Here is a 56,489-nt window from a genome sequence, read left to right as displayed (position 1 = left end):
CTTGTTCATGATGCGGGGGCTGAGGAGGTACGCCTCGACCTGCATGTAGACGAGGTAGTAGATCGCGGCGACCAGCGCGGTCAGCGGCGAGGCCAGGAGGCAGGCGAGCGAGATGATCACGGCGCCCGAGAGCGTGCCGACCAGCGGGATCAGGGAGCCGAGGAACGCGACGCAGGCCAGCAGCGCCGGCACCGGGGCGCCGATCGAGAGCAGCAGGATGAACGTGAGCACGCCGTTCACGCCGGCGAGTGAGACCTGGCCGACCACGTAGCGGCCCACGGCGCCGGTGATCTCGTCGCCGACCTCGTGCGCCTTCGCGCGGTGCGAGGCGGGGGCGAAGCGGTAGGCGACGGTCTTCATCGAGCGCAGCGACGCGAGGAAGTACAGCGTCAGGATCAGCACGATGACGGCGCCGGTCACGCCGCTGGCGATCCCGGTCCCGACCGCGATCAGTCCGCCGCCGAGCGAGAGCAGGTTGTTGGGGTTGCCGATGAAGCTCTGGACGCTCTCGATCAGCTCGTCGATGTCGATCACGCCGCGCAGCTGCTGCTCGAGGTCGAGCACCCACTGCTGCGAGGCGATGTCGGTGACGATCTGCGGGGCGCTCGTGACGAACATCGTCAGCTGCTCGACCAGGATCGGGATGATGTAGACCAGCAGGCCGGCGAAGATCAGCACCACCGCGGCGAAGACCGCTGTGATCGCGAGCGGCCTCGGCAGGCGCTTGCTCTCGAGCCAGGAGACCAGCGGATCGAGGCCGAGCGCGAAGAACAGCGCCACGAAGATGTAGGTCAGCACCGTGCCCAGCTGCACGACGAGGCCGCCCAGGACGAGCGCCACCAGCACGCCGAGCGCGCCGAACAGGCCGATGCGGAAGGAGCGGATCGTGAAGACCGGCTTCTCCGGGTCGGCGGAGACCACGATGTCCGGCTCGACCGCGGGCTGGGCGGATGCCGACCGGCGCCGGCGGGAGCGGGCGAAGGCGCGCGGGGTCATCATGGGACGAGCGTAGCGGGGCACCGGGAGGCCGCCCGGCGACCGGCCCACCCTTGACGCGGCCGTTCGAGCGGTGCTCCCGCCCGCTCAGCCCTCCGGATCGTGGTCGTCGACCGCGCCGTCGCCCCGGTGCAGAGCGGCGTGCCGCTCCCACTCGGTGAGCAGGTGCTCGATCGCCTCGTGGAAGCGCCGCGTGGCCGCTCCGGGCGACGTGTCGCCGAAGTAGCGGTGCACCCAGCGCTCCAGCCGCTCGACCGACTCCGGATCGTGCTCGGCGCTGTCGATCCGCGCGATGATCGCGGAGGCGTCCTCGGCGTGCAGCCACTCCGCGTCGCCGAGGTAGCCGCTCTCGTCGACCTCGGCCTCGGCGCTGACGGGCCGGGTGACCAGCAGCGGGCGCCCCGTGGCCAGCCGGTCGTAGACCATCGCCGACACGTCGAGGATCGCGAGGTCGGCGGCGGCGAGCTGCCAGCCGAGCTCGGCGCCGGTGTCGTGCACGTGACCGGCGCGCGGATCGGCCGCGTTGGCGGCGGCGATCATCGCGACGATCGCCCGGTCGGCCGCGGCGTAGTCGGAGTCGACCGCGCCGCTGCGGGGATGCGGGCGGTAGACGAGCCGGAACCGCGGGTCGGCCAGGAGCCCGCGCACGAGGGCTGTGCCGTGGCTCCGGATCGAGCCGTAGCCCGCGGCGGGGCGGTCGCCCTCCCAGGTCGGCGCGTAGAGCACCACGCGGCGCTCGTCGGGCGTGAACGGCACGGCGCCGGCGAAGTGGTCCGCCTGAGGACGGCCGATGGCGAGGGCGCGCCTGTCGAAGTCGTAGTCCCAGAGCACGCGGCGCAGCCGGGCGAGGGCGGCGTCCCCGGCGATCATGCTGTAGTCGTACGCCTTGAACTGGTTCGTCGTCATGTACATCTTGTCGCTCTCGCCGTGGTTGACGAAGACGTGCCAGCGGCGCCCGTAGCGCATCATCTGGAAGTTGCGGGCGTTCTGGTTGACGTAGAGCACGATCCGCAGCGGCTGGCTCGCGATGGTGCTCTCGAGGTCGGCGACGGAGCGGACGTAGGCGACGGGGACCGGGCTCTCGCGCAGCAGCACCTCCGCGGCGCCGGCGTTGCGGCTGAGCAGCACGACCGGGTGCGTCTCAGCCAGCTCGGCCAGCGGCCGGTACCACTGCCGCAGCTGGTACAGGTTGATGTCGCCGTCGGCGAAGTAGACGCCGACCTCGAACCGGCCCTCGGGCAGCGGCCCGCGCTCCGCGAGCAGCCGGGTCACCGCGTGGCGGGCCCGGCGAGCCGCGAGCAGCTCGCCGCCCACCTTGCGCGCGAGTCGCGCGTCGGTGCGGAGGCGGGCGATCAGGGCACGGGGAGCGGGAGTCATCCGCCCCAGGGTACCGGCGACGGCCCCCGCGCCGGGGGCGTCGCGCGGGCCGATCAGGCCGGGGTCACCCTCAGCCAGACGAACTGCAGCGGAGCGAGACGGAAGCCCTCGCGCAGGTCGACCGCGATCTCGGTGACCAGGTCGACCGCCTCCGCGGCGAACCCGACGAACCGCTCGGCCGCGACCTCCTGGACCTCGTCCGACACGTTCGCGAGCACGAGCACCGACTCCCCGTCGCCGGGGCGCTGGTAGCCGAGCACATGGTCGTTGACCGGGTCGAAGACGCTCAGCTCGGTGCCCGCGAACATCGGCACGGCCTTGCGCACGGCGATGAGGTGCAGCAGCCCGCCGAAGACCTCGCTCGCGGCCGTCCCCGGGACCTCGCGCTCGTCGTAGCGCTCCGCGGGGCGGCGCGGCCGGTTCACCCAGCGCGAGTCGCCGGCCGTCGTCGGGTCGTCGAGGTAGCCGTGGTCGTTGAGCTGGCCGACCTCGTCGCCGAGGTAGAGCAGCGGCAGCCCGCCGGTGCTCAGGGCGATCGAGTGCGCGAGCAGCACGCGGTCGATCCCGTAGGCGTCGCCCGCCTCCACTCCGGCGAGGGACGCGGTGGTGCCCGAGACGCGGCGGTCGCCGGTGCGCGGATTCTCCTGGAACGGCACTCCGCGGGCGAACGTGCCGTCGAACCGGTCCGTGTAGAAGTCGTTGAGGAACCGGCGGTGGCCGGCCGCGTCGATCCCGAGCTCGGCGGCGTCCTCGTCGGCGAAGGTCCAGCCGATGTCGTCGTGCCCGCGCACGTAGTTGACCCAGGCCGTGCCCTCGGGGAGGGCGTGCCGGCGCTCGAGGGCCTGCGAGAGGAGACGGACGTCGCGGGTGGCGAGCGCCTCCCAGGTGAGCGCCATCTGCAGCGGGTTGTACGAGAGCTGGCACTCCTCGACGTCGATGTACTCGATCACCTCGTCGGGGTGCACGATCGCCTCGGACTTGAACAGCAGCGCCGGAGCGGCCAGGCGGCAGACCTCGTTGAACGCGCGCAGCAGCAGGTGCGCCTGCGGCTGCGACTCGCAGGTGGTGCCGAGCTCCTTCCAGATGAACGCGACCGCGTCCATCCTCAGGGCGTCGACGCCCTGATTGGCGAGGAAGAGCATCTCTCCCGCCATCGCCCGGAACACCTCGGGGTTGGAGTAGTTGAGGTCCCACTGGTAGCGGTGGAACGTGGCCCAGACCCAGCGCCCGTCCTCCAGCTGCACGAAGGAGCCGGGATGGTCGTCCGGGAAGATCTCGCGGGTCGTGCGCTCGAAGGCGTCGGGCTGCTCCCGGTCCGGGTAGATCCAGTAGTAGTCCTCGAAGCGCTGCTCGCCGGCGAGCGCGCGCTGCGCCCACTCGTGCTCGTTCGAGGTGTGGTTGAAGACGAAGTCGACCACGAGTGCGATGCCCTGCTCGCGCAGCTCGGAGGCCAGCCCGCGGAGCTGCTCCATGTCGCCGAGGCCCGGTCGCACGCGCCGGTAGCTCGAGACCGCGTAGCCCCCGTCCGACTCGCCCTCGGGCGCATCGAAGAGCGGCATCAGGTGCAGGTAGTTCAGGCCGATCTCGCGGAAGTACGGGATCTCGGCGCGCAGCCCCTCGAGGTCGCCCGCGTAGCGGTCGACGTAGCAGACCCCGCCCAGAGCCTTGTTCGAGAGGAACCAGGTCGGGTGCTGCTCGCGGGCGCGGTCGAGCGCGCGGAGCTCCTCGGGCCGCTCCTCCCAGGAGGCGGCGGCGAGCTCGACGATCGCGACGAGCTGGTCCTCGAGGTCGTCGCGGCCGGCGTACACCGTGGCGAGCAGATCGACCAGGCGCGGGAGGTGCTCGTCGAGGCGGCCGGAGAACTCGTCGTCGACGGCGCCGAGGCGCTCGCGGACCGTCGTGAGGAGGTCCGGTCCGGCAGGGGTCGCCTCCGCCTCGGCGCGCTCGGGCGGGGAGAGCTGGGTCGAATCGAACACCGTCGTCCTTTCGGGGGCCCCGGCGGGGGCGGATTCCCCGATGCTAGACGATCGGCGGACGCCCGGCGAACGCCATCCGGAGCACCGTGCGGGCCGAGAGGACGCGCCGGCCGCCCGGATCCGAGCGCCATCCCTCCCGCCAGCCGGCGAACCAGGCGCGCAGGGCGGCCGGGTCGCGACGCCAGCGGAGGCACTGGATCGCGGTCCAGGACCCCACGTAGACGAGCGCCAGAGGTGCGGCGAGATTGCGGCGGGCGAGCCAGACGCGGTTGCGCGCGTTCAGCCGGTAGTAGTCGGCGTGACGGGTCGGCTGGATGACCGGGTGCTGGGCGACGAGCTCTCCCGCGTACCAGGCGGTGCGACCCGTGTCCCAGACCCGCCAGGCCAGCTCGATGCCCTCGTGGGCGTAGAAGAACGGAGCCGCCCAGCCGCCCGTCCGGGCGAACACGTCGCGCCGCAGCACGACCGCTCCCTCCCAGACCGAGAAGACGGGGCCGGAGCGGCGGGGGTCGCCCTTGAGGATCCGCGGGATCCAGCGCCGCGGGCTCGGCGTGCCGTCCGTGCTGTCGACGCGGGGCTGCACCAGGCCGATGCGGCGGTTCGAGGCGAGCAGCGCGACCGCGTCGACGAGGAAGCGGGGGGACGGGATCCGGGCGTCGTCGTCGAGGAAGAAGAGGTACTCCCCCGCGACGGCGTCGACTCCGGCGTTCCGGCCCGCCGGGATGCCGAGGTTCTCGGGGAGCGCCAGGGCGCGCACTCCCTCGGGCAGGCCGTCCGGCTCCCAGCCGTTGCCGACGCAGACGACGTCCAGCTCGACGCCCTCCTGCGCGAGGACGCCGGCCAGCCCCGCGGCGAGGTCGTCGGGCCGGGTCCCCTGCGTCAGGACGACGACGCCGACCCGCGGCTCAGGAGCGGACACGCTTGGACGCCATGATCGCGACGAAGTGGCCGACCAGGGCGAGGAGGGCGAGCGGCAGCAGCGCCCCGACGAGGACCCGGTCGGCCGTGCCCGCTCCGACGACGAGGCCCACGAGGGCGGTCGCGAAGGCCAGCATCGTCAGCTCGACGGAGTGGTAGAGGCGGTGGAAGGGCAGGAAGCGGGCCGCGCGGCGAAGCCCCGCCAGCCCGGACGAGGACGGCACCGCCTCGCCCTTCGTGTCGGCCAGCTTCGTGAGACCGGCGTTCGCGCGCGCCACGTGCACCATGTCGTTGAGCGCCTTGTTGAGGACGATCACCAGGGCCAGGGCGAAGCCGATCGTCGTCCAGAGGAAGTCCGCCGGCGCCTCGAACGGGACGCCCGCCGCCCGCAGCCCGAGCGCGATCGGGATCAGCGCCTCGGTCGTGTAGTGCCCGACCTTGTCGAGGAACACGCCCGCCGGCGAGGACGTGCGGCGCCAGCGCGCGACCTCGCCGTCGCAGCAGTCCACCAGCATCTGCAGCTGGCCGAGGAGCAGCGCCAGCGCCGCTCCGGCGATCCCCGGGATCAGGAGGGCTGCCGCCGCGCTCCAGCCGACCAGGATCATCAGCCCGGTGACGCCGTTCGCCGAGATCGAGGTCTTCAGCAGCAGCCAGGTCAGGTAGGGCGAGAAGCGGCGCAGGTAGAGCGACGCCGTCCAGTGCTCGGCGTTGCGGCGCCCGCGCACCTCCGGGGGCTGCGCGACGGCGCGCAGCTCGGCGATGGAGCGGGGTCTCGTCGTCGTGGTCATGCGCCCCTCGGCGAGTCGGACCGCGGCTGGTGGCGGTGGGCGGAGATGTTGCTGGTCAGCCCGGCGAAGCCGAGCACGAAGCCGGTCCCCCAGGCCACGTGGACCGCCGGGATGACCACGGCGAACCACAGCATCGCACGCGCGCCGTCCGGCCGCGCGACCACGAGAGTGGCCGCCGCCACCAGGAGGAGGTAGGCGGCGGGCACCGCGAACCCGAGCAGGAGCCAGGGCGCGGCTCCGGCGAGCGCCTGGACGACTCCCGCCAGCCCGACGAGCAGCCCGATCGCGAGCATCGCGACGAGCACGGGCGGAGCGAAGTAGCGCAGCGACCGCGAGGCCGGGAACATCCGGGTGAGCTCGCCGCGCCACATCCCGGTCGAGAGGAACTGCCGGAGCAGCGCGCGCATCGAGGGCCGCGGCCGGTAGGTGACGGTGAGGCGCGGAGTGAACCAGACGACCTCGCCGCGCTCGCGCAGCCGCCGGTTCAGCTCCCAGTCCTGCCCGCGCTTGAAGCGCTCGTCGAACAGGCCGGCGCGCTCGAGGGCGGAGCGGCGGAAGACGCCGAGGTACACCGTGTCGGCCGGGCCCTCCTCGCCTCCCACGTGGTGGGGCGTGCCGCCCAGCCCGATGCGGGAGCCGTAGGCCCGGGCGACCGCGCGCTGGAACGGGGTGAGGCCCTCCGCCGCCATCACTCCGCCGACGTTCGCCGCTCCGGAGCGCTGCAGCGCCTCGACCGCCGTGCGCGCGTACTCGGGCGGCAGGACGGAGTGCGCGTCGACCCGGACGACGACTGGGTGGCGCGAGGCGCGGATCGCGGCGTTGAGGCCCGCAGGAGTGGAGCCGACCTCGTTCGGCACGACGCGGATCCGCGGGTCGGCCGCGCTCAGCTCGGCGACGAGCTGCTCCGTGCCGTCGATGCTCGGGGCGACGGCGAGGACGACGTCGAAGGGGCCGGTGTAGTCCTGGTGCAGCAGCGAGTCGACCGCGGCGCGCACGTGGGCGACCTCGTTGAGGACGGGCATGACGTAGGAGACGCCGGGCAGGTCGGAGAGGTCGTCTTCCGGGATCTCGTGCTGCATGGGTCCAGTTCGTGCGGGAGGAGCGCGGGCGCAGGGATCCACCACCCTACCAGCGGGGAGCGCCGCGCCCCGGGCCGGGCCCGGACGCGGAAAAGCCCCCCGGGGACGGATCCTCGAGGGGCTGTGCGCGGCGGCGGCGCACAGCCCCCCGGGGACGGATCCTCGAGGGGCTGTGCGCGGCGGCGGAGGGTCAGCCGGCGGCCATCTGGCCGAGCGTCGCCTTCGCCTGGTAGCTCTGGCCGTTGCGGACGTAGGTCAGCTCGACCGCGGCGTTCGCGGCCTGCGCGCGGACCTGCGCGGTGAGGTCGGACGCGCTCGTGATCGGAGTGCTGTCGATCGCGGTGATGATGTCGCCCTTGGCGAGACCTGCCGCCTGCGCGGCACCCCCTCCGGAGACCTCCTCGATGCGGGCGCCGAGGACGTCCGCGGTCGAGTCGGAGACGCTCGCGCCGAGCAGGCCGTGCGAGGCGGAGCCGTTCGCGATGATCTCCTTCGCGATGCGCTCGGCGATCGCGCTGGGGATCGCGAATCCGACTCCGATGTTGCCGGACTGGCCGCTCGAGGACGACTGGCCGGCGCTCGCGATCGCGACGTTCACGCCGATCAGCTCGCCGTCGCTGTCGAGCAGCGCGCCACCGGAGTTGCCCGGGTTGATCGCCGCGTCGGTCTGGATGACGGGCAGCGAGATGGTGCTCTTCGCCTGGGTCGGCGCCTGCTGGCCCGGGATGTCGAAGTTGAACGGGCTCTCGGTGCCGCCGCTCGAGCTGTCGCCCGAGTCGTCCGGAGCCGCCGAGGAGGCGACCTGGATGCTGCGGTTGAGCGCGCTGACGATGCCGTCGGTCACGGTTCCGGAGAGGCCGAGCGGGGCGCCGATGGCGACCGCCGTGTCGCCGACGTTGATCTTGGTGGAGTCCGCGAACGTCATCGGGCTGAGGTCGGTCGCGCCGGTCAGCTTGATGACGGCGAGGTCGAGGGTCGGGTCGGTGCCGACGACGGTCGCGTCGAAGATCCGGCCGTCGCTGGTGGTGACCGAGACGGTGCCGTTCGCGATCTCGCCGTCGAGGGTGACCACGTGGGTGTTGGTCAGGACGTAGCCGTCCTTCGAGAGCACGATGCCGGAGCCTGTGCCGGCGGACGAGCTGCCGCTCACCGCGATGGTGACGACGCTCGGAGTGGCCTTGGCGGCGACCGCGGTGGCGGTCGTCGCGTCCTCGGCGTTGTTGACCGTGATCGTCTGCGAGCCGCCGGCGGAGACCACGCGGGTCCCGCCGCCGTTGGAGGCGGACCAGAGGCCGAACACGCCGGCTCCCGCGACTCCGCCCACGACCGCGCCGATGGCGAGCGCCGCGACGACGCCCACTCCGGCTCGGCGCTTCGTGGCGGTGGGGGCGGGGGTGTACTCGGCGCCCGGGCCGAAGGGGCTCGAGGAGGGCGGCTCCTCGGAGCCGTGCAGGGTGTTCGCGGCGGGCGGCGCGTACTGCCCGTAGCGGGCGGGCTGGGAGACGGGCTGCGCCTCGTTGCCGGCCGTCGCGTTCGGCGTGTACGGCGGCTGGGGGGCCGAGGAGGAGGGGTAGGGGACGGTCGGGTTCTCGCTCTCGCGGTGCGCTCCGCCCCGGTGGATCGGCTCGGTGGGCCCGGTGGTCGAGGACGACGCTCCGGAGCTCTCGCCGGGGGTGCGCTCGGTCGCCTCTCGGGCGCCGGACTCCGTCGGCGTGGTGGGTTCCTCCGGCTGACGAGGACCCTCGTGACTCTCGGTCATGGGTGCTGCTCCTTCCAAGCGGGGATAGCTTGGCGATCGTACCTGGGGGTTTCTTATGACGGGCCTGCGAGCGGGAAATGAAACCGGCCGGACTGCTCGAGCGGGCACACTGGGCACGTGAGCATTCCCGGATCCTGGTCGCGCGCCGCGGCGGGCGCCGGCCTCCTCGGCCCCTGTGGCGAGGTCGCCGCCACCGTCTTCAGCGAGATGAGCGCGCTCGCCCTGCGCACCGGAGCGGTGAACCTCGGCCAGGGCTTCCCGGACGAGGACGGCCCGCGCGAGATCCTCGACGCCGCGCGCGACGCCATCGCGTCCGGGCTCAACCAGTACCCGCCGGGTCCCGGCTTCCCCGTCCTGCGCGAGGCGATCGCCGCGCACCGGCTGCGCTTCTCCGGGATCTCCCTCGACCCCGACGGCGAGGTCCTCGTCACCACGGGCGCCACCGAGGCCCTGGCCGCGGCTCTGCTGGCCCTCCTCGAGCCGGGCGACGAGGTCGTCACCTTCACGCCCCACTACGACGCCTACGGAGCCCTGATCGCCCTCGCCGGAGGGGTGCATCGCACCGTGCTCCTGCGCGGCCCCTCCTTCGCGGTCGACCACGACGAGCTGACCGCCGCAGTGAGCGACCGCACGCGCGTCATCCTGGTGAACGACCCGCACAACCCGACCGGTGCCGTCCTCCCGGCCGAGACCCGCGAGCTGATCGTGCGGCTCGCCGAGCGGCACGACGCCGTGATCCTGACGGACGAGGTCTACGAGCACCTGCGCTTCGACACCCCGCACGTCCCGCTGGCCTCCCTTCCCGGAGCCTTCGAGCGGACGCTGTCCGTCTCCTCGGCGGGCAAGACCTTCAGCACCACGGGCTGGAAGATCGGCTGGGTGACGGGCCCGCGCGAGCTGATCACGGCCGTCCTCGCCGTGAAGCAGTTCCTCACCTACGTCAGCGGCTCGCCGTTCCAGGGGGCCGTCGCCCTCGGGCTCGGGCTCCCGGACGCCTTCTTCACCGGCGCGGCGCAGACTCTTGCGGCCAAGAAGGACCTGCTGTCGGCGGGCCTGGCTGCTGCGGGCTTCGGCGTCGCGCCCTCCTCGGGCGGCTACTTCGTCGTCGCGGACGCGGCACCGCTCGGCTACGACGACGGGGTCGAGCTCTGCCGGGCGCTCCCGGATCTCGCGGGAGTGGTGGCGGTGCCCGTGTCGGCGTTCTGCCGCCCCGAGGACGCCGCTCCCTACCGCTCGCTCGTCCGCTTCGCCTTCTGCAAGCGGTTCGAGGTGCTGGAGACCGCGGTCGCGGGCCTCGCGCGCATGGGGCGCTGAGGAGCCGGCCTCAGCGGATTCGGTCGGATGCCCGGCGCCGTCGGGCCGGGGGCGGCGGTCAGAGCGGCAGCACCCGGAAGCGCCGCAGCGCCAGAGCGGGGTTCTTCGCGCGCGCCGCGTCGATCCGCTCGCGCGAGACCCAGGCGACGGCGACATCCTCGACCTCGCCGAGGGTGACGGTCTCGACGCCCATCGGATCGACGATCATGCTCGTGCCGACCCCGATCGGCGGGGTCTGGTCGGCTGCGACGAGGTACACCGTGTTCTCGAGCGCGCGGGCGGTGACCAGCGTCCGCCAGTGCGCCTCCTTGAGCGGGCCGCGCACCCACTCGGCCGGTGCCGCGATGACGTCGACCCCGGCGTCGACCAGCCAGCGGCTGACCTCCGGGAAGCGCAGGTCGTAGCAGGTCTGCAGCCCGACGACGAGGCTGCCGACCTCGAACGTCTCGGGTGCGGCGATCTCCCCCGCGGCGACCCACTCCGACTCGGTCTGGCCGAAGGCGTCGTACAGGTGCAGCTTGCGGTAGCGGGCCACGAGCGCGCCCTCGGGGTCGAGCGCGACGAGCGTGTTCGCGATGCGGCGCCCGTCCATCTCCTCGACCATGCCCGCCACGAGGTGGATCCGGAGCTCGCGCGCGAGGGCCGCGAGAGCCGTGACGAACGGGCCGTCGAGCGCCTCGCCCGCCGCGACCAGCTCGGGCCCGAGCGGATCGGTGAAGGCGGAGCTGTACTCCGGCAGCACCACCATGCTCGCGCCGCGCTCGGCGGCGATCCGGGCCAGGCGCCCGATCGTCGCGATGTTCGCCTCCCGGTCCGTCGAGGGGGCGAACTGCGCCACGGCCATGCCGACGGCGCCGGTCATCAGCTCGGCGGGTAGAGGAAGAGGGCGACCTGGGAGGCCGGGATGGTGCGCTTGTGGTACGCGTGGTCGTTGCCCCAGTTGTACTCCTCGAGCGAGACCGTGCCGTCGGAGTTGACGGCCTGCACGTACGCGACGTGGTTGCCGGTGAACCAGGCGACCGCGCCGGGGACGGGCATGCTGCTGGTCACCCAGCCGTGGGAGGCCCACTGGCCGGCCCACGCGTAGGCGCTGCCCCCGCCCGGGGTCATGTTGCCCCAGGTCCACTTGAAGGGTGCGCTCGTCGAGCCCTGGTCGCGGTTGATCCGCCAGGCGACGAAGTCGACGCACTCGCGGTAGTAGTACCGCAGCGGCGAGAGGCCGCCGCCCTGGTCGTCGGTGAGCTGGTCGCGCCAGGGGTAGTCGTCGCCCTCCTCGCGGGGCGTGACCGAGGTGCTGGTGCCGCCGCTGCCCGCGGCGGCGCCGTCCGCGCCGGTCGTGCCTGCCGCGGCCTGCGCCTCCTGGGCGAGGCGGGCGGTCTCGGCGTCGCGGGCGGCCTGCTCGGCGGCGGCGAGCGCGCGCGCCTGGGCGGCCGCCTCGTCGAGCTGGGCCTGGGTCGGTGCGGTGAAGGAGTCGCGGATGACCTGCTCCTGGACCGCGGTCGCCGCGACGGTGAGCTTCTGGTTGCCGAGCGCCTGCACGCGGGCGGCGGCCTCGACGGCGGCCTGCGAATCGGGTGCCGGGTCGAAGGAGTAGGCGGGGAGCGCGGAGACCGCCACGAGGCCCGCGATGGCGGCGAGGGCGACCGTGCTGACGGTCGCGCGGAAGACACGGCCCCGGCGGCGCCGCACGGGGCGGACGGGCGTGAGGACCGGAGTGGTGACGCGTGCCGCGGGCAGCGCGTGCGGCGCCTGCCGCAGGCTCCGCCGGGTCGGGCGGCCGCCGAGCCCCTCGTTCGAGCCGTCGTCTCCGCGTTCGTCCCTCACAGCAGCACCCCTCGCATCGGGGTCGAGCCTAACGTGCGGGCCGGTCCGGCACACGCGTCGGCGCGGAGCGTCGGGAGGCCGGTCCGCGGATGCGGGTCGCGCGAGACCGGCTCGCGGTCGGCGGCGCCGCGGGCGGATCCGACGGTGACGCGGACGGGCGACCGGAGTAGCGTCCGGAGCGGAGCGGGCGCGACGGTGCGGCCGCGGGACGGAGGACGGCGATGATCCGGAGCGAGAGGGCCTTCAGCGGCTTCAGCGTGGACGACGTGGAGGCGGCGCGGGCCTTCTACGGCGGAGTGCTCGGGCTCGAGGTCGAGCTGAACGCGATGGGGATCCTCGACATCCGGCTGCCGGGCGGAGGCCGCGCGATCGCGTACCCGAAGCCGGACCACGAGCCGGCGTCGTTCACGATCCTGAACTTCTCGGTGGAGGACGTCGACGCGGCGGTCGCCGAGCTGCACGCGGCAGGCGTCACCACGGCGATCTACGACGACCCGTCGCTGCCGACCGATGCGGACGGAGTGATGCGCGGCCACGGGCCGACGATCTGCTGGTTCCGCGATCCGGCGGGCAACGTGCTGAGCGTGATCGAGGGCGACTGAGGTCTCGGCCCGCGCACTGTCAGCCGCGGGAAGCACGTCCGCGACCCGTGTTAACGACGAAAGCCGGCCCTTCTCAGGACCGGCTTTCGCTTTCTTGTTGCGGGGGCAGGATTTGAACCTACGACCTCTGGGTTATGAGCCCAGCGAGCTACCGAACTGCTCCACCCCGCGGCACAAGAAGAGACATTACACGCGTTCCGGCGCCGATGCAAATCGACGCGGCGGTGGGAGCGGGCTCCGGACTCAGGCGGGCTTGGCGGCGCGCAGCACGGCGCTCCCGTCCACGCTCAGCCCGACCGCCGTCAGGGCGGCTGCGAGCTCGGACGAGGTGCGCGACCAGGTGCGGACGTCGGCGCCGACGGGAGCGGACGACGACGGGGCGACGAGCACCGCGCCGCCGGGGGCGACGAACCACTCCACCAGCCGCGCCCACTCCTCCAGGTCGGGGAGCCACGAGACGACGCCGGCGCTGCAGAGCACGACGTCGAACGAGTCGGGCTCCGGCAGCATGTGCCGCAGCTCGTAGAGGTTCGCGCAGACGAAGCGGGCGGAGCCGGCGAGGTCCCTGTCCGCGGCGCCGGCGCGTGCTCGGCGCACGGCGGGCATCGAGAAGTCGACGCCCACCACGCGGGCGCCGCGCTCGGCGAGCTCGAGCGCGTCGAGCCCGTCGCCCGAGCCGAGCTGGAGGATCCTCGGACCGGGGTCGAGGAGCGCCGCGGTGACGAGCTCCGGGTGGAGCGCACCCTCGCCGGTGCGCTCCTCCCAGTACCTGCGGTTCAGCTCGAGCCACTCCCCCGAGCGGAGGTGCTCGCCGCGGTCGACCTGCACCATGCGGGCTACTGGCCGCCCTCGGCCTGCAGCGCCCGCGAGAGCGCCTCGGTCAGCTGCTCGTCCGCCGCCGCGAAGGCGGTGAGGTCGCCCGCCTTGAGGGCGTTCTCGCGAGCCGTGAGGGCGTCCCGCGCGTCGTTCAGCGCCTGCTGCAGCGCCGTCTGGTCGCCCGTGGCCGGCGTGGAGCCGGTGCCGCCGGTCGTGCCGCCCGCGTCGCCTCCGGTGTCGCCGCCCGAGGTGCCGGTGCCGGCGTCCGGAGTCGTCGGCGTGCCGGTGTCGCCCGCGTCGGCTCCCGAGTCGCCGCCGAAGAGGCTGTCGAGGGCCGCGTCGAGGGTGTCCTCGAAGGCGATGTCGTCACCGAACGCGACCAGCACCTTCTGCAGGAGCGGGAAGCTCGTGTCTCCGTTGGAGCGCACGTAGATCGGCTGGACGTAGAGCAGGCCGCCGCCGACCGGCAGCGTGAGCAGGTTGCCCCTCGTGACGGTGGTGTCGCCGCGGGAGAGGATGTTCAGCTCGTTCGCGACCGTCGGGTCGGTGGTGAACGCGTTCTGCACCTGGCCGGGGCCGGGCACCGTGTCGTCCTTCGGCAGCTCGAGCAGGCGGAGCGTGCCGTAGCCGTCGGCCACGGAGCCCGCCGTCGAGCCGGCGTCGGAGTCGGCCACGAGGTAGCCGGTCAGCACGTTGCGGCTGGCCTGCGCGCCCTGGACGCTCGCCGGGATGTACGTCGAGTAGAGCGAGTACGACGGCACGTCCTGATCCGGCGTCTGCAGCGTCAGGTAGTACGGAGGCTGCAGGCTGGTGCCGGTCGCGGCGGCCGTGGTCGCGGCTCCGCTCGTCGGGTCGTTCGGCGTCGCCCAGGCGTCCTCGCGGGAGTAGAAGGAGCCCGCGTCGGTGACGTGGTAGGTGCCGAGGACCGCGCGCTGGACCTTGAAGAGGTCCTCCGGGTACCGGACGTGGCTGAGCAGCTCGCCCGACATGTCGCTCACGGGCTTCACCGTGGTCGGGAAGATCTTCTGCCAGGTCTGCAGGATCGGGTCCTCGGTGTCCCACGCGTAGAGCGTGACGCTGCCGTCGTACGCGTCGACGGTCGCCTTCACCGAGTTGCGGATGTAGTTGACGTCGTCGGTCGGGAACTGCTGCTGCGTGTTCGTGTCGGCGATCGCCTGCGAGAGGCTCTGCACCTCCGAGTACGGGTAGTCGGCCGAGGTGGTGTACCCGTCGACGACCCACTTCACGCGGCCATCGACGACGGTCGGGTAGGCGTCGGAGTCGAGCTTGAGGTACGGCGCGACCTTCTGGACGCGCTGCACGGGATCGCGGTCGTAGAGGATCTGCGAGTCGTCGTTCACGCCGTCCGAGAGGAAGATCTGCTCGGACTGGAACTTGATCGCGTAGACGAGCTTCTTGAAGACGTTGTCGAGAGCGGGGCCGCCCTCGCCGTCGAAGGTCGTGTAGGTCTGCTGCGCGCCGTCGGTGCCCGAGGGGTAGTCGAGCTCGATGTCGCGCGAGTCGTTGCCGCCCACGATCGAGTACGGCGGGGAGTTCTCGCCGAAGTAGATCCGCGGCTCGTAGTCGCCGAGGTCGCCCGTCGTCGGGACACCGGACTCGATGAACACCGGCTCTCCGTCGGCCGAGCGCTGGTTGCCGTACGCGGCGACCAGGCCGTAGCCGTGGGTGTAGACCAGCGTCTGGTTGTACCAGGTCTGGTTGGTGCCGAGGCCGTTGAGGTTCAGCTCGCGGACGCCGACCACGGCGTCCTGCGTCGATCCGTCGATGGAGTAGCGGTCGACGTCGAGCGCGTTCTGCGTGTCGCCGAACTTGTAGTACTGGCGGAACTGCTGCAGCTGCGAGAACGCGTCGGTGACGACGGCGGGGTCGAGGATGCGGATGTTCGCGGTGGTCTCGGCGTCCGAGCGCAGGGCGCCCGGCTCCGCGTCCGTGGTCGCGTCGTAGGGGATGACGTCGACGTCGCTGACGCCGTAGGCCTGGCGGGTCATGTCGATGTTGTTCTGGATGAAGGGCTGCTCGAGCGTGCGCTCGTTGGGCTCGACCTGGAACTTCTGCACGATCCACGGGTAGAGGGAGCCGACGAGCAGGCTCGACACGATCAGCAGCGCGGTGCCGATGACCGGGAAGCGCCAGCGGCCGATGAAGGCGGTGACGACGAAGAGGATCGCGACCAGCGCCGCGATGCCGGCCAGGATCTGCAGGCCCGGGATCGTCGCGTTGACGGTGGAGTAGGTGGCGCCGGTGATGCGGGGCCCCTGCTGCGCGAGCGTCGCGTACTGGTCGAGCCAGAGGCTGACCGCCTGCACGGCGAGGTAGAGGGCGGCGATGACCGCCAGCTGGATGCGCGAGGCCTTCGAGATGCGGATCTCGCGGCCGTTCACCCGGATCGCTCCGTAGAGGTAGCCGGTGGCGAGGGTCGCGAACGCCGAGATCAGCAGGACCGCCGACGCGAAGCCGACGATGCTCTGGTAGAAGGGCAGCTCGAAGAGGTAGAACGACGTGTCGAGGCCGAACTGCGGATCCGTGGTGCCCGAGGGCGTGCGGTTCCAGAAGGTGAGGCTCGTCTGCCAGCGGGTGGCGGAGGAGACGCCGGCGAAGAGGCCGAGCACCGCGGGGATCCCGAAGGTGGCCAGGCGCCGCAACGGCTCCACGACCTGCTGGTAGCGGTCGATCTGCGAGTTGAGCTTCGCGTAGACCGGCCGGAGGCGGTAAGCCAGCATCAGGCTGATGAACACCGGCACCGCCATGGCGACGAAGCCGATGACGAAGAGACCGCCCGCCGCCGCCCACTGCGTCGTGAGCACGGAGAGGAAGCCGAGCTGGTCGTACCAGAGGATGTCGGTGTACAGACCGGCGAAGACGAAGAACGCCACCACCAGGACGGCCACCACCACGACAGTGACGGCGAGGACGCTCCGTCTCTTCCGCGGCGGGGTTTCGGTTGCTGTGGAACTCACGTGAGGGCCTCTTGCTGTCGAGATGTGAGGGGAGGCCACCCATGCTATGCGACGGCTGTCCGGCTCACCTGGGCGTCGACCCGGGGTCGGCGGGCGGGATCAGTCGAGGGGAGCGGCGGTGCTGCAGTCCGGCAGCCCGGAGGTGTCGCCCGCGGCGATGCCCTTCAGTGCGGCGAGGGCGTCGTCGAGGGTCGAGACCGCGAGCACGTCGAGCCCGTCGGGGACGTGGCCGACGACCTCGTTGCAGTTGGTCGCGGGGGCGAGGAAGTACTCGGCTCCGGCGCCCTCCGCCCCGTAGAGCTTCTGGCGGATCCCGCCGATGGCGCCGACCTCGCCGGCCGCGTCGATCGTGCCGGTCCCGGCGACGCTCCGCCCGCCGTTGAGCTCGCCCTCGGTGAGCTTGTCGATGATCCCGAGGGCGAACATCATGCCCGCGCTCGGCCCGCCCACGTCGTCCAGCTGGATGTCGACCTCGAACGGGAAGTCGAAGGCCGCTCCGGGGAGGACGCCGATGACGGCGGCGCCGTTCGAGTCGCGCGGCGTGACCTCCACCTCCTGCCGGACGCCCTCGCGCTCGATGCTGACCTGCACCGGGGAGCCGGTGCCGAGGGTCTGCAGGGTCGCGCGCAGGGCGGTCGCGTCGGCGACCGGGGTGCCCGCGACCGCGAGGATCTCGTCCCCCGCCTCCAGGACGCCCTCGGCCGGGGAACCCTCGGGCACCTGCACGACCGAGACGCGCTGCTCGACGGGGTAGCCGAGCTCGGTGAGCGCGGCGGCGATCGCCTCCTGCTGGGAGTCGGTCATCTCGGCCTGGTTCGCCTCGTCGCGCTCCTCGACCGTGGAGGAGGGAGGGAAGATCGCGTCGACCGGGACGACCGCCTTGGTCCTGTCGAACCAGGCGCTCGCGACCTCGACCCAGGTGGGCAGGCTCTGCGGGTTGCCGACGACCGACACGGTGAGCATGTCGAGCGTGCCGGCCGTGGGATAGGTGGTGCGGTCCGGGATCGAGATGAGGGGCACGTCCTTGCTGCTGCCCAGGGTGTCGAACACGGGGCCGGGCTGCTCGATCACGTAGGGGGCGGGCGCGACGCCCAGACCGACCACGACGGCGACACCCGAGAGGAGGACGACCGGTCCGACCCACGGGCGGCGCGGGGAGGAGGAGGGGCGCGGGTCGTCGGAGAACAGCGACACGGGGGCCTTTCTGGCAACGGGTGGAGCGGCTCCGCCGGGATGTTCGCGGCGGGCGGAAGCGGGCTGGGCCCGAGCGGTGCTCTGCACGCCGAGGCCCCGGGCGCTCGGGCTAACGTAGCTTGCACGACTGGGAGTCGCGCCGGAACCGGCGCCCTGTGCAGGGCCGCGGAGGCGGTGCGGCGACCGGATTCAGGTGAGCGACGGAGGGCTGATCCCGATGGCCGATGGCGACAGTGCGGACCGAGCGGGCGGCGGCTCCGAGGACGAGTTCCGGGAGATGCTGCGGCAGTTCCTCTCGGGGAACGGCCCGGTCGACCCCTCGCAGCTCGCCGGAGCGGCAGGCCTGCCGAACGACCCGGTGGCCCTGCAGAACCTGCTCTCGCAGCTGCAGAGCGCGATGCAGCAGAACGGCGACGGCGGCGTCAACTGGACGCTCTCGCTCGAGCAGGCGAAGCAGCTCGCGCGCGCCGAGTCCGCGCCGGTGTCCGACTCCGTGCGGGCTCCGATCGACGCGGCCTTCGGCGTCGCCGCGCTCTGGCTCGACGAGGTCGCGTACGTCTCCGAGCTGAGCCGCACGCCGCGCTCGATCAGCCGCCTCGAGTGGATCTCCCTGACGATGCCGGTCTGGACCCAGCTCGCCGAGCCGGTGGCGCTGAGCATCTCGGACGCGCTGACCCGCGTGCTCCGCGAGCAGGCCCCGGAGGAGATGCAGGCGATGATCGCCGGTGCCGAGGGCATGATGCGCGGGATCGGCGGCACCCTGTTCGCCCTGCAGCTGGGCCAGGTCGTCGGGCAGCTCGCCGCCGAGGTCGTCTCGGGCGGCGACATCGGCATCCCGCTGCTGGAGGAGAACGACGCGGCGATCCTGCCGCAGAACGTCGCCGCGTTCGGCGAGGGCCTCGACATCCCGCTGGACCAGGTGCAGCTGTACCTGGCGGTCCGCGAGCTCGCGCATGCCCGCCTCTTCCGGCACGGCAAGTGGCTCCGTCTCGCCCTCATCTCGCAGATCACCGACTTCGCGCGCGGGATCAGCATCGACACCACCCGCCTCGAGGAGCTGGCCGAGGGCTTCGACCCGTCGAACCCCGAGGAGCTCCGCGACGCGATGACCTCCGGCGCGCTCATCCCGCCGAAGACGGAGGAGCAGCTCGCCGCGCACGGCCGCCTCGAGACCGTCCTCGCCCTCATCGAGGGATGGGTCGACGTCGTCACCGCGGCGGCGACCACCCGCCTGCCCAGCGCCGGGGCGATCGCCGAGACGGTCCGCCGCCGCCGCGCCTCCGGCGGGCCGGCCGAATCCGCCTTCGCGACCCTCGTCGGCCTGGAGCTGCGCCCGCGCCGCCTCCGTGAGGCCGCCGCGATGTGGCAGGCCGTGACCGACGCCGTCGGGCCCGAGGCCCGCGACTCCCTCTGGTCGCACCCCGACCTGCTCCCCGGCTCAGAGGACCTGGACGACCCGAGCGCGCTCGTCGCCCGGCTCACGGCCGAGGCCCGCGGCGAGACCCCGGAGCCCGACGAGATGGACCGCGCGCTGGAGGACCTGCTGAACGGCACGATGCCGCGCGAGGGCGACGGCGCCTCCGGAGACGCTCCGGACACGACCGACGACGCCGGCTCGCCGGACGACGACGACCGCGGCTCCTCCCCCACGGGCGACCGCCCCGTCTGACCCCCCCCGTCCGGCGCCCCGCCTGTGGACAACTCGCGCGGCGCCGGGCCGGTCTCGGCCATGATCGCCGGATGGTGCTCCGGCTCGATCCCCGACTCCCCCTGCTCTGGCGCTCCGCGACCGCGGTGCAGCTCGGCCTCGACCGGCCGCACGCGGTGCTGGACGGCATCGGCTACCCGGAGGAGCTGCTGCTCGACGCCCTCCGCGTAGGCACCAGCGCCGGCACCGTCCGCCTGATCGCGGCGCGCGCCGGAGCGACCGAGGCGCGGGTCGACGAGGTGCTCGAGGCGCTCCGGCCGGTCCTGCTGCGCAGCGTCGCGCCCGGCCCTCCCCCGGCACCGCGGGTCGTCGTCGAGGGGACGGGCGCGGCACCGGACGCACTGCGCACGCTGCTCCGGAGCGAGGGCTGCTCGCTGCTCGCCGACGACGGGACGCCGGACCTCGCCGTGCTGATCGCCGACTTCGCGGTCGCCCCCGCCCGCGCCGCGCACTGGCTCGCGGCCGACGTGCCGCACCTGGCGGTGGTGTTCGGCGACGAATCGGTGCGCCTCGGACCCCTGGTGGAGCCGGGGTCCGGACCGTGCCTGCACTGCGCTGAGCGGGACCGGATGGACCTCGACCCGGATCGCGCGCGCCTCGTGATCCAGGTGCTCGGCCGCACGGCCCCCACCCGCACGCCGCTCGCGAGCGCGGCGATCGCCGTGGCGGCCGCCGACGCCGTGCTGCGGCGGCTGCTCGCGGGCTGGCGAGGGCTCCGCGGGGCCGAGCGGATCTACAGCGACGCCTCCGGAGCGTTCACCGTGCGGGAGCGGGAGCCGCACCCCGAGTGCGCGTGCCGAGCTCTTCGAGGAAGCGCGACGGCTCCCTCCGCGTGACGCGGCCGACCGTCGAGCGCGCCCATGACAGGCGCAGGCGCCGGCGGGCCCGGGTGATGCCGACGTAGAGGAGGCGCCGCTCCTCGTCGATCGCCTCGAGGCCGGCGGCGTACGAGATCGGCAGCAGGCCCTCGGCGAGCCCCATCAGGTGCACCGACTCCCACTCGAGGCCCTTCGCCGAGTGCAGCGTGGCGAGGGTGACCGCGCCGCGGTCCGGCTCGTGGTGCACCTGCTGGCGTGCGATCAGGTCGTCGGTGAACTGGCGGAAGGTCCATCCGGCAGGGGCCTCGTCGACGAGGCGGGCCAGCGTGTCCAGCGACTCCCACCGGTCGCGCACCGCACCGGGCGCCGACGGGGGCTCGGCGCTCCAGCCGAGCGAGCGGAGGACGTCGCTCACCGACTTGAACAGCGGCTCGCCGCTGATCGACACGGACGCCGCGCGCAGCTGCATCACGGCCTGCTTCACCTCGGGGAGGTCGAAGAAGCGCTTGCCGCCGCGCATGTGCGCGCTCACTCCCCGCTCGTGCAGGGCGTGCTCGATGACCGCCGACTGGCTGTTGGTGCGGAAGAGGACCGCGATGTCGGAGGGGCGCACCCCCGCCTCGATGTCGGCCGCGACCCGCGCCGCGATCCCGCGCGCCTCCGCGATGTCGTCCGGGTAGGCGTCGATCGCGGGCTCCGGCGCCTCGGCGGCGGCGACGGCGTGGAGCGAGAGGGCGCCGGGCCTGCCCCGCATGAGGCGGTTCGCGGTCTGCACGATCGGCACGGCCGAGCGGTAGTTCTCCTCCAGACGCACCACGGTGGCGGCCGGCCAGCGGGACGGGAAGTCGAGGAGGTAGTCGGCCCGCGCACCCGCGAAGGAGTAAATGGTCTGGCTGGCGTCGCCGACGACGCAGAGGTCGCTCCGGTCGCCGAGCCAGAGCTCCAGGAGCCGCTGCTGCAGCGGCGAGACGTCCTGGTACTCGTCGACGACGAAGAAGCGGTACTGCTCGCGCACCTGCATCGCCATCGCGGGCTCGGACTCGAGCATCCCGGCGGTCACGAGCAGGACGTCCTCGAAGTCGATCTGGCGGCGCTGGTCCTTCAGCCCCTCGTACTCGTCCACGAGCGCGACCGTCTGCTCCAGGGTGAGCCGTCCGGGCAGGGGGCGCGTGCGGGCGGCGACGGCGTACTGCTCGAGCGAGAGGGCGGACACCTTCCGCCACTCGATCTCGGCCGAGAGGTCGCGGAGCGTCGCCGTGTCGAGCTTCAGGCGGAGCCGCTCGGCCGCGTGCCCGAGCAGGCGGGCCTTGCCGTCGAGCAGCTGGGGCATCGTGCCCCCCACCAGCTGCGGCCAGAAGTAGCCGAGCTGCGAGAGGGCGGCGGCGTGGAAGGTGCGGGCCTGGACGCCCCCGGCGCCGAGCACCCGCAGGCGCGAGCGCAGCTCGGCCGCGGCGCGGCTCGTGAAGGTCAGGGCCATGACGCGACCGGGCGTGTAGACGCCGGTCGCCACTCCGTGCGCGATGCGGTGCGTGATCGTCCGGGTCTTGCCGGTGCCCGCTCCCGCGAGGACGCAGACCGGCCCCAGCAGCGCCTCCGCAGCCTCGCGCTGCCCCTCGTCGAGTCCGTCGAGCAGGGTCACGCGATCGGGCCGTTCTCCAGCTCGCCTCCGTACCAGTCCTCGATCATCGCGCGGGCGATGGACGAGCGGCCGGGCAGCAGCACGGACTCGAGCGAGTCGTGCAGCTGCTGCCGGGTGAACCAGCGCAGCTCGACGATCTCCTCGCCGTCCGGGAGCAGATCCTCCGGGGACTGGTCCTCGGCGAGGCGGGCGGTGAAGCCGACCATGAGGGAGGCGGGGAAGGGCCAGGGCTGCGAGCCGAGGTACTGCGGGTCGACGACGCGCATGCCCGACTCCTCGCCGATCTCGCGGATCACGGCGGCCTCGAGCGACTCGCCCGGCTCGACGAAGCCGGCGAGCAGGGAGAAGCGGCCGGTGCCCCACATCGCGTTCGAGCCGAGGAGGAGGCGGTCGTCCGCGTCGAGGACGCAGACGATGATCGCCGGATCCGTGCGCGGGAAGACCTGGCTGCCGTCGGTGGGCGAGCGGCGGACCCAGCCGCCCTGCTCGACGACGGTCGGGTCGCCGTTGCGGGGCGAGTAGCCGTGCGAGGCGTGCCAGTTCGCGATGGCGAGAGCCTCGGTGAACAGGCCCGCGTCGCGGTCGCTCAGGCGCTCGGCGATCGGGCGCAGGCCGCTCCACCGCTCCTCGTCGGGCTCGAGCTCGGCGGCGGCCGCGTCGGTGAGGACGGTCGCGATGACAGGGGTTCCGACCGGCTCGCCGGGGGCCTCGGCGAGCGTGCGGCCGAGGTAGATCCGGAGGGTGCCGGCGGTCACGTCCTCGGGGCGGCGCAGGAGGAGGCGGTCGGCCTCGACCAGGGTCCGGTCGTGGTGCAGGACGAGCACGCGGGTGGCGGGATCGGCGAGCAGCTCGTCGAAGAGCGCGGGCCGCGAGCGTCCGACGCCGTCGCGGTCGGCCGCATGTCGCGAGAGCGGGAGGCGATCGGCGAAGGGCAGTGACATCCGGGGCTCATTTCGTGACGGGACCGCGAGGACCGCTGTCGCGGGCCTTCGACGGCATCGGCGGGACAGCGCGTGGCGGCGGGCCGGCCGGGCACGAGCCGCCTACCCTGGAAACCATGGCCAGATCCCATCTCACTCTAGCCGCGCTGGCCACCTCGGCCGTCGAGGGCCTCGACGTCCGCTCCGCGCGCCCCTTCACGTCCTCGACGCACGGCGACTTCGACTCCGCCCTGCTGACGACGCGCGAGGGCGCCCGCCTCGTCGTGCGCGTGCCCACGTCCGCGCTCGCGGAGCAGGAGCAGCTCGGCGACCTCGTCGCGCTCCGGGCGCTGACCGCCGGCATCCGCAGCCGCCTGCCCTTCGATCTGCAGGAGAGCGTCGGGCAGACGCCGTTCGACGGCACCCGCGCGGTCGTCTACGAGTACCTCGAGGGAGATCGCGTCCTCATCGACGACGTGGCCGCGCAGAGCGGGATCGCGGACTCGATCGGCCGGGCCGTCGGGGCGATCCACTCGCTCCCGGTGTCGTTCGTCCAGGAGGCGGGCCTGCCGATCGCGACCGCGCGCGACAGCGTGAACGAGACGGTCGCGGTGATCGAGCGCGCGGCCGACACCGGCCACGTCCCGGCGGCGCTCGTCGCGCGCTGGGAGTCGGCCTCCTCCGACGAGGCGCTCTGGCAGTTCGACCCGACCGTGGTGAACGGCTCGATGACCGCCGACTCCTTCCTCCGCTCGGGCGACGTCGTCGCGGCCGTGCTCGGCTGGGCGGCGCTGCGGGTCGGCGACCCGGCGCGCGACCTGCACTGGCTGCTGAGCGCCCCGGGCTCGGAGACGGCGCTCTCCGCCTACTCCCGGATGCGCGCGGGAGCAGTGGACCGCACGATCCGCCAGCGCGCCCAGCTCTACGCCGAGCTCGAGCTCGCCCGCTGGCTGCTGCACGGCACCGAGACCGACGACTCCGCCATCGTGGACGACGCGGTCGCCATGCTCGACACGCTGGTCGACAGCGTGCTCGGCGACCTCTCCGCGCCCCTCTCGACCGACACCGGCCCGGTGCTGGAGGTCTCGGAGGTCGAGGAGCTGCTCAACCGCACGCCGGGAGCCCGCACGGGCTCCTCCGCTCACGGCCGCGGGCTCGCTCCCGTCGCCGAGGAGAGCGACTCCGCGAGCTCGCGCTCGGAGTAGAACCGCTCGGGCCGCAGCACGAGGTCGTCGGCGACGAAGTAGAACACGGCGTCGACGCTCTCGAGCGGCACTCCCCGCCAGCGCGAGTAGGCGAGCCGGTACAGCGCGAGCTGGAACTGCTTGAGCTCGAGGTCGGCGGCGTCCTTCGGCGCCCGCCCGGTCTTCCAGTCGACGATCTGCACACCGTCCTCCGTCGGGTACACCGCGTCGAGCTTGCAGACGACGACGTGGCCGGCGAGCTGGAGGTGGATCTCGATCTCGACCGCCTCCGGGCGCCGGTCGGCCCACTCCGAGCGCTCGAAGGTGGCGATCAGGGCGTCGAGCCGCTCCTGCTCGACGCTCGCGGGGCCGGCGTCGTCGAGCTCGTCGGGGAAGGTGTCGACCGCCTCCGCCCCGCCCTGGACGCCGAAGCGGTTCTCGACCCAGGAGTGGAAAGTCGTGCCGAGCCGGGTCTGCCGGTAGGGGCGCTCCGGCATCGGCCGGCGCAGCTGCGCCGCGACCTCGTCCGGCGTGCTGACGATGTCCTTGAATCGGGAGGCGGGGATGCGGGTGGGCAGCGGCGTGCGCTCGCCCCCGGCCAGCCGCACCGCCCGCTCGGCGAGCAGCAGGCGGATGTCGTCGCCGCGCGCCCCGAGCAGAGCGGGCTCGGCGCTGCGGACCCGGGCGGCGGCGGCGCGGACCCGGTCGCCGCGGGAGCCGAGCGGATCGTGGGGCCAGCGGAACGTGCGCTGGGCCCGCTCGAGCGGGTTCTCCTCGTTCGCGGGCTCGGTCGGCAGCGGCGGGATCGTGCCGGCCTCCTCGAGGTCGCGGAGGAAGACGCCCGGTCCGCGCGGCTTGGCCTGGCCGGCCCACCACGAGCCGCTGAGCAGGAGGTGGTGACGCGCCCGCGTGACGGCCACATAGGCGAGGCGCCGCTCCTCCGCCTCGTTGCGCTCGCGGAGGGTGTCGCCGAACGCTCCGATCGCGTCGACGACCTCCTTCTGCGTGCTGCAGCCACGCCAGGCGAGATCGGGGAGCTCGGCGGCGTCGCCGCGGAACGCGTAGGGCATCGCGCCCAGTCTGACCCACCCGCGGAAGCCCTCGACCGGCGTGCCGGGGAGCTCGCCGTCGACCATCCGCGGGACGGCGACGAGGTCCCACTCCAGACCCTTGGAGCCGTGGATCGTCAGCAGCTGCACCGTCCCCGGTTCCGGGTCCTCCGGTCGCGGGGCCAGGCCGTCGCGCTTGTCCGCGAGGACGAGCCAGCGGAGGAATCCGCGGAGGGAGGAGCCGGTGCCGGCGCCGCGGTCGTCCGTCTGCAGGTACCCGGCCACCGCCTCCCGGAAGGCCTCGAGGTTGGCGCGGCCGTCCCCGCGCGACTCGTTCGCCTCGACCTCGATGTCCAGGCCCAGCTCCTGCTCGACCAGGGTGACGAAGTCGAGGAGGTCGAGCCCGGCCCGGGCGCGCAGCCGGGCGAACAGGGTGCCCGCCTCGTGCAGGCGCCGCAGGCCCTCGGCGCTGAACCCGCCGAGCGCGGAGTGGTCGATGCGCCCGTCGTCGCCGGGGCGGCGCGCCGCGATGAAGTCGAGGGCCTCGACGATCGAGCCGCCCTCGCCCTCGGTGACGGAGGCGCGCATCCGCTCGCGCACCTCCTCCGGGAGCAGCCGGTGCGCGTGGTCGCGCGCCGCGAGCCACGAGGCGAGGTCGCGCAGCGCCTTGAGGTCGCGGACGCCCAGACGCCAGCGGGCGCCGGCCAGGAGGCGGACGAGCTCGCTGCCGGCGGCCGGGTCCTCGACCACGGTGAGCGCGGCGACGAGGTCGGCGATCTCGGGCTGCCGCAGCAGGCCCCCGATGCCGAGGATGTGGTACCGGACGCCGTGCTTCGCCAGCGCGGCGGCGAAGCGGTCCATGTGCGCGCGCACCCGGAAGAGCACCGCGGCCGACGGCGGCTCGGCGCTCTGGCGCAGGCGCCCGACGAACCAGGCGGCGACGTCGTCCGCCTCCTCCTCGATCGTCTCGGGGAAGGTGAGCTCGACCGGGTGCTCGGAGGCCTGAGGACCCGCGCTCAGCGTGTCGACCGCGACCGCACTCCCCGCCGACAGCGGCTCCACGATCGCGTTCGCGGCGGTCAGCACGCGGCGGCCGTTGCGCCAGCTCGTGCTGAGGGAGAAGCGGCCCGCTCCCCCGAAATCGGTGCCGAAGCGGCCAAGCCCCTCGGCGCTCGCACCGCGCCAGCCGTAGATCGACTGGTGCGGGTCGCCCACGGCCATCACTCCCTGCCCGGCGAAGAGCCGCGAGAGGAGGCGGGTCTGCAGCACGGAGGTGTCCTGGTACTCGTCGAGGAGCACCACCCGGTACCTCGCGCGGTGCTCGTCCACGATCCGCGGCACCCGGTCGACGATCCGCAGCGCGAGGGCCACCTGGTCCGAGAACTCGACGAAGCCGCGCTCGGCCTTCGCCTCCTGGAACCGCTCGGCGAGCGCCGTCAGCACCGGCAGCGCGCCCACGGCCTGCAGCGCCTTCTCGAGCTCGCGGTAGAGCCCCGAGCCGCTGCCTCCGCGCGGCAGCTCGCCCAGGCGGAGGAAGTCCTCGGCGAACGCGGCGACCGCGGCCGGATCGGCGAGGTTGTCGGCGAGGTCGTGCGCGAGCGAGACGACGAGGTCGGTCAGCCGGTCGATCCCCGCCTCCACCTCGAGGATGCGCGGATCGGCCGTGTCGGCCACGACTCCCCGCGCGAGATGCCAGGCGGAGGCCTCGGAGAGCACGGTCGCGTCCCCCTCGCGGCCGATCAGGGCGGCGTTGTCGCGGAAGATCGTGTTCGCGAAGGCGTTGTAGGTCGAGACGGTGGCGGCCTCGAACGGGTCGGGGGCCGACTGCCCGGGCGCGAGCGGGAGCAGGCCCGCCGCGCCGAGCTGGTCGATCCTCCGCCCGATGCGCTCGCCGAGCTCGGCCGCCGCCTTGCGGGTGAAGGTGAGGCCGAGCACCTCCGACGGCGCCGCGTGGCCGTTCGCGAGGAGCCAGAGGACGCGGTTGGCCATCGTCTCGGTCTTGCCGCTGCCGGCGCCGGCGACCACGAGGGCCGGCTCGAGCGGCGCCTCGATGACGGCGCGCTGCTCGGCGGTGGGCGGGCGCAGGTCGAGGCGCTCGGCGATGGTCAGGGCGTCGATCACGGCAGCTCCTCCTCGGAGACGGCGGAGGGGTCGGGGTCGGCGGGGCCGGATGGATGGGCCGGCGCATCGGGATCCGGCTCCTCGGAGTCCTCCAGGTCCTCTGTCTCGTCGACCTCGTCGATCGCCAGGAGGCCGTCCCCCGGGACCTCGGGCACCGCGTGGATGCGGTACCGCAGGGCGTCGCCGGGGGAGAACGGGGTCGCGTCGAGCAGGCCCGAGAAGCCCGCCGCCGCCATGCCCAGGGCCGCGGCGCGGACGCGCTCGCGCAGCCGCTCCAGCTCCTCCTCGGCGAAGCGCTCCTGGACCACCTCTCGGTACGGCTTCCCGCGCACGCCCATCGCCACGAAGAGCAGCTTCGCGCCTCCCCCGTCGGCCGGGTCGGCCGCCTCGATCGCGCCTTCGGCGACGGCGAGCTGGTAGCTGCCCAGCTGCGCGTGCTCGGCGATGTCGTCCTTGCGGGGGGTGCTGCGGCCCGTCTTGAGATCGACGATCGTGACGGAGCCGTCGGCCGCGCGCTCGACGCGGTCGATCGAGCCCCGCACCCGGGCGGGCGGGACGTCGAGCTCGAACTGCTGCTCGCGGCCGAGCACCACGCCTCCCCCGCGCTCGAAGTCGGCGAGGTAGCCCGCGAGGCCGTCGATCAGCCGCCGTGTGACGCGCTTCTGCCGCTCCCCCAGCCAGGGCGACTCGAAGACCAGCTCGGGCCACCGCGACTCGAGAGCCGCCCACAGCTCCTGCGGATCGGGCCGCTCGGCGTTCTCCAGGACCCAGTGCACGAGGGTGCCGACCCCCATCGCCGTGCTCGTCGTGGAGCCGGAGACGGCGTCGACGAACCAGTCCAGAGGGGACCGCTCGAAGGCCTCGAGGCGGCTCGGCGAGACGGAGACGGGACGCTCGGGGTCGCCGACGTCGAAGAGCGGCTCCGTGGTCGAGGGCTCGAGCACCCCGGACCAGGAGGAGGGGTCGGCGCCGGGGACCTCCGCGAGCGCCAGGGCGCTGAGCCCTCGGATGGCGGCGGGAGCCTCGGTCGAGTCCGGCGTGGTGGCGGTCCGGCGCAGCGCCGCCACCGCCCCGCGCAGCGTGAGCGGCACTGCGGAGGCGGGATCGAGCCGCGGCGCGTCCGGCGGGGTGAGCCGGAAGAAGAGGGAGGGCGTCTCGTCCTCGCCCGCGACGGCGCTGAGCACGAGCTGCCGCCGGGCGCGGGAGGCGGCCAGGGCGAACATCCGGAGCTCGTCGTCGAGAGTGGCCTTGCGGGCGTCGAGCGGCAGTCCGCCCTCGCCGCGGGCGTGCCGCAGCAGGCCGTCCGGATTGAGCAGCGAGCCGCGCTGGCGGAGGTTGGGCCAGACGCCGTCCTGCAGCCGCGCCACCACCACGACGTCGAACTCCAGGCCGACGACGGAGGAGGGCGTGCCGATCAGGACCGCGTCCTCGACGGAGCGCGGAGCGAGCGTGTCCTCGGGGACCTCCGCCTCGAGGATCTCGGTGACGAAGCCGATCGCGGAGTGCCCGGTCGCCCGCTCCACGAATCGTCGTGCGGCGCTGAAGAGGGCGACCACGCCGTCGAGGTTGCGGTTCGCCTCGGCGGCGGTCAGGCCGGTGCCGAGGGCGAGCTCGCGCCAGGAGGACGCGACGCGGCTGGACTCCCACGCCGACCACAGGAGCTCCTCGATCGAGCCCCCCTCCTCGTGCAGGCGGCGGACCCGGTCGATCGTCACGGCCAGCCGCTCGGCCTGCCGGGCGGGAGCGGAGTCGATGGTCGCGAATCGGCCGGGCGCGGCGAGGGCCTCGACCAGCAGCGGGTCGCTCGCGCGGATGCCGCCGCCGGCCAGCTCCTCCGCCCGGAGTGCGAGCCGGAGCCGGCGCAGCCCCAGCCGGTCGACCCCGCCGAACGGGCCGAGCAGCAGCTCCGCCGCGAGCTCCGCATCGAGGGGCCGCTCGCCGATCGCGACGCCGACCAGCACGAGCAGCGCCCGGGCCGCGTGATCGTCGCGCAGCGCCCGTCCGGCGAGCACGGAGCGGGTCGGCACCTCCGCCACCGCGAGCGCCTTCACCAGCGGCTGGACCGCGGCTCCGGAGCGGACGACGACCGCCATCCGCCGCCACGGCACTCCGTCGCGCAGCCGCCGCTCGCGCAGCAGCCGCGCCACCGTCGCCGCCTCCCGCGCCGCCGTCGGGGCGTGCAGCACCAGGACGGGCGCCGGGCCCGCCTCGGGGGCCGGAGCCGCGACCGCCGCCCGCTGCCGGCCGGCCGCCGCGGTGCCGATCCGCTCGGTGGCCGCGGACACGACCGCCCGCAGCGCGGCCGAGTGGCGGTGCACGCGCGCGAGCACCAGCGTCTCGACGTCGGACGCGCCGATGCTCGCGGCGAACCGGCCGAGCGTGTCGGAGGCCGCGCCGCGGTAGGCGCTGGTCGCCACGTCCGGATCGCCCAGCGCGATCACGGTCACCCCGCGCTCCGTCAGCGCCCGCAGCAGCACGAGCGTCGACTCGCTCGCCTCCTGGAGGTCGTCGACGACGACGAGGCGCAGCGCGTCGATCCGCTCGCCGCCCTCGCCCGCGCGGATCGCCTCGGCCGCGTAGGCCGCGAACTCAGCCGCGTCCAGACGGGTGCCCGCCTGGGGCGCCATCCACTCGACCACCTCGCGCAGCTCGTCGAGCACGTCGGCCGCCGCGCTCCACTCGCCGCGCTCGGCGTCGACACCGAGGGCGCGGATCGCGTCCGAGTCGAGCCCGTGCTCGGTCGCCCGCATCCCGAACTCGCGGAGCTCGGTCCGGAAGGTCCGCAGCCGCAGCACCTCGGGGCTGAACTCCTCCGGCCACCGCGGGCCGGTCCCCTCCTCGAGGTGGCCCTCGATGAGCTCCGAGAGGAGGGCGTCCTGCTCGCCGCCGGTCAGGAGGGTCGGCCGCTCGAGGCCGCGCTCCTTGGCGGAGGAGGTGACCGCCTCGAACGCGAGCGAGGTCGCGGTCCGGGCGAGCGGGCCCCGGGTCGGCACTCCCAGCCGCAGGGCGAGCACGTCGCGCAGGGCGGTGGCGGCGGTGCGGCTGGCCGCGAGCACCACGACCGACTCGGGCGGGTACCCCCGCTCGAGGACGCGCTCGGCGACCAGCTCGACGACCGTCGTGGTCTTGCCCGTCCCCGGCGCCCCGAGCACGGCGGCGCTGCGGCCCTCGGGCAGCGCGAGCACCGCGCGCTGGGAGTCGTCCAGCACGACCGCGGGCTCGCCCGGGAGCGCCTCGCCGACGGAGGCTGCGGTGGAGGGAGCGGGGGTCGCGGGAGCGGTCACACGACCACGGTAGCCACCGGGTCCGACACTCCCGCCCGTCCCCGCCGGGAGCCCCGGCCGCCCGCTCCGCTCACCGCGAAACCGGCGCGATCGTCCGAGCGCGGTCCCGTATCCTGACACCCTCGTCCCCTCCCGAAAGGCACTGCTGGTGGAAATCCGTATTGGAATGGTCAACACCCCGCGCGAGCTCAACTTCGAGTCGTCGATGTCCGTGACCGAGGTCGAGAAGACGGTGACCACCGCTCTCGAGGCCGGCACCGCCGTCCTCCGCCTCCGCGACGAGAAGGGCAAGATCTACATCGTCCCTACCGCCACCATCGCCTTCGTCGAGGTCGGCTCCGAGGAGTCGCGCCGCGTCGGCTTCGTCGCCTAGAGCGTCCCGGGCGGACACGTCGTGGAGCTCCTCTTCATCACCCTGTTCGGGGTCCTGATCGGTCTCGCCGCGCGCTACGGGCTGCCGCACCGGCACCTGCACGGCTCCGTGCTGGTCCCGGCGATCGGCGGCCTCGTCGCCGCAGTCGTCTGGGTCGCACTGACCTGGGCGGGCCTGCCGTGGGACGGCGGCCTGATCTGGGTCCTGTCCCTCGTCGCGACCGCCGTGGTCGTCGTCCCGGTCGGCCTCTCGCTCGGGCGCAGCCGCGCCCGCCGCGACGAGGCCTCCCTGCAGGCGATGCTCTCGGGACGCGTCGCCCCCTGATCCGAGCCGGAGGCGCGGGAGTCCTCGGACTTCCGCGCCTCCGTCGTTCCGGATTCCGGCGCAGTGCGACGCCGGGAACCGTCAGGCCGTGAGCCCCAGCGCGTCCATCCGGCGCGTGTGCGAGGCGATGAGCTCGGTGAACACCGGCTCGATCCGCGACTCGTCGGAGTCGTGGTTGCCCGAGCCCATCAGCGCGGAGCGCGCCACGAGGAGGGTGTCGCCCACCAGGCGGCGGCCCCAGACGGCCAGGCGCGAGCCCAGGCGCCCGTCCGCGGCGATCTCGCGGCGGAGGATCGCGATCACGCCGTCGACGCCCGTGTCCGCGCCGAGCGTCTGCGCGATGCGCGGCCCCACGTCGGTGGGCAGCCCGCCGGTGAGGCGGATGAAGAAGTCGTCGAGCAGGCCCGCCGTGATGTACGCCGAGAGCAGCGTCTCGTGGAGGTCCGCGCCGCGGGTGAGCCGCTCGAAGGTGTCGATCGCTGGGCGGAACGGCGCCATGGCCTCGCCGGGCTCCACGTCGCGGCGGCGCAGCTCGGCGACGACGGCGTGGTGCTTCGCGAGCGCCGTGCCGGCGGCGGAGGAGATGGCCTCCTTGTCCGCGAGGTCGTCGGTCTCGGCGACGGCGCGCGCCAGCACCTCGAACACCGCGAGCTGGAGGTAGGCGACCTGGCCGAGGTAGGGCAGCACCTCGGGGGTGAGGTCGGCGAGGTCGACGCGGTCGCGCTTCTGGCTCGACTCCCCGCGGGGCGTCAGGCGGGGCACCTCGAGCAGGGGACGTCGACGTCGGAACCAGGCAGCCATTTCCTCAGCATAGGGCGCCGGAGGAGCGGGGTTCCGGGGCCGGCGGGGCCGGGAGCAGTAGACTCGCCGGGATGTCACCGGCGCTGGATCGGTGACCCTGCGCCCGGAGTCGTACAGGGGCGTAGACCGTTCGACACGACAGGCGCTTCACTCCGTGACTTTCTCCGATCTGAACATCGACGACGACATCGTCGCCGCACTCGCCGCCAAGGGCATCCTCGAGCCGTTCCCCATCCAGGAGCAGACGATCCCCCTGGCCCTGCAGAAGCAGGACATCATCGGCCAGGCCAAGACCGGCACCGGCAAGACCTTCGGCTTCGGCCTCCCCCTCATCCAGGCCCTCGGCACCGACCCGGAGCCGGGCGTCAAGGCGCTCATCGTCGTCCCGACCCGCGAGCTCGCCGTGCAGGTCACCGAGGACATCGAGCTGGCCGCCTCCAACCGGCCGACCAAGATCGTCTCGATCTACGGCGGCAAGGCCTACGAGGGCCAGATCGAGCAGCTGAAGGCCGGCGCGCAGATCGTCGTCGGCACCCCCGGCCGCCTCCTGGACCTCGCCGGGCAGCGCCTGCTCTCGCTCGCCAACGTGCAGGTGATGGTCCTCGACGAGGCCGACAAGATGCTCGACCTGGGCTTCCTCTCGGACATCGAGAAGCTGTTCGCGCAGACGCCGCCCACCCGCCACACCATGCTCTTCTCGGCGACGATGCCGGGCGCGATCGTCGCGCTCGCGCGCCGCTTCATGAACAAGCCCATCCACATCCGCGCGACCGACCCCGACGAGGGCATCACGCAGGCGAACATCAAGCACATCGTCTACCGGGCGCACTCGCTCGACAAGGACGAGGTCATCGCGCGCATCCTGCAGTCCGAGGGCCGCGGCAAGACCGTCATCTTCACCCGCACGAAGCGCGCCGCGGCCCGCATCGTCGAGGAGCTCAACGACCGCGGCTTCAACGCGGCGGCCGTGCACGGAGACCTCAACCAGGAGCAGCGCGAGCGCGCGATGGCGGCGTTCAAGGCCGGCAAGAAGGACATCCTGATCGCCACCGACGTCGCCGCGCGCGGCATCGACGTGAACGACGTCACCCACGTGATCAACCACACGATCCCGGACGACGACCAGACCTACCTGCACCGCGTCGGCCGCACCGGGCGCGCGGGCAAGACCGGCATCGCGGTGACCTTCGTCGACTGGGAGGACCTGCACAAGTGGGCCCTCATCAACCGGGCGCTGGAGTTCGGCCAGCCCGACCCGGTCGAGACCTACTCGTCGTCGCCGCACCTCTACACCGACCTCGACATCCCCGCGGGGACCAAGGGACGGCTGAAGCCGACTCCGATCCCCGCCGAGGCCAAGGCCGACGCGCGCCCGGACCGGGGCGAGCGCTCCGACCGCGGCGAGCGCTCCGAGCGGGGCGACCGGCCGCCGCGTCGCCGCACCCGCTCCGACTCCGCCGACTCGACCGCTCCGCAGCAGACCGGCCCCGCTCCCTCGAGCGAGAGCAAGGAGCACCACGACGGCAACAGCGAGCCGCGCCGCCGCACCCGGTCGCGCCGCCGCTCGCCGCGCCCCGACGCGCAGGCCTGAGCCTCCGCGCCCCGAGCCCGTCCCCCCGCGATCCGTCGCGGGAGGGCGGGCTCCCGGCGTCTCAGCGGCTCTCCCGCGACTCAGCGGTGTCCCCACGCGACTCAGCGGCTCTCGCCCCTCAGCGGTCACGGTGATCCGGCGGCTCTCCGCCTGTCAGCGGCTCTCCGCGACTCAGCGGGCGGAGGAGCGGATCGCGTCGACGGTCGCGCGCGCGGTCGTGTTCTCGCCCAGGCGGTTGGGCTTGCCCGTGCCGTGGTAGTCGCTCGAGCCCGTGGTGACGAGCGAGTACTGCTCGGCGAGCTCGCGCAGGCGGCGCTTGCCGTCGGCCGTGTTCTCGCGGTGCTCGACCTCGAGGCCGAACAGGCCGGCGTCGACGAGCTGCGGGAGGATCGACTCGACCGCGATCCCGCGGGCGCTCGCGGCCGGGTGCGCGATGACCGGAACCCCGCCCGCCGCGCGGACCAGGCGCACGGCGTCGACCGGGTCGGGCGCGTAGTGCGGGCGGTAGTAGCCGCCGCGCCAGTCGAGGATCCCCGCGAAGGCCGCGGAGCGGTCGGTGGCCAGGCCGCGGGCGACGAGCGCGTCGGCGATGTGCGGACGCCCGATGGTCGTGCCCGGGCTGGTCTGGGCGAGGACGTCGTCCCAGGTGAGGTCGTAGTCGGCCGCGATCGCGGTGACGATCGCCTCCGCGCGGTGCGTGCGGGCCGAACGGATGCGCGCGGTCTCGGCCACGAGCCCCGGATCCGCCGGATCGACGAGGTACGCGAGGACGTGGACGCTGGCCCAGCCGACGCGGGAGGAGAGCTCCATGCCGGGCAGCAGGTCGATGCCCGCCTCCTCGGCCGCGGCGAGCGCCTCGGCCCAGCCGCCGGTCGTGTCGTGGTCGGTGAGCGCCACTCCGGCGAGCCCGGCCGCGGCCGCGGCCCGCACCAGGACGGCCGGAGCCTCGGTGCCGTCGGAGACGACGGAGTGGGTGTGGAGGTCGTAACGGCCCCCGTCGACATGCATGCGCTCATCGTAGACGCGCCGCCTGCGAGCCCTCCGATGCCCTAGTAGCCTGGGCGGCGATGGGGACGAGACTGGTGAAGACCGCGGTGGCGGTGATCGTGGCGATCGCTCTGCTGGTGGTCGCGGCGCCCGGCTTCTTCGGGATCGCCCGGGAGGCCCCCTTCGCCCAGCTGGTGCCGTTCCGGCTCGCGACGGGCGCGGCGGCCGTCGGGCTCGCCGCTGTCCTGGTCGTGATCGCGGTCCTCGTCGCTCCGGTCAGGCGCCTCGCGCTGGCCCTCGCGGCGCTCGGCGTCGTCTTCGCGCTCGTGCTCGCGGGAGTGCAGGGAGCGCGGGGCTACGACTCCGCCGCTCCGCGCGCCCACCGCCTCGCCGACGTGCGCCTCGCGACCTGGAACGTGCTGCACGACGGCGTTCCCGTCGACACGATCGCCTCGCTCGCCCGGGAGAGCGCGGTCGACGGCATCGCCCTCCTCGAGGTCTCGCAGACGCACGCGCAGGACGTCGTGAACGCGCTCAGCGCCCAGGGGATGTCGATGACCCTCCACTACGCCGGGTCGGGCGCCGACGACGGGGCGGCCCTGCTGCTCTCTCCCTCGCTCGGCGGCTACAGCGTCGACACCGCCGCGGTCGTCACCGGATCGACACCGTCCCTCGTCGCACGCCCCGACACTCCCGAGCGCCCCGTCCTCGCCGCGGTGCACACCATGGCGCCGATCCCCTCGCGCCTCGCGGAGTGGCGGAGCGATCTGCTCTCGGTCTCCGCGCTCTGCTCCGCGGAGGAGGACGTCGTGGTCCTCGGCGATCTGAACTCCACGGTCGACCACTGGACCGGGCTGCCGGGCTCGGCCGCGCTGGGCGGCTGCCGCGACGCGGGGACCGTCGCGGGCGGCGCCGCCCTGGGCACCTGGCCGTCCTCTGTCCCGCCCGCGCTCGGCGCCCCGATCGACCACGTCCTCTTCTCCGGACGCTGGGAGGTCTCGGGCTACCAGGTCGTCGACGACCGCGACGACGCCGGGAGCGACCACCGGCCGCTGGTCGTCCAGCTCTCGGTCCGCGGGATGGTGAAGGACGCGTCCTGACGTTCCTCCCCGGCGCCGACTCCCCGTCCTCCTCCCCCGCCCGGCCCGTGGCGGCCCCCGCGGCCGTGCGGAGGAGGACAATGGGAGCCATGACGAACACGGAGGAGCGGACCGCCGCTCAGACGCCCGACCCCGCCGCCGCCCCGCGCCCCCGCGCCACCGCGAACCGCTCGACGACCCCCGCCTCCGACCGCTTCCGCGACTTCATCGCGTCCGGCTGGGCCGAGCGGGAGGAGCCGCTGCCTGCTCCGCGCGAGCAGGCGTCCTTCGCCGCCTCCCGCCGCGAGCGCCTCTCCGCACTGCACACCGGCGTGCGCATCGTCGTCCCGGCGGGCCGCCTCAAGCAGCGCGCGAACGACACCGACTACCCGTTCCGTGCGCACTCGGCCTTCACCTGGCTCACCGGCTGGGGCTCCGACTCCGAGCCCGGCGCGGTCCTCGTCCTCGAGCCCGCCGGGTCCGGCCACAGCGCGACGCTCTACTTCCGCGAGCGCGCGGGCCGCGACTCCGACGAGTTCTACGCCAACCCCGAGATCGGCGAGTTCTGGATCGGGCCGCGTCCGTCGCTCGCGCAGGTCGCGAGCGATCTCGGCCTCGTCACCCGCGGGATCGCCGAGCTCGACGCGGTCCTCGACGCGCACGACGGCGTCCCCCTGGCCGTGCTGCGCGAGGCCGACCCGGCGGTGACCGGCCGTCTCGACGCGGTCGGGGCCGACGAGCGGGCGGACCGCGACGCGGCGCTCGAGCGCGACATCGCCGAGCTCCGCCTGGTCAAGGACGCCTACGAGATCGCCGAGCTGCGCGCCGCCGTCGACGCGACGGGCCGCGGCTTCGAGGACGTCCTCTCCGACCTGCCGCGCATCATCGCCCACGAGAAGGGCGAGCGCCTGATCGAGGGCGTCTTCAACGGACGCGCGCGCGCCGACGGCAACGCGGTCGGCTACGACACCATCGCCGCGGCGGGCCCCCACGCCTGCATCCTGCACTGGACGCGCAACGACGGGCCGGTGCGCCCCGGCCAGCTGGTGCTGCTGGACGCCGGCGTCGAGCAGGACAGCTACTACACCGCCGACATCACGCGCACCTTCCCGGTGGACGGCCGCTACACGGACGCCCAGCGCCAGGTGCACGAGACGGTGCGGGAGGCGGCCGACGCCGCGTTCGCGATCGTCCGCCCCGGCATCCGCTTCCGCGAGGTTCACGCCGCGGCGATGGCCGTCATCGCGCGGCGCACCGCCGAGTGGGGCCTGCTGCCGGTCAGCGCCGAGGAGGCGCTCGAGGCCGACAACCAGCAGCACCGCCGCTACATGGTCCACGGCACCAGCCACCACCTCGGACTCGACGTGCACGACTGCGCCCGCGCACGGCGCGAGATGTACCTCGACGGACTGGTCGAGGAGGGCATGGTCTTCACCATCGAGCCCGGCCTCTACTTCCAGCCCGACGACCTCACGGTCCCGGAGGAGCTGCGCGGCATCGGCGTCCGGATCGAGGACGACGTGCTCGTCACCTCCGACGGCGCCGAGAACCTCTCGGCCGGCATCCCGCGCTCGGCCGACGACATCGAGGCGTGGATGGCCCGACTGGCCCGCTGAGGCCGGTCGCCCGCGGGGAGCCCCGGCCGCTCAGGCGGCGACGGGCAGCGCGAACTCCCCGCGGGCGGCGGCGAGCGCCAGCCCGTCGAGCAGCGTCGCCAGCTGACCGGCGGGAGCGTCCGGGTCCTCGGGATGCCACTGCACACCCACGAGGGGGGCCGCGACGTGCTCGACGGCCTCGATCACGCCGTCCTCCGCCCGGGCGACGACCCGCAGCCCCGGAGCGAGCAGGTCGACCGCCTGGTGGTGCGCGCTCTGCACCGCGAGCGCCTCGGATCCGAAGAGCCCGCCGAGCACGGAGCCCGCCGCGAGCCCGACCTCGTGCCGGTGCATGCGCTGGTGAGCAGGGGCCGCCGCGTTGACGTGCTCCGCCTCCGGCCCCAGGTCCTGCACCAGCGTGCCGCCGAGCGCGACGTTGACGATCTGCAGGCCGCGGCAGATGCCCAGCAGCGGGGTCCGGCGGGCCAGCGCCCGGTGCACCAGCGCGATCTGGGCGGCGTCGGCGCGCTCCGCGTGGGGGCCCTCGGCCGGGTAGCCGCGGTCGGCGCCGTACTGCTCGGGAGCGATGTCCTCGCCGCCCGCGAGGACGAGGGCGTCCGCCCCCGCCGTGCGCGCCAGCAGCTCCTCCGTGCCCAGCTCCTCGGCGGCGAAGCGCTCCGCCCGCCAGCCGCGCTCGTGCGCGAGGGCGAGGATGCGGCCGTTCAGGATCTGCACGTAGGCGTGGTACTCCTCGCGGCCCGGTCGCACGCGGGCGACCTCGACGATGGCGAGTGAGCGGGTCATGACTTCATCCTGGGCACGCCGCCGCCGCTGGTCGAACCGCCGTGTCACGCGGTGTCACACTCCGGCCGTACGATCACGGAGTGACCTCGCCGAGCCCGTCCCTCCCGGAGCGCGTGCAGCAGGCGCGCTCCGAGGTCTCCGTCCTCGCCGGGACCACTCCCGAGCGCCGGGTCCGACCGCTGCGCGAGGCCGTCGAGCACGTCGCCGCCGGCGGCTCCCCCGATCCCGGCGCCCTGCTCGACGCGGTCGACTCGCTGGTCGGGCTCGTGACCCGCGCCGAGGTGCAGCTGAGCGGCGTCGAGCGCTCCGTGCGGGACGACCTGGAGCGGGCCGCCACCCTCTCGGACCTGCGCACCTCGGCGCAGCTCGCCTCCGCCGCCGACGTGGCCGTCGCGTGCGCCGCGGCACGGTCGCTCCTCCTCGACGCCGACGACGCCCGGTCGGCCGGCGCCCGCCACGATCCGGCCGCGCTGCTGGTCCTGCTGCTCGACGCCGACTCCGCTCTGGACGCCGTCGTCTCCGGATACCGCGAGCCGCGCGCCCAGGCCGAGCGCCAGCTCCTGCTGTTCGAGGCGGCGCGCACCGCGGCCCGGCTCGGTGCCGAGTCGGTGCTGCTCCTGGCCGCCGTGCACGGCGAGCGCATCACCGCGGCACCCCGGATCCTCGCGGAGGAGACGCTCGGGCAGCTGGACACCGCGGTGCGCCGTGCGGCAGGCGATCCGGCCGGCGCTCTGGACGAGGCCCGCGCTGCCGCCGACCGCGCCCGCTCCGCACTCGACGAGGCCCTGGTCGACCTCGACGGCGCACCCCCGTCGCTCCGCCCCGCGGCCGTCCCCGGAGGCCTGCCCGCGGCCTGAGGACGCAGGCACCCGGCAGCGGCGCGCGTGCCATAGTGAGGGACATGGCCTCCTTCCTCGTCGTCCCCCAGTGGCAGGGCTCGGCGTCGACGCGCGCGATGCGCCTCGTCGACGGAGCCGAGGCGATCCGGGGCGATCTGCCCTCCTCCGCCACCACGACCCTCGACATCCCCGCCGAGGCGGGCGACGCTCAGGACACCGGCATCCGCCGCTACGCCTCGGTCGCCACCGTCGCCGAGCGGGTGCGCGAGGCCCTCTCGGGCCGCACCGATCCCGTGATCACGATCGGCGGCGACTGCGGCGTCGAGTTCGCGGCGATCGGGCACGCCGTCCGCTCGGCACCGGGTCCGGTCGCGCTGGTCTGGCTCGACGCCCACCCGGACGCGCACACTCCCGAGTCCTCCCCCAGCGGCGCCTTCTGCGGCATGGTCCTCTCGGCCGCGCTGGGCCGCGGCGTCGGCCTCCTGAGCGCGGGCGCCGAGGAGCGGGTGGCCGACGAGCGCGTCGTCCTCGCCGGTGTCCGCTCCGCCGACGACGGCGAGCTCGAGCCGCTGGTCGAGCGGGGGGCCGCGGTGCTGACCGCGGAAGCCCTCGACCCGGAGTCGCTCGTCGCGGCGGTCGAGGCGACCGGTGCCGCCTCCGTCTACGTGCACCTCGACCTGGACGTGCTCGACCCCGCCGATCTCGCCGGGCTGTTCGACCCGGTGCCCTTCGGCGTGCCCGCGTCGCGCCTCGTCGCGAGCCTCGACGCCCTCCGGTCCCGCTTCCCGCTCGCGGGCGCCGGCGTCACCTCGTTCGCCCCGTCGTCGCCGACCGCGGCCGAGGACGACCTGCCCACGATCCTCCGCCTCCTCGGCGCTCTGTCCCGCGGGGCCTGAGAGAGCCCTGCCATCGGCGCGCAAGCCCGAGCGCGTGTCGGCGGCACCCGGCAAGATGGTCGGACGCGACCGAGCGGAGGAACGATGAGCGACGAGAGACCGCGCGTGCGCACCGAGCGGCGCGGAACCGTGCTCGCGATCGTGCTGGACCGGCCCGAGAAGCGCAACGCCGCCGATCTGCGGCTGCTCGCGGAGCTGGCGTCCGCGTACGGCGAGCTCGACCGCGACCCGGAGCTGCGCGCCGGCGTGGTCCTCGCCGAGGGCGGGCACTTCACGGCCGGGCTCGACCTCGCCGACATCGGGCCCCGTCTGGGCTCCGACGGCCTGGACTTCGTGCCCGAGGGCGGTCTCGACCCCTGGGGCCTGCGCACCCGCCCCGTGAGCAAGCCGGTGGTCATCGGCCTCCAGGGCACCTGCCTCACGCTCGGCATCGAGCTCGCGCTCGCGAGCGACGTCGTCCTCGCCGAGCGGTCCACCCGCTTCGGCCAGATCGAGGTCGCCCGCGGCATCCTGCCCTTCGGCGGAGCGACGCTGCGCTTCCCCCGCGCCGTCGGCTGGGGCGACGCGATGCGCTGGATCCTCACCGGCGACCTCTTCGACGCCGAGGAGGCCCACCGCATCGGCCTCGTGCAGCAGGTCGTCCCCGACGGGACGGTCGCCGAGGCGGCCTGGGCTCTGGCCGCCCGGATCGCCGCGCAGGCGCCGCTCGCCGTGCAGGCCGCCCTGGCCAGTGCCCGGCTCGCGGTCGCCGCGTCCGACGCCGAGGCCGCGGCCGCGCTCCCCGGGGCGCTCGCGCGTCTCGCGGTGTCCGAGGACGCGCGCATCGGCACCGAGGCCTTCCTCCAGCGCACGACGGCGGAGTTCACCGGACGATGAGCGACGAGAGCACCACCGTCACGGCGCCCGGCGGCTCCTCCCTCGAGGCGCAGCAGGAGCGGGCCGCGCAGCAGCTCGAGATCCGGCTCCGCTACGGCGACCAGGTGTGGGAGCTGCGCGAGGTCGACCACTTCGCCGTCTTCTCCCGCCGCAGCACCGCACGACGGGCCGGGCGCGTCCTCGTGGCCTCCGGCTTCCAGATCGCGATCTCGCGGCTGAGGCTGAGGCAGGTCCTCGTCGCGAGCCACCACGCCGCGGTCGACGAGGAGTCGACCACCGCGTTCCTCCGCCAGGTGATCGAGGCGGTCGAGAGCCACGGCGGCCGCTACGACGGCTGGCGGGCCGAGATCGTGCCGGCGCATTGAGCGCCGGGCACCCACCGACGACGGGGCTCGACGCCTCCGAGAACCCCAGGGAGACAGCATGAGCAGCACGACGGACGAGTTCGACGTCATCGTCATCGGAGCAGGACCGGTGGGCGAGAATCTCGCGGACCGCGCGGTCCAGGGCGGCCTCACCGCGGCCGTCGTCGAGAGCGAGCTCGTCGGGGGCGAGTGCTCCTACTGGGCGTGCATGCCCTCGAAGGCGCTGCTGCGGCCGCCGATGGCGCTCCGCGCCGCCCGTGATCTCCCCGGCGCGGCGCAGGCGGTGAGCGGAGGAGTCGACGTGCCCGCGCTCCTGGCTCGCCGCGACTCCTTCACCAGCCACTTCGACGACCACGGCCAGGTGCAGTGGCTCGAGGGCGCCGGCATCGAGCTCGTCCGCGGGCACGGCCGCCTGAGCGGCGAGCGCGAGGTGACCGTGACCGGACCCGACGGCGAGGTGCGCGTGCTCCGCGCCCGCTCCGCCGTCGCCGTCGCGACCGGCACCACCGCCGTCGTCCCCGACATCCCTGGCCTGCGCGCGGCATCCCCCTGGACGAGCCGCGAGGCCACCTCGGCCGAGGAGGTGCCGCCGCGCCTCGTCGTCATCGGCGGCGGAGTCGTCGCGACCGAGATGGCGACCGCCTACGCCGGCATGGGCTCCTCCGTCACGCTCGTCGCCCGCAGCGGACTCCTCGCGCCGTTCGAGCCCTTCGCCGGCGAGCTCGTCGGCTCGGCGCTCCAGGAGCTCGGCGTCGACCTGCGCCTCGGCGACTCGCCCGTCTCGGTCGAGCGCCGGTCCGACGGCACCGTGGCCGTGACGCTCGAGGGCGGCGACGTCATCGAGGCCGACCAGGTGCTCGCCGCGACCGGCCGCGCCCCGCACACCCGCGACGTCGGCCTCGAGACGGTGGGCCTCGAGCCCGGCTCCTCGCTGACGGTCGACGACACGATGCTCGTGCTGGGCGGCGACGGTGCTCCCCTCGGCGGCGGGCGTCCGTGGCTCTACGGGGTCGGCGACGTGAACCACCGCGCACTGCTCACGCACCAGGGCAAGTACCAGGCCCGTGCGGCCGGCGACGTGATCGTCGCGCGCGCCACCGGTGCCGAGGTCCACGACGCCCCCTGGGGAGCGCACGTCGCGACCGCGGACCACGAGGCCGTGCCGCAGGTCGTCTTCACCGACCCCGAGGTCGCGTCGGTCGGCCTCACCGCCGCGGCCGCCGAGAAGGCCGGCTACCGAACCCGCGTCGTCGACTACGAGATCGGCTCGGTCGCCGGCGCCGCCCTCGCCGCCGACGGCTACACGGGCACCGCGAGGATGGTCGTGGACGAGGACCGGAAGGTCGTCCTCGGCGTCACCTTCGTCGGCAAGGAGGTCGGCGAGCTGATCCACTCCGCGACGATCGCCGTCGTCGGCGAGGTGCCTCTCTCGCGCCTCTGGCACGCGGTCCCCTCCTATCCGACGATCAGCGAGGTCTGGCTGCGGCTGCTCGAGACCTACGGACGCGACAGCGCGTGAGCGCGCTCCGTCGAGCCGTCGCGACGGTGGCCCTGGATCCGGCGATCACCCGGCCGGGCTACCTCTTCGCGTGCGCGGTCGGACTCGCCTGGGGCGCGCTGTGGAGCACGGGCCCGATCCGGCGCAGCCACGGCCTCGTCGTCTTCACCGGTCTGCCCTCCTGGGCGTTCGGCCGCGGAGGGTCCTGCGTCGGCACGAGCTACCTCACGGGCACCAACGTCTCCGACAGCGTCCTCGAGCACGAGGCCGTGCACAAGGAGCAGTGGCGGCTCTACGGGATGTGGTTCCCGTTCGCGTACACGGTGGCGGGTCGCGATCCGCTGCGCAATCGATTCGAGATCGAAGCCGGTCTCGAGAAGGGCGGATATCTCCGTGGTCACTGACATGACGGGGCGCGTCGTCGTCCTCACCGGAGCCAGTTCCGGCATCGGCCGGGTCGCGGCGGGAGCGCTGGCGTCCGCCGGTGCCCGCGTGGCCGTGGTCGGGCGGAACCCCGAGCGCACCCGCGCGGTCGCCGCCGACGTGGGAGGAGACGCGTTCCTGGCCGACTTCGACCGGCTCGACGACGTCCGCGCCCTGGCCGACGGCCTCCTCGAGCGCTACGAGCGGATCGACGTGCTGGCGAACAACGCGGGCGGGCTCGTCTCCCACCGCGCCGAGACGGTCGACGGCCACGAGCGGACGATCCAGAGCAACCATCTCGCGCCGTTCCTGCTCACGCGGCTCCTGCTCCCGCGGATGATCGAGACCTCGAGGGAGCGGGCCGGCGTCCGCGTCGTCTCCACGGCGAGCCTCGCGAACCGCTTCGGTCGCCTGAGGCTCGACGACCTCGACAACCGCCGCGGTCCGTGGCTCGGCGGCTGGCGGGCGTACGGCACGTCGAAGCTGGTGACGATCCTCTTCATCCGCGAGCTGGCGGAGCGGCTGCTGACGACGTCGGTCGACGCGTACTCGTTCCACCCGGGCGTCGTCTCGACGAGCTTCGGCGCCGACAGCACGATGATGAAGCTGATGACGAGCCTCTCGGTCGGCTCCTTCGGCATCTCCGCCGAGGCGGGTGCGGTGCCGCTGATCACCCTCGCCTCCGAGCCCGACGTCGGCGCCGCCAGCGGCACCTACTTCGACCAGCTGACGCCGCACGGCTCCCTGAACCCCCAGGCCCGAGACCGCGCTCTCGCCCACGACCTCTGGACCCTCTCCAGCCGCCTCGTGGGCGTCTCGCCCACCCTGTAGCCCGCTGCCGCTCCCCGCCGCCGCCGACTCGACGCCGGGGCGGCGCGGAGTACCCGACCCGCTCGCCGGGAGGATCTCGACACGCCCTCTCCGAGGGCTGCCCGATCAGCAGGTCTGCGCGCGGTCGCCCGACTCGGTCTGTGCCCGCGTGCTGCTCGATCAGCCGCGAGATCGGTCGGGCGTGGATCTCGAAACTCCCTCTCCGAGGGCTACCCGATGAGCATGTCCGGGCGCGGTCGCCCGACTCGCCAGGCACCCGAGAACCGCTCGATCACGCGCGAAGTCCGTCGGAGTGGATCTCGAGACGCCCCCTGCGAGATCCACTCGATCAGCATCGTCCTCCGCGGTCGCGCCCCTGGCGCGCCGTCCCCGCGGTCGCGCCCCCGGCGCGCCGCACCCTCTGCGGTCGCGCCCCCGGCGCGCCGTCCCCCTTGCGGTCGCGCCTCCGGCGCGCCGTCCCCCGCGGCCGCGCCCCCGGCGCGCCGATCCTCTACGAGCAGTGCCCGGAGCGTCGCAGGGCGACGTTCTGCAAGGCGGAGGAGGAAGCGATACCGGCGGTATCGCGCCCGACGACAACGCCGCAGAACATCGCCCTGCGGCGCTCCGGGTCAGTTGGACTCTTGGCGGCCGAGGCGCCAGTACCCCATGAACGCCACGCGCTTCCGGTCGAGTCCGAGCTCGGTGACGAGGCAGCGGCGGATCAGCTTCACGGCGCCGGCTTCTCCGGCGATCCAGGCGTAGAGGCCGGGGTCGGTGCTCTCGTCGGGGACCTCCCAGAGCATCTCGTGGTCGACGTCGATGTCGCTGACGTCGACGCCGCGGTGGTGGGCGGTGAGGAAGCGGGTGGCCCAGGCGCGGACCGCGTCGCCGAGGGCCGCTCCGGGGGCTGCCGCGTCGGCGCGGACGATCCAGGTGACGTGGACGCCGGCGGGGTGGCGGAGCGGGAGGCGGTCGTGGGCGGTGGGGACCTCGAGGAACGCGGCTCCGGTGGCGTCGTCGTCGAGGCTCTCGAGGATCGCGGCGATGGCGGGGACGGCCGTCTCGTCGCCAGCGAGGAGGAGGGAGGTGGCGGCGCCGGGGTGGAACTCGACTCCGCCGCCGGGGAGGTCGGAGCGCGTGTCGGGCGCGATGATGACGATCTGGTCGCCGGCGCGGGCGCTCTCGACCCAGGCGGAGGCCGGTCCGGTGTCGCCGTGGGCGGCGAAGTCGATGTCGACCTCGGCGTCCTCGGGGCGGACGGCGCGTATGGTGTAGGTGCGGAGCGGGTTCCGGAGCTCGTCGGGGAGCTGTCGCCAGCGGCCGTACCAGTCGGGGTCGAGTCCGTCGGGTCCGTCGGGGTCCGAGACGGAGGCGAGGAAGGCGGGGGCGTCGGAGGCGGCGGTGGGGACGACGAGCTTGATGCGCTGGTCGGGGCCGGTGCAGCCGACGTGGTCGAGGCCGGTGCCGGTGAGGGTCACGCGGATGAAGTGCGGGGCGATCCGGGTCGCTGCGGCGACGGTCGCGAGGTACGGCCGGTAGGCCGGTCGGGCGGGGGCGGCGGTCGTCGGGGGCATCGCCTCAGTCTCGCACAGAAGGTAAGCCTTGCCTAACACTCAGCCGGGACGCCCGGCGGACGGTCAGCGCGCGGCGTGCTCGGCGGAGGTGCGCAGGCGCGCCTCCACGTCGGCGGCGAGCTCGGCGACGACGGGGCCGGCCCCGCCGATCCAGGCGCAGAAGTCGTGGCGGCCGTCGGCCCACGGGTAGTCGCCGTCGACGACCGACATCTCGCCGACCCAGGCCCGGACCGCGCGGTCGAGCGCGACTCCGCGGGAGCAGCGCTCACCGGTGCCGGGGGCGCCCGAGCGCTCGGAGCGGCCGAGCCAGGTGACGCAGACCCGTCCGGGGGCGGCGAGCGGCGGCAGTCCGCGCGCGTCGTCGACCTCGACGAAGACCTGGCCGCGGGCGTTCGCGGGGAGGGCGTCGAGGATGCTCTGGATCCACGGCACGACGGTCTCGTCGCCCGCGATCAGGAACTGCTTCACGTCGACTGGCGCGGAGCCGTCGCGGTCCTCGAACATGCACATCGTGTTCGAGTATAGGCAAGGCTTACCTCAGTGACCAGAGCCGGACCCTGACCATCCGCCGTGCGGCCGCGCCCGGCCCCGTCACGACTGCGGCCTGCCCCGTCACCACTGCGGCGGGTGCCGCCTCTGCCAGCGCGCCCGCCGCTCGAGCTGCGCGCCGATCGCCAGCAGTGTCGCCTCGCCGCCGGGTCGCCCGATCAGCTGGACTCCCATCGGCAGGCCCTCCTCCGTGGTGCTCAGCGGAAGGGTGATCGCGGGGAGGCCGCTCACGTTCACGAAGGACGTGTACGGCGTGTAGAGGCACTGCTGCTCGAAATTGCGCTCGGGATCCTCGAGGTCGTACCAGCCGACGGGGCGCGGCGTCATCGCCAGCGACGGCGTCAGGACCGCGTCGACGCCGGAGAACGCCGCGATCACCGCGCGCTCGTAGCCCGAGAGCCAGGACGCCGCCTCGACGATCTCGCGGGCGGAGCGCCGGCGTCCCTCCTCCACCAGCCAGCGGGTCAGCGGCTCCAGCAGATCGAGGTCCGCGCCCTCGACGGGCAGGGTCGCCGCGCCGCTCTGCCACAGCGTCCGGAACGCGGCGGGGTACGCGGCGCTCGGGGGCAGCGACGCCTCCTCGAGCCCGTGGCCGAGCGCGGCCAGCGCGGCGATCCCCTCGTCCAGCGCGGCGCGCGCCTCCGGAGCGAGAGCGATCTCGTACTCCTCGTCCCAGGGCGAGTCCGTGAGCACGCCGATCTGGAAGCGCCCCTCTCCGCGCACCGCGGCGCCGAGGAACGAGCCGTCGCCGTCACCGGGCGCGCCGAGCGACCAGCGCTGCGGGAGGCGGCCGTTCGTCCGCTCCAGCATGCCCTCGAGCAGGAGGCCCGCGTCGGCGACCGAGCGGGTGATCGGCCCGGCGACCGTCAGGCCGCCGACCCCGCCGATGCCGGAGAGCGCGGCGACGCGTCCGCGGGAGGGCTTCAGTCCTACGAGGCCGCAGGCCGCGGCGGGGATACGGATGGACCCGCCGCCGTCCGAGGCGGGGGCGAACGGCAGCAGTCCCGCGGCGACGGCGACCGCCGCTCCTCCGCTGGATCCGCCGGCCCCGAGGCGGGTGTCCCAGGGCGTGACGGCGGGCGGGCCGATCAGCGTCTCGGTGTAGGAGGGCATCCCGAACTCGGGTGCCGCGGTCTTGCCGAGGCTGACCGCTCCCGCCGCATCGAGCACCTCGACGATCTCGTCGGAGGCGGTGGGCACGTGGTGCTCGCGCAGCCGCGATCCGGATGCGGTCCGCACGCCCGCGCGCCGCCAGAGGTCCTTGTCGCCGCTCGGCAGGCCCCAGAGCGGAGCGGTGCCGCGCCCGGTGCCGAGCGATGACGCCCGCTCCCGCGCCCGATCGGCGGTCACCGTGGCGAAGGCGCCCAGCTCCCCGTTCCACCGCTCGATCCGGGCGAGGTAGTGATCGGCGAGCTCGAGAGGCGTGACCTCTCCGCGCTGCAGCCAGTCCCACTGCTCCTGGGCGCTGAGGTGGTGGAGTTCGAACATGGAACGACCCTATTCCGCCGCTCCGGGGAGCCGGCGGAACAGGGTCGTGGGGGTCAGGCCGCGCGGCGGCCGCTCTCGCTCGCCTCGTCGATGCCCTTCCGGGCGCCGTCGGGCACCACGGTGTCGCGGTCGATGCGGGCGCCGGTCGCGATCACGGCCGAGCGTCCGATGCGGGAGTAGCTCCCGATCCGCGCCCCCGGCCCGATGATCGCCTCGGGCCCGACGTGCACGTTCGCGCCGATGAAGGCGCTGTGCCCGATCATGGCGTCGCGGTCGACCCAGCTGCCCGCGCCGATCCAGGCGCGCTCGCCCACGGTCGCGCCGGGCTCCACGTAGGCGCCGGTCTCCACGTACGCGGTCGCCGAGACGCGCGATCCGGGAGCGACCATGCCGCGTCCGTTCGCGTGGCGGCGGTAGACGATCTCGTCGTCACTGCCGCGCGCCCCTCGACCCTTGTTCATCCCTGTTCCTGCCATCTGCCTCTGGCTCCTTCGAGCTGTCCGGTGGGCGGGGCGCCGAGCCCCGTCCCGTCATCGGTAGACAACAGCGGCGAGCGCCCGCGCATTCCCCGTTCGGGGGGCGCTGGCGCGGGGTGGAGGCGGGGCGGCGGGCCGGTCGGCGGGCGGAGCGGAGAGCGGGCGGCGGAGCGGACCCGCGCGGGCGTCCCCGGAGCGTCACTCCACCGCGTCGGCGACCGCGGTCACGACCGCGCGGAACCGGTCCGGCGCCTCGCGGATCCGCCGCCGGAGGAGGACCCCGGCGAGCGCCGACGAGGCGGGTGCGGCGATCAGCTCGCACTCGACCCGGGCCCCCTCCTCGTCCGCCAGGACCCGCCACTGCTCGACGCCGAGCACGGGGAGTCGGCGCTCGAGCCCGCTCCCCCGCCGCTCGTAGGCGCCGTCGGCGGCGAGGACGTCCGCGAGGGCGGCGAGCACCGGGGCGGGGTCGGCGTGGAGGACGGAGGCGAGGGCGAGGAGGCTGCGCACGGCGGCAGTCTCGCACGCCCCCGCGTCAGGAGCGGGCGTCGAGGACGCGCCGGAGCCAGTCGAACGACGCCTTGGGCACGCGGTCCCGGCTGCGCGTGTCGACGGCCACGAGCCCGTGCGGGCGGCTGTAGCCGTGCTGCCACTCGAACGCGTCGACCAGGGTCCAGAGCTGCACGGCCTCCACCGGCAGTCCGTCGTGGACGGCCTCGGCGAGAGCGGCCAGGTGCGCCCCGAGCCAGCGGATCCGCTTCGTGTCGACGATCGCACCCTCGCGATCGGGCTCGTCGGGGTAGCTCGCGCCGAGCGCGGTCACCACCAGCGGCGGCAGGGCGTCGCCGTAGCGCTCCACGAGGGACCGCAGCACCGAGACCACCGCCCAGGGTGCGACCGGCGAGCCGTCGCCCGTGCGGTCCAGCTCCGGCCATGGCGCCGTGTGGAACGGGAGCGCGGGAGGAGCGCCCACCCCGGTCGGCAGCGCCGGGTCGCGGCCCGCCACGATCCGCAGCGGCGGCAGCGGCGCGACCGCGTAGAAGTCGAGCGGAGCCGAGACGCGCGCGAGGTCGACCGGATCCGCCTGCGCGAGGGCGCCGAGGAACGGCGGCAGCTCCTCCGGTCCGACCGGGTAGGACCCGGTCAGCACGGCGTCGGCCACCAGGCGGTTCCGCAGGACGTCCGCCAGGGAGGCGAAGGCGCGGTCCCGGTCGTCGTCGGAGGCGGGCTCGACGGGCGCGAGCGCGTCGACCAGGCCGATCCTCCCGGTCACCTCCGCCGCCCGCAGCGCCTCCAGCGCCACGCCGTGCCCGAGGAGCTGGTGGTGCAGCGCCGGCAGGGCGCTGAACAGCCGGCCGGCGCCCGGCGCCTGCCGCGCGAGCGCGTAGCCCTCGAGCATCACCGTCGACGGCTGGTCGAGGGTGATCCAGTCGGCGACCCGGTCGCCGAACCGCCCGCCGAGCTCGAAGGCGAGATCGCCGAAGCGGAACGCGGTGTCGCGGTTCATCCAGCCGCCGCTGAGCGCCGACGGGGTGTCGCGGTGGTGCAGGGTCAGCGCGCCCCGGATCCCCGTCTCGGCGAGCCCGTCGAGCAGGCGGTCGTAGAAGCCGAGCCCTCCGCGGTCGATCGGCCCGCGGCCGTCGGGCTGCAGCCGGGGCCACGAGACCGAGAGCCGGAGCTCGTCGACGCCGAGATCGACCAGCAGCGCGAGGTCCTCGCGCCAGCGCAGGAGGAAGTCCGTCGCGATCTCGGGAGTGGCCTCCTCGGCGATCGTCCCCCGTCGCAGCGCGAAGTCGTCCCACACCGACCGGCCCCGGCCGCCCGTCTCGAGGGAGCCCTCCGTCTGGAAGGCGCTCTGCGCCAGTCCGATGCGCAGGCCCGGCGGCAGGAGCCCGCCCAGCTCGCGCGGATCGTCGAAGCGCGCGGCCTCGACGCGCACCTCCCGCCGATCGCGCCCGCGGGCCTCGTCTTCGCGCATTCCACTGTCCTCCGGATCTGATCGACGGTTATATTCTCGCGGAAGCGCTCTCCCGGATCTCCCCGACTCCCCCGACCGGCCGAGACGCCTCCTCCGGATGGTGTACATCCGGGAACAGTGGTGCGGCGCGCTTGACAGCTCCCCCCTGCCCCCGTGCAATGGACGCATCGTGAAATCGGGCGTCGACGTGGCAGTACCGGGGGGTTCACCGGTCGTGCCGGTGCCCCGACTCCGCCGATCCCCGCGGCGCACGGCCGCCCTGCTGCTGGTGCTCCTCGCGGCCGTCGCCTCCGTCTCCGGGCTGGCCGCTCCGGCCGCGCAGGCCGCCGCTCTCGCGATCACCGCTCCCTCCTCCGGCGCGGTCCTCAGCACGGGAGCGACGACGGTCACCGGCACGGCGACGGCCGGGGACCAGGTGCAGATCGGGCTCCGCGGCGGCGGCGACCCCCTCTGCATCACCACCGCGGGCCCCGACGGCGGCTGGAGCTGCGCCGTCTCCCTCGACGACGGGCCGGCGACCCTGGTCGCGGTGGAGCTCCTCGCCGGCGGCGGGACCACCTCGGCCGCCGTCCCGATCGCCGTCCTCAGCGCCCCCGTCATCGAGTCGGTCGACGGCTCGGCGACCTCCGCGGGCTCGGTCCGCGGCACGGCCTACCCCGGCGCGAGCGTCGCCGCGGTCTCGAACGGCGGCGCCGCGTGCCTGGCCACCGCCGACTCCGGCGGCGCGTGGTTCTGCCAGCTCGCCCCCACTCCGGCGCCGGGCAGCTACCGCGTCACCGCGACGCAGACCGCCTCCTTCGCCGGCAGCGCCGCCTCGCCGGCCAGCGCGCCGGTGACCCTCGTGGTCGACACCGCTGCTCCTGCCGCCCCCGCCCTCACCTCGCCGTCGGACGGCGCCGCCCTGCCGCTCGGCGGCGCGTCCTACTCGGGGACGGGCGTGGACGGCACTCGCGCCTACGTGTACGTGGACCGGGTCAACACCTGCGACGCGGCGGTCAGCGGAGGCGCCTGGAGCTGCACCGGCGGCACGATCACGGCGGGCGCGCACCGGGTCTCCGCCATCGCCGGGGACAGCGCCGGCAACTACAGCCCGCCGAGCCCCTGGATCGACGTGACCTTCGCGGCGGCGACGACCGCTCCCACCGGCACGCCCAGCGCGACGACGCCGGCCGCCCCCGGTGCCGCGCCCACCGCACCCGGGGCCGCCGCGTCTCCCGCTCCGAGCAGTGCGGCGCCGACCGCGTCCCCGTCGCCCGTCCGCCCCGGGGAGACCGCGCCCACGCCCGAGGACGAGCCGACCGCCGAGCCCACCGCAGCGCCGGTCCCGGCTCCCGACGTGGACGGCGGTGACGTGCCGCCGCAGCCCGCCCCCGACGCCGGATCCGAGCCGGGCGGCTGGAGCGCGGCGACCGGGATGACCACCGCGCTGTCCGCCGGATCGCCCGTCGTCTCGATGGCCGACTGGATGCGCTCCCTCGCGCTCGCTCTGCTCTCGCTCGCCCTGGTCGTCGTGCCGGCCCGCCTCGCCGCGGCCGGGCGGGCGCCCCGCGCCGAGCGCAGCTGGCACCTCACGGGCCGCAACCGCGCCGCCGTCGAGTACGACGACAAGCCGGACACCGGTCCCGCCTCGCCGCGCCTGATGGTCGTCGGGATGATCGGCTGCGCAGCCGGCCTCGTCCTGCTCTCGGGACGCGTCGACGGCCAGCCCGCCTACCTGCGCCTGCTGATCGCCGTCATCGTGGCCGTCGCCGTGGTCAACGCGGTCGCCGCCGCCGTCCCCGCGCTGGTCGGCCGACGGATCGGCGTCAGCGGGATCGGCGTCGTCGCCGCTCCGCGCGCGCTGCTCCTGGTCGCGGCGGCCGCTCTCGTCTCGCGCTTCGCGGGACTGGACCCGGCGCTCCTCTTCGGCGTGGTGATCGGCCTCGTCCTCCCCGAGGGCGCGTCCGCCGTCGACCGCGCGAAGCTCTCCACCGTCCGCGTCGTCTCGCTGCTGGGCCTCGCCGGATTCGCCTGGGGCGCCTCCGCCGTGGTCCCGCCCGACGGCTCGTTCGGCTCCGTGCTCGCCGCGGAGGTGCTCAGCGCGACCACGCTGATCTCGGTCGGCTCGAGCGTGGTGCTGCTGTTCCCGGTCGGGCGCCCCGCCGGCCGCAGCATCCTGCGCTGGTCTCCGCTGCTCTGGCTCGCGCTCACGCTCCTCGCGACGACCGTGCTGTTCGTGCTGCTCACCCCGACCATCGCGTCCTGGTCGACCGACGGCGGAGCGGGTCCGGTGCTCTTCGCCGTCGTCGCCTTCAGCGCGGTGTGCACGTCGATCTGGGCCTGGCGGCGCTTCGTCGAGTCGGAGTAGCCGGCCTCGGCCGCCCGCTCAGCCGATCGAGACGGGCCGGTCGAGGTCGTCGCCCGGCAGCACGTCGGCCACGGCGCCGACCGTCAGCTCGCGCAGCGTCGCGATGCCGCCGTAGACGCCGAGGAACGCGGTGTCGGCCGCGTCGCGTCCCGTCGCGATCCGCACGAGACTCGACCGCGGCGCGAGCGTCGTCGCGTCGACCGCCCGCCACTCCCCCTCGATCCAGGCCTCCGCGACCGCGTGGAAGTCCATCGGCTGCAGTCCCGGGGCGTACACGGCCGCCAGTCGGGCGGGCACGTCCAGCGCACGGAGGAGGGCGACGACGAGGTGCGCGAAGTCGCGGCAGACGCCGCGGCGGGCGAGCAGCGTCCGCTCGGCCCCGTCCGTCGGAAGGCTCGAGCCGGGGACGTACGCCAGCCGCGTGCCGACCCAGGAGCTCACCGCGTGCAGGAGGTCCGCCCCGGCGAGGCCGGCGAACTCGGCCCGGGCCGTCGCCCACAGCACGTCCGACTCGGCGTAGCGGCTCGGCCGCAGGTACCGCAGCCGGTCCACCTCGTCGCCCTCGAGCGGATCGAGGCGTCCCAGGACGCGCGCGGAGTAGTCCACGACGAGGTGCCCGACCGGCGCGTCGAGCACGTGCAGCCGGGTGCCGTGCTGGTCGATCACCTCGCGAGCGGCGAGCGGGCGGCCGTCGACGGTGAGCGTCAGCGACTCCTCCGCCCCGTACGCGTCGGCCACCGCGATCGAGAGGACGAGGGCGGCCGGAGCCGCGACGTCGAGGGTCAGGTGGGCCGAGACGTCGCGCTGCATGGGGCTCTTCTCCGGGGCGTGGCGGGTGGGGGTCAGGCGCCCTGCTCGCCCTTCGGCGGCGGGGTGGGGGCGGCGTCCGGCTCCTGCACGAGCTGCAGCCCGCCGGACGAGTTCGCCGAGACGGTCAGCAGGTCGATCCAGGTGCGGTTGATCGAGGGGACCCGTCCGCCGAAGTACTTGAAGTAGAGGGGCACGGAGGGGTCGAGCCAGATGCTCGAGCGGCCGTCGCCGACCGCGGGGTCGTCCCGCCAGGAGAAGAAGAAGCTCTCGCGGCGGCGCAGCTTGTTGGCGATGACGATCTGGACGTGCGTGAGCGTGCGGTCGTCGAACTCGATCTCGACTCCCGAGGCTCCGTAGAGCAGCTTCCCCATGGGGGCCTCCCGGCCGCCCGTCGCCGGGCGGTGCATGACGGTGCCCGCGGGCACGAGAAGCGGGACCGTTCCGGCGCCCGCCGTGGACCGGGCGGCTCGCATCCGGACGCGGGCGCCCGGGCTCGGAACCGCCCGGTGACGACTCTAGGCGAGGCGGCGCGGGCGCGCGGGATCCTCGTCCGATTCCCGAACACCGGGCTCCTCCGGCCGGAAGGACGACCGGTCCGGAGGCGCGCCCGGCGCCCTGCCGGATCCGGGCGAGACGCGCCGGGGCGCTGCCGCGCGCATGTCGGAGGTCGGACGTACGGTACCCGCATGATCGAATGCGCACTCTGCGGAACCGACGCCGTCGTCCTCGACCGCTCCGGCGGCCGCGACACCGAGGAGGAGCTCGTCGTGCTCTGCGCCGACTGCACCCCGGGCGAGATCACCCAGGCCCTCGAGGCCGGGCTGCTCGAGCCCGCTCGACGCAGCGCGCACGCCCGCGCCGCCTAGAGAGCGGCACGTCGGACGGAGTGCCCCCACTGGGACTCGAACCCAGACTGAGACGATTTTAAGTCGTCTGCCTCTGCCGATTGGGCTATGGGGGCGACCACCGGGAGGAGCGACCCTCCCGGCGGCGGTGTCAGGACTTGGCGGGCTCGCCGCCGACCGGGACCGGAGCACCGGCCTGGCCGGGGATCTGCGCCGGGGCCTGCGCGGCCGGAGCCTCGGCGGCCGGGGCCGCCGGACGCGGACGCGACGCGTAGGTCTCGAAGGAGCCGCGGGGGTACTCGCGGGCCTCGATCGAGGCGATGTCGCGGCCGAGCCAGAGGTTGTTCCACCAGCCCCAGACCACGCGGAACTTGCGCTCCCACGAGGGCATGGCGAGACCGTGGTAGCCGCGGTGCATCACCCAGGCGGGGAAGCCCTTCACGGCGATCTTGCCGGACTGGAACACGCCGATGCCGATGCCCAGGCCCGCTACCGCGCCGAGGTTCTTGTGCACGTAGTCGACCGGCTCCTCGCCGCGGAGCACCGCGGTGATGTTCTTGGCCATGAGCTTGCCCTGGCGGACGGCGTGCTGGGCGTTCGGCACGCAGAAGCCGCCGACGCCGCCGCCGGTGAGGTCGGGGACGGCCGTCGCGTCGCCGGCGCCCCAGGCGCCCTCGACGAGCACGTCGTCGTGGCCGACGCGGAGGTCGGCGCGCACGCGCAGGCGGCCGCGCTCCTCGATGGGCAGATCGGAGTTCTTGATCGACGGGTTCGCCATGACGCCCGCGGTCCAGATGATGAGGTCCGACTCGAAGCTCTCGCCAGTCGACAGCTGGATGACGCCGTTCTCGGCCGACTTGAGCTGCGTGTCGAGGTGCACGGTGGCGCCGCGCTGGTCGAGGTTCTTCAGCACCCAGTGGCTCGTCTCGAGGGCGACCTCGGGCATGATCCGGCCCATCGCCTCGATGAGGTGGAACTGCGTCTCCTCGAAGTCGATCTCGGGGTAGCGCTTGAGCAGCGCGCTCGCGAAGGAGCGCAGCTCGGCGAAGACCTCGATGCCCGCGAACCCGCCGCCGACGACCGTGACGGTCAGCAGGCGCGAGCGCTCGGGGCCGGCGGGGAGCGACGCGGCCTTGTCGAAGTTCGTGAGCATGCGGTCGCGGATCGCGGTCGCCTCCTCGATCGTCTTCAGGCCGATCGCGTTGTCGGCGACGCCCGGGATCGGGAAGGTGCGCGAGACGGAGCCGGCGGTGACGACGATCTGGTCGTACTCGAACTCGTAGGGCTCGCCCACGGTCGGGGTGATCGTCGCGGTGCGGTTCGCGTGGTCGATCTTCGTCACCTTGGCGGCGAGGATCGCGGTCTTCTTGAGGTGGCGGCGGAGCGAGACGATCGCGTGGCGCGGCTCGATCGACCCCGCGGCGACCTCGGGGAGGAAGGGCAGGTACGCCATGTAGGGCAGCGGGTCGACGATCGTGACCTCTGCCTCGTGCGGGCGGAGCTGCTTCTCGAGCTTCCACGCGGTGTAGAAGCCGGCGTAGCCGCCTCCGACGATCAGGATTCTGGGCACGGTTGACTCTCCAAGAGGGATGGACAATGCGAACACCCTCACGCAATGCGAAGTGCCCGCTCTCGATGCGGTGGGCAGCACTGACCCCGACTGGGAATCAGCTTAGCGAAGAGCGCGCCGGTGGTGGCGCCTCCGTGGCTCCGGTAGGAGCGGCTACGCGTCGAGCGGCCTGCAGGCGCAGCGCTCGGGAGACCAGTCGGCGCGGGCCAGGGCCAGATCGCCGATCGGATTGACGCCGGGGCCCGCCGCGAGGGCGTGCGCGGCGAGGGCGTGGAGGCACTTCACCCGCGAGGGCATGCCCCCGGAGGAGATGCCCGCGATCTCGGGGACGGAGCCGACGCTCTCGCGGTCGGCCAGGAACGCCCGGTGCGCAGCGGCGTACGCCTCGCGCAGCTCCTCGTCCTCGGCGAGCATCGCGTTGTACTCGACCATGACCTGGGTGGCCTCGAGCTGCGAGATCGCGGCCGTCGCGGCGGGGTGGGTCAGGTAGTAGAAGGTGGGGAACGGCGTGCCGTCGGACAGGCGGGGGCTCGTGGAGACCACCGTCGGGTCGCCGCAGACGCAGCGTGCGCTGATCCCGACGACGTCCCGGGCGGGACGGCCCAGCTGGGCGGAGACGACCGCGATGTCGCGCTCGGACGGCGGATCGAAGGGGGGCGTGGTCACGGGGGCTCCAGAGGACGGACGGCCGGGAGGACGCTCCAGTGTACGCGGGGCCGGGCGGGAGCGACGGGGTCGGGCGGGAGCTACGGAGTCGGTGTCAGCTCGTCGGCGGTCGGCTCGCCGAGGCCCGAGACCGCGATCGAGGACAGCAGGGAGCCGGCCCAGTCGCTCGGGGTCTCCTGCACCGTGTCGCTCGCGGGCTGCTGCGCCTGCTGGGCGAGCGTCACGTCGTCGAGCACGAGGTAGCTCACCTCGCCGGGCATCACGAAGTACAGCCGCTCGCGGGCCTGCGCACGGATGAACGCCGGGTCGGACCAGCGGGTGCGCTGCTCGTCGAGGTTCTGCGCCTGGGTCTTGGCCGCGTCGACCGAGCGCTGCAGCTCGGCGATCTCGGCGCGCTGCTCAACGAAGTTCTTGATGCTCGGGGCGAGCACGACCATCGCGAGGATCATGATCCCCATCACCAGCAGCGTGAAGCCCGAGCCGCGGACGCCGGCGATCCACGCGGACGAGGGCGGGGCGGGCGGCTGCTTCGGGCGCGGTGACCGCGGAGCGGAGGCGGTGCGCGGCTTCCCCGCCGCCGT

At 74.1% G+C, this 56,489-nt stretch carries 49 protein-coding genes and 2 tRNA genes (1 of these 51 running past the window's edge); 19 read left to right on the top strand and 32 right to left on the bottom strand.

Features of this window, described 5'->3' with window-relative positions; all coding sequences use genetic code 11:
- The 7 genes from C5C53_RS05640 to C5C53_RS05610 form a co-directional block, all read right to left on the bottom strand.
- Window positions 1-999, bottom strand: the 5' portion of a protein-coding gene (locus C5C53_RS05640) for an AI-2E family transporter (RefSeq protein ID WP_258075377.1). 153 nt of this gene lie to the left of the window's left edge; the window shows 999 of its 1,152 coding nt (coding positions 1-999); the start codon lies at window positions 997-999; the stop codon falls past the left edge of the window.
- Window positions 1,000-1,083: 84 nt separating this feature from the next.
- On the bottom strand, window positions 1,084-2,373 hold the full coding sequence (locus tag C5C53_RS05635; RefSeq protein ID WP_258063239.1) for a hypothetical protein: 1,290 nt from the start codon (window positions 2,371-2,373) through the stop codon (window positions 1,084-1,086).
- A 53-nt stretch (window positions 2,374-2,426) separates the two neighbouring features.
- Window positions 2,427-4,349, bottom strand: a complete 1,923-nt coding sequence (locus tag C5C53_RS05630) for an amylosucrase (RefSeq protein WP_104267042.1) — start codon at window positions 4,347-4,349, stop codon at window positions 2,427-2,429.
- Between the two features lie 43 nt (window positions 4,350-4,392).
- Window positions 4,393-5,268, bottom strand: coding sequence for a glycosyltransferase family 2 protein (locus C5C53_RS05625; protein WP_104223578.1), 876 nt, complete (start codon window positions 5,266-5,268; stop codon window positions 4,393-4,395).
- The gene (locus tag C5C53_RS05620; RefSeq protein ID WP_104223579.1) at window positions 5,255-6,055 is read right to left on the bottom strand and encodes a CDP-alcohol phosphatidyltransferase family protein; all 801 of its coding nucleotides are present in this window, start codon (window positions 6,053-6,055) and stop codon (window positions 5,255-5,257) included. Before C5C53_RS05620 ends, C5C53_RS05625 begins: the two co-directional genes overlap by 14 nt.
- Complete coding sequence (locus C5C53_RS05615) at window positions 6,052-7,134, bottom strand: glycosyltransferase family 2 protein (RefSeq protein ID WP_181027226.1); 1,083 nt, start codon at window positions 7,132-7,134, stop codon at window positions 6,052-6,054. Before C5C53_RS05615 ends, C5C53_RS05620 begins: the two co-directional genes overlap by 4 nt.
- Before the next feature lie 190 nt (window positions 7,135-7,324).
- Window positions 7,325-8,893 (bottom strand): S1C family serine protease, encoded by a 1,569-nt coding sequence (locus C5C53_RS05610; protein ID WP_104250126.1) that lies wholly within the window; start codon window positions 8,891-8,893, stop codon window positions 7,325-7,327.
- A gap of 117 nt (window positions 8,894-9,010) precedes the next feature.
- On the opposite strand from C5C53_RS05610, the gene C5C53_RS05605 reads away from it, so the two are divergent.
- Window positions 9,011-10,207 carry an aminotransferase class I/II-fold pyridoxal phosphate-dependent enzyme gene (locus C5C53_RS05605; RefSeq protein WP_104267041.1) on the top strand — a complete coding sequence of 399 codons (1,197 nt, stop codon included), beginning with the start codon at window positions 9,011-9,013 and terminating at the stop codon, window positions 10,205-10,207.
- Between the two features lie 58 nt (window positions 10,208-10,265).
- Here the strand turns inward: C5C53_RS05605 and C5C53_RS05600 are convergent, their stop codons facing one another.
- Window positions 10,266-11,069, bottom strand: a complete 804-nt coding sequence (locus C5C53_RS05600; protein ID WP_104267040.1) for a carbon-nitrogen hydrolase family protein — start codon at window positions 11,067-11,069, stop codon at window positions 10,266-10,268.
- A complete protein-coding gene (locus C5C53_RS05595) occupies window positions 11,069-12,031 on the bottom strand; it encodes a CHAP domain-containing protein (protein WP_104267039.1) in 963 nt (320 codons plus the stop codon). The genes C5C53_RS05600 and C5C53_RS05595 overlap by 1 nt, the downstream gene beginning before the upstream one ends.
- Window positions 12,032-12,252: 221 nt before the next feature.
- Between C5C53_RS05595 and C5C53_RS05590 the strand changes: the two genes are divergently transcribed.
- Window positions 12,253-12,633, top strand: a complete 381-nt coding sequence (locus C5C53_RS05590) for a VOC family protein (RefSeq protein WP_104226951.1) — start codon at window positions 12,253-12,255, stop codon at window positions 12,631-12,633.
- A 97-nt stretch (window positions 12,634-12,730) separates the two neighbouring features.
- Here C5C53_RS05590 and C5C53_RS05585 read toward each other — a convergent pair.
- The 4 genes from C5C53_RS05585 to C5C53_RS05570 form a co-directional block, all read right to left on the bottom strand.
- Window positions 12,731-12,804, bottom strand: a tRNA-Met gene (locus C5C53_RS05585).
- Between the two features lie 72 nt (window positions 12,805-12,876).
- Window positions 12,877-13,464, bottom strand: coding sequence for a bifunctional 2-polyprenyl-6-hydroxyphenol methylase/3-demethylubiquinol 3-O-methyltransferase UbiG (locus C5C53_RS05580; RefSeq protein WP_104267038.1), 588 nt, complete (start codon window positions 13,462-13,464; stop codon window positions 12,877-12,879).
- Window positions 13,465-13,469: 5 nt separating this feature from the next.
- Window positions 13,470-16,427 carry a UPF0182 family protein gene (locus C5C53_RS05575; RefSeq protein ID WP_181027225.1) on the bottom strand — a complete coding sequence of 986 codons (2,958 nt, stop codon included), beginning with the start codon at window positions 16,425-16,427 and terminating at the stop codon, window positions 13,470-13,472.
- Between the two features lie 99 nt (window positions 16,428-16,526).
- Window positions 16,527-17,621, bottom strand: a complete 1,095-nt coding sequence (locus C5C53_RS05570) for a PDZ domain-containing protein (protein WP_104233183.1) — start codon at window positions 17,619-17,621, stop codon at window positions 16,527-16,529.
- 217 nt (window positions 17,622-17,838) lie between these two features.
- Here C5C53_RS05570 and C5C53_RS05565 point away from each other — a divergent pair, with 217 nt between their 5' ends.
- Together C5C53_RS05565 and C5C53_RS05560 are read left to right on the top strand one after the other, a co-directional pair.
- Window positions 17,839-19,290: a zinc-dependent metalloprotease gene (locus tag C5C53_RS05565; RefSeq protein ID WP_104238192.1), complete on the top strand. Its 1,452-nt coding sequence runs from the start codon at window positions 17,839-17,841 to the stop codon at window positions 19,288-19,290.
- Between the two features lie 71 nt (window positions 19,291-19,361).
- On the top strand, window positions 19,362-20,165 hold the full coding sequence (locus C5C53_RS05560) for a hypothetical protein (protein ID WP_104267037.1): 804 nt from the start codon (window positions 19,362-19,364) through the stop codon (window positions 20,163-20,165).
- On the opposite strand, the gene C5C53_RS05555 is transcribed toward C5C53_RS05560, so the two are convergent.
- Together C5C53_RS05555 and nudC are read right to left on the bottom strand one after the other, a co-directional pair.
- Entirely contained in the window at window positions 20,086-21,822 is a 1,737-nt protein-coding gene (locus C5C53_RS05555; protein ID WP_374953597.1) for an ATP-dependent helicase, read from the bottom strand. The two genes, C5C53_RS05560 and C5C53_RS05555, sit on opposite strands and share 80 nt — an antisense overlap.
- Window positions 21,783-22,727 carry an NAD(+) diphosphatase gene (gene nudC / locus C5C53_RS05550; RefSeq protein ID WP_104267036.1) on the bottom strand — a complete coding sequence of 315 codons (945 nt, stop codon included), beginning with the start codon at window positions 22,725-22,727 and terminating at the stop codon, window positions 21,783-21,785. The genes C5C53_RS05555 and nudC overlap by 40 nt, the downstream gene beginning before the upstream one ends.
- 116 nt (window positions 22,728-22,843) lie before the next feature.
- On the opposite strand from nudC, the gene C5C53_RS05545 reads away from it, so the two are divergent.
- Entirely contained in the window at window positions 22,844-23,911 is a 1,068-nt protein-coding gene (locus tag C5C53_RS05545; RefSeq protein WP_104267035.1) for a phosphotransferase, read from the top strand.
- On the opposite strand, the gene C5C53_RS05540 is transcribed toward C5C53_RS05545, so the two are convergent.
- Together C5C53_RS05540 and C5C53_RS05535 are read right to left on the bottom strand one after the other, a co-directional pair.
- A complete protein-coding gene (locus C5C53_RS05540) occupies window positions 23,848-27,060 on the bottom strand; it encodes an ATP-dependent DNA helicase (RefSeq protein ID WP_104267034.1) in 3,213 nt (1,070 codons plus the stop codon). The genes C5C53_RS05545 and C5C53_RS05540 overlap by 64 nt on opposite strands.
- Window positions 27,057-30,344: an ATP-dependent DNA helicase gene (locus tag C5C53_RS05535; RefSeq protein WP_146084646.1), complete on the bottom strand. Its 3,288-nt coding sequence runs from the start codon at window positions 30,342-30,344 to the stop codon at window positions 27,057-27,059. The genes C5C53_RS05540 and C5C53_RS05535 overlap by 4 nt, the downstream gene beginning before the upstream one ends.
- A 148-nt stretch (window positions 30,345-30,492) precedes the next feature.
- On the opposite strand from C5C53_RS05535, the gene C5C53_RS05530 reads away from it, so the two are divergent.
- Window positions 30,493-30,717, top strand: a complete 225-nt coding sequence (locus C5C53_RS05530; protein ID WP_104224841.1) for a DUF3107 domain-containing protein — start codon at window positions 30,493-30,495, stop codon at window positions 30,715-30,717.
- Window positions 30,718-30,738: 21 nt separating this feature from the next.
- Window positions 30,739-31,041 (top strand): hypothetical protein, encoded by a 303-nt coding sequence (locus C5C53_RS05525; protein ID WP_104226942.1) that lies wholly within the window; start codon window positions 30,739-30,741, stop codon window positions 31,039-31,041.
- A gap of 81 nt (window positions 31,042-31,122) precedes the next feature.
- Here the strand turns inward: C5C53_RS05525 and C5C53_RS05520 are convergent, their stop codons facing one another.
- Window positions 31,123-31,842, bottom strand: a complete 720-nt coding sequence (locus C5C53_RS05520) for a ferritin-like fold-containing protein (RefSeq protein WP_104261755.1) — start codon at window positions 31,840-31,842, stop codon at window positions 31,123-31,125.
- 154 nt (window positions 31,843-31,996) lie between these two features.
- On the opposite strand from C5C53_RS05520, the gene C5C53_RS05515 reads away from it, so the two are divergent.
- Window positions 31,997-33,433: a DEAD/DEAH box helicase gene (locus C5C53_RS05515; protein WP_104224844.1), complete on the top strand. Its 1,437-nt coding sequence runs from the start codon at window positions 31,997-31,999 to the stop codon at window positions 33,431-33,433.
- 171 nt (window positions 33,434-33,604) lie between these two features.
- On the opposite strand, the gene C5C53_RS05510 is transcribed toward C5C53_RS05515, so the two are convergent.
- On the bottom strand, window positions 33,605-34,441 hold the full coding sequence (locus C5C53_RS05510; RefSeq protein ID WP_104224845.1) for a PHP domain-containing protein: 837 nt from the start codon (window positions 34,439-34,441) through the stop codon (window positions 33,605-33,607).
- Window positions 34,442-34,500: 59 nt separating this feature from the next.
- Between C5C53_RS05510 and C5C53_RS05505 the strand changes: the two genes are divergently transcribed.
- Both C5C53_RS05505 and C5C53_RS05500 read left to right on the top strand, forming a co-directional pair.
- Window positions 34,501-35,520 (top strand): endonuclease/exonuclease/phosphatase family protein, encoded by a 1,020-nt coding sequence (locus tag C5C53_RS05505; RefSeq protein WP_104256196.1) that lies wholly within the window; start codon window positions 34,501-34,503, stop codon window positions 35,518-35,520.
- An 89-nt stretch (window positions 35,521-35,609) separates the two neighbouring features.
- Complete coding sequence (locus tag C5C53_RS05500; RefSeq protein WP_258075376.1) at window positions 35,610-37,115, top strand: aminopeptidase P family protein; 1,506 nt, start codon at window positions 35,610-35,612, stop codon at window positions 37,113-37,115.
- A gap of 30 nt (window positions 37,116-37,145) precedes the next feature.
- Here C5C53_RS05500 and C5C53_RS05495 read toward each other — a convergent pair whose 3' ends face one another.
- Complete coding sequence (locus tag C5C53_RS05495; RefSeq protein ID WP_104248220.1) at window positions 37,146-37,898, bottom strand: gamma-glutamyl-gamma-aminobutyrate hydrolase family protein; 753 nt, start codon at window positions 37,896-37,898, stop codon at window positions 37,146-37,148.
- A gap of 80 nt (window positions 37,899-37,978) precedes the next feature.
- Here C5C53_RS05495 and C5C53_RS05490 point away from each other — a divergent pair, with 80 nt between their 5' ends.
- From C5C53_RS05490 to C5C53_RS05460, 7 genes are all read left to right on the top strand, one after another.
- Window positions 37,979-38,755, top strand: coding sequence for a hypothetical protein (locus tag C5C53_RS05490; RefSeq protein WP_104239623.1), 777 nt, complete (start codon window positions 37,979-37,981; stop codon window positions 38,753-38,755).
- 44 nt (window positions 38,756-38,799) lie between these two features.
- Window positions 38,800-39,633: an arginase family protein gene (locus C5C53_RS05485; RefSeq protein WP_104267032.1), complete on the top strand. Its 834-nt coding sequence runs from the start codon at window positions 38,800-38,802 to the stop codon at window positions 39,631-39,633.
- 84 nt (window positions 39,634-39,717) lie between these two features.
- Window positions 39,718-40,509 carry a crotonase/enoyl-CoA hydratase family protein gene (locus C5C53_RS05480; RefSeq protein ID WP_104267031.1) on the top strand — a complete coding sequence of 264 codons (792 nt, stop codon included), beginning with the start codon at window positions 39,718-39,720 and terminating at the stop codon, window positions 40,507-40,509.
- The gene (locus C5C53_RS05475; RefSeq protein ID WP_104225032.1) at window positions 40,506-40,874 is read left to right on the top strand and encodes a ribonuclease E inhibitor RraB; all 369 of its coding nucleotides are present in this window, start codon (window positions 40,506-40,508) and stop codon (window positions 40,872-40,874) included. Before C5C53_RS05480 ends, C5C53_RS05475 begins: the two co-directional genes overlap by 4 nt.
- A 58-nt stretch (window positions 40,875-40,932) precedes the next feature.
- Complete coding sequence (locus C5C53_RS05470) at window positions 40,933-42,393, top strand: NAD(P)/FAD-dependent oxidoreductase (protein ID WP_104225031.1); 1,461 nt, start codon at window positions 40,933-40,935, stop codon at window positions 42,391-42,393.
- Entirely contained in the window at window positions 42,390-42,776 is a 387-nt protein-coding gene (locus C5C53_RS05465) for a Fe-S oxidoreductase (RefSeq protein ID WP_104227423.1), read from the top strand. Before C5C53_RS05470 ends, C5C53_RS05465 begins: the two co-directional genes overlap by 4 nt.
- A complete protein-coding gene (locus tag C5C53_RS05460; RefSeq protein ID WP_244230659.1) occupies window positions 42,766-43,626 on the top strand; it encodes an SDR family NAD(P)-dependent oxidoreductase in 861 nt (286 codons plus the stop codon). Before C5C53_RS05465 ends, C5C53_RS05460 begins: the two co-directional genes overlap by 11 nt.
- 608 nt (window positions 43,627-44,234) lie before the next feature.
- On the opposite strand, the gene C5C53_RS05455 is transcribed toward C5C53_RS05460, so the two are convergent.
- The 6 genes from C5C53_RS05455 to C5C53_RS05430 form a co-directional block, all read right to left on the bottom strand.
- Window positions 44,235-45,179 carry a siderophore-interacting protein gene (locus tag C5C53_RS05455; protein WP_104256203.1) on the bottom strand — a complete coding sequence of 315 codons (945 nt, stop codon included), beginning with the start codon at window positions 45,177-45,179 and terminating at the stop codon, window positions 44,235-44,237.
- A 63-nt stretch (window positions 45,180-45,242) separates the two neighbouring features.
- Complete coding sequence (locus C5C53_RS05450) at window positions 45,243-45,683, bottom strand: SIP domain-containing protein (RefSeq protein WP_160034004.1); 441 nt, start codon at window positions 45,681-45,683, stop codon at window positions 45,243-45,245.
- Window positions 45,684-45,791: 108 nt separating this feature from the next.
- Window positions 45,792-47,216, bottom strand: coding sequence for an amidase (locus C5C53_RS05445; RefSeq protein ID WP_104267030.1), 1,425 nt, complete (start codon window positions 47,214-47,216; stop codon window positions 45,792-45,794).
- 53 nt (window positions 47,217-47,269) lie between these two features.
- Window positions 47,270-47,677, bottom strand: coding sequence for a transferase (locus tag C5C53_RS05440; protein ID WP_104334124.1), 408 nt, complete (start codon window positions 47,675-47,677; stop codon window positions 47,270-47,272).
- 213 nt (window positions 47,678-47,890) lie between these two features.
- On the bottom strand, window positions 47,891-48,202 hold the full coding sequence (locus C5C53_RS05435; protein ID WP_104267029.1) for a hypothetical protein: 312 nt from the start codon (window positions 48,200-48,202) through the stop codon (window positions 47,891-47,893).
- A gap of 25 nt (window positions 48,203-48,227) precedes the next feature.
- Window positions 48,228-49,670, bottom strand: coding sequence for a glycoside hydrolase family 1 protein (locus C5C53_RS05430; RefSeq protein ID WP_181127719.1), 1,443 nt, complete (start codon window positions 49,668-49,670; stop codon window positions 48,228-48,230).
- A gap of 220 nt (window positions 49,671-49,890) precedes the next feature.
- Here C5C53_RS05430 and C5C53_RS05425 point away from each other — a divergent pair, with 220 nt between their 5' ends.
- A complete protein-coding gene (locus tag C5C53_RS05425; RefSeq protein ID WP_181127718.1) occupies window positions 49,891-52,017 on the top strand; it encodes a hypothetical protein in 2,127 nt (708 codons plus the stop codon).
- 18 nt (window positions 52,018-52,035) lie between these two features.
- Here C5C53_RS05425 and C5C53_RS05420 read toward each other — a convergent pair whose 3' ends face one another.
- Window positions 52,036-52,827, bottom strand: coding sequence for a transglutaminase family protein (locus C5C53_RS05420; RefSeq protein ID WP_104234572.1), 792 nt, complete (start codon window positions 52,825-52,827; stop codon window positions 52,036-52,038).
- A 32-nt stretch (window positions 52,828-52,859) separates the two neighbouring features.
- Entirely contained in the window at window positions 52,860-53,198 is a 339-nt protein-coding gene (locus tag C5C53_RS05415; RefSeq protein ID WP_068211888.1) for an ATP-dependent DNA ligase, read from the bottom strand.
- A gap of 315 nt (window positions 53,199-53,513) precedes the next feature.
- On the opposite strand from C5C53_RS05415, the gene C5C53_RS05410 reads away from it, so the two are divergent.
- Window positions 53,514-53,693, top strand: coding sequence for a hypothetical protein (locus tag C5C53_RS05410; protein WP_104225020.1), 180 nt, complete (start codon window positions 53,514-53,516; stop codon window positions 53,691-53,693).
- A 21-nt stretch (window positions 53,694-53,714) separates the two neighbouring features.
- Here C5C53_RS05410 and C5C53_RS05405 read toward each other — a convergent pair.
- From C5C53_RS05405 to C5C53_RS05390, 4 genes are all read right to left on the bottom strand, one after another.
- A tRNA-Leu gene (locus C5C53_RS05405) sits at window positions 53,715-53,788 on the bottom strand.
- 35 nt (window positions 53,789-53,823) lie between these two features.
- Window positions 53,824-55,242 (bottom strand): NAD(P)/FAD-dependent oxidoreductase, encoded by a 1,419-nt coding sequence (locus C5C53_RS05400; protein WP_104225019.1) that lies wholly within the window; start codon window positions 55,240-55,242, stop codon window positions 53,824-53,826.
- Window positions 55,243-55,395: 153 nt separating this feature from the next.
- Window positions 55,396-55,908, bottom strand: a complete 513-nt coding sequence (locus C5C53_RS05395; protein WP_104227430.1) for a DUF501 domain-containing protein — start codon at window positions 55,906-55,908, stop codon at window positions 55,396-55,398.
- A gap of 80 nt (window positions 55,909-55,988) precedes the next feature.
- Window positions 55,989-56,489 (bottom strand): septum formation initiator family protein (locus C5C53_RS05390; RefSeq protein ID WP_104267026.1); only part of this gene is annotated, 501 nt, incomplete at its 5' end.

Source organism: Rathayibacter sp. AY1E3, from assembly GCF_002932235.1.
In the GTDB taxonomy this organism is placed as follows: domain Bacteria; phylum Actinomycetota; class Actinomycetes; order Actinomycetales; family Microbacteriaceae; genus Rathayibacter.
Note: the sequence above shows the minus strand (reverse complement) of the source record. Positions and strands in the feature narration are given on the sequence as shown.

Bases quoted from the DNA above. Each gene is read 5' to 3' on its own strand.
- C5C53_RS05635 (WP_258063239.1), bottom strand. From the start codon at position 2,373: ATGACTCCCGCTCCCCGTGCCCTGATCGCCCGCCTCCGCACCGACGCG.
- C5C53_RS05620 (WP_104223579.1), bottom strand. From the start codon at position 6,055: ATGACCACGACGACGAGACCCCGCTCCATCGCCGAGCTGCGCGCCGTC.
- C5C53_RS05615 (WP_181027226.1), bottom strand. From the start codon at position 7,134: ATGCAGCACGAGATCCCGGAAGACGACCTCTCCGACCTGCCCGGCGTC.
- C5C53_RS05610 (WP_104250126.1), bottom strand. From the start codon at position 8,893: ATGACCGAGAGTCACGAGGGTCCTCGTCAGCCGGAGGAACCCACCACG.
- C5C53_RS05600 (WP_104267040.1), bottom strand. From the start codon at position 11,069: ATGACCGGCGCCGTCGGCATGGCCGTGGCGCAGTTCGCCCCCTCGACG.
- C5C53_RS05590 (WP_104226951.1), top strand. From the start codon at position 12,253: ATGATCCGGAGCGAGAGGGCCTTCAGCGGCTTCAGCGTGGACGACGTG.
- C5C53_RS05580 (WP_104267038.1), bottom strand. From the start codon at position 13,464: ATGGTGCAGGTCGACCGCGGCGAGCACCTCCGCTCGGGGGAGTGGCTC.
- C5C53_RS05565 (WP_104238192.1), top strand. From the start codon at position 17,839: ATGGCCGATGGCGACAGTGCGGACCGAGCGGGCGGCGGCTCCGAGGAC.
- C5C53_RS05560 (WP_104267037.1), top strand. From the start codon at position 19,362: ATGGTGCTCCGGCTCGATCCCCGACTCCCCCTGCTCTGGCGCTCCGCG.
- nudC (WP_104267036.1), bottom strand. From the start codon at position 22,727: ATGTCACTGCCCTTCGCCGATCGCCTCCCGCTCTCGCGACATGCGGCC.
- C5C53_RS05545 (WP_104267035.1), top strand. From the start codon at position 22,844: ATGGCCAGATCCCATCTCACTCTAGCCGCGCTGGCCACCTCGGCCGTC.
- C5C53_RS05520 (WP_104261755.1), bottom strand. From the start codon at position 31,842: ATGGCTGCCTGGTTCCGACGTCGACGTCCCCTGCTCGAGGTGCCCCGC.
- C5C53_RS05510 (WP_104224845.1), bottom strand. From the start codon at position 34,441: ATGCATGTCGACGGGGGCCGTTACGACCTCCACACCCACTCCGTCGTC.
- C5C53_RS05505 (WP_104256196.1), top strand. From the start codon at position 34,501: ATGGGGACGAGACTGGTGAAGACCGCGGTGGCGGTGATCGTGGCGATC.
- C5C53_RS05500 (WP_258075376.1), top strand. From the start codon at position 35,610: ATGACGAACACGGAGGAGCGGACCGCCGCTCAGACGCCCGACCCCGCC.
- C5C53_RS05495 (WP_104248220.1), bottom strand. From the start codon at position 37,898: ATGACCCGCTCACTCGCCATCGTCGAGGTCGCCCGCGTGCGACCGGGC.
- C5C53_RS05485 (WP_104267032.1), top strand. From the start codon at position 38,800: ATGGCCTCCTTCCTCGTCGTCCCCCAGTGGCAGGGCTCGGCGTCGACG.
- C5C53_RS05480 (WP_104267031.1), top strand. From the start codon at position 39,718: ATGAGCGACGAGAGACCGCGCGTGCGCACCGAGCGGCGCGGAACCGTG.
- C5C53_RS05475 (WP_104225032.1), top strand. From the start codon at position 40,506: ATGAGCGACGAGAGCACCACCGTCACGGCGCCCGGCGGCTCCTCCCTC.
- C5C53_RS05470 (WP_104225031.1), top strand. From the start codon at position 40,933: ATGAGCAGCACGACGGACGAGTTCGACGTCATCGTCATCGGAGCAGGA.
- C5C53_RS05455 (WP_104256203.1), bottom strand. From the start codon at position 45,179: ATGCCCCCGACGACCGCCGCCCCCGCCCGACCGGCCTACCGGCCGTAC.
- C5C53_RS05450 (WP_160034004.1), bottom strand. From the start codon at position 45,683: ATGTTCGAGGACCGCGACGGCTCCGCGCCAGTCGACGTGAAGCAGTTC.
- C5C53_RS05445 (WP_104267030.1), bottom strand. From the start codon at position 47,216: ATGTTCGAACTCCACCACCTCAGCGCCCAGGAGCAGTGGGACTGGCTG.
- C5C53_RS05440 (WP_104334124.1), bottom strand. From the start codon at position 47,677: ATGAACAAGGGTCGAGGGGCGCGCGGCAGTGACGACGAGATCGTCTAC.
- C5C53_RS05430 (WP_181127719.1), bottom strand. From the start codon at position 49,670: ATGCGCGAAGACGAGGCCCGCGGGCGCGATCGGCGGGAGGTGCGCGTC.
- C5C53_RS05420 (WP_104234572.1), bottom strand. From the start codon at position 52,827: ATGCAGCGCGACGTCTCGGCCCACCTGACCCTCGACGTCGCGGCTCCG.
- C5C53_RS05415 (WP_068211888.1), bottom strand. From the start codon at position 53,198: ATGGGGAAGCTGCTCTACGGAGCCTCGGGAGTCGAGATCGAGTTCGAC.
- C5C53_RS05410 (WP_104225020.1), top strand. From the start codon at position 53,514: ATGATCGAATGCGCACTCTGCGGAACCGACGCCGTCGTCCTCGACCGC.